Raw genomic sequence first — 57,671 nt, 5'->3', positions numbered from 1 at the left:
ATTCGGTGGTGGGTCTGGTTATGGTTTCTCTCGTAGCCCAGAGAGACAGCAGGGCCCGACAGACACGAACTGCCGGGCAGCAGTACATGCAGTTGCAGTACACGCAGTTCATGCGGTTGTAGTTCGCTGGACGGTGCGGTGGTGGAGTTTCGAAGCCAGGGTTGTTGCGGGACGGCGACGGGGCTGACGACCGGACCGGGTGGCCCGCAGTGATCAGGGGCCGCCGTGAGCAGTACACGTAAGTGCGGTTCGCGGTACTCAGCAGTGAAGTCGGTGAGTGGTGCCTCGGTGAAGGCGTCGGCTGCGGGCGCGCGCACCGGGAGGTTCGGCAGTGGGGTTCCAAGCCAGAGCAGACGCAGGACGGGCGACGGGGCTGGCTGCCGAAAGCAGTACGCAGTACCAGCAGTACGCAGTACCCGCTCAGTAGGCAAGTGACTGATCCCAGAGGGGAAACGGAGGAGCCGAGCGCCATCAGGATCGCCCGGGCGGAAGTCCTGAGCCCGGGTACCGCAGGACATCGATAGTGAGGTGGTCTCCGGTCGAGCAACCGCGATCCCGGCAGCCCCGACAGCATCCAGGTCGGGTCGGCGGAAACAAAAGGCCGGCGCAGTACCAGGGCCGGCAGATGGTGTAGCAGTTCCTTCGGGGCCCTGGTGCCAATGGCACCAGGGCCCCTCCACGCGTTCCACAGAGAGGTGAGATGACCGCAGACGACTCCTACGGCCGACTCGACGACGACGACTACCCCGCCTACACCATGGGCCGGGCCGCCGAACTGCTCGGCACCACCCAAAGCTTCCTGCGCGCCATCGGCGAAGCCCGCCTCATCACCCCGCTGCGCTCCGCCGGCGGACACCGCCGCTACTCCCGCTACCAGCTGCGCATCGCCGCCCGCGCCCGCGAACTCGTCGACCACGGGACCCCCATCGAGGCCGCCTGCCGCATCGTCATCCTCGAAGACCAGCTCGAAGAAGCCCAGCGCATCAACACCGAATATCGTGCTGCCGCAGCGGTGACCCCCAGGGCTGCGGCCTGAGGCGGCATAAATCGGTAGATCTGGCCCGAATGTTCCTGGAACGCGGCGCGGGCCCGCTCCGTTCGCATACCGGTACCCGCACAACCGACTCCATGCGAGTGATCGCGCGGCGCGTTCACTCGCCATCACCTGCTCGTGGCAGCCCGCCGCCACGTCGCCCACGTCCTGTGCGACCGGCCCACCAACCCGGCCTGGACGAACAGATCGTGCAGACGGCCATCGACGGCTACGCCCGCCGGTCGGCCGCGGCCGGACGATGACCGCCGACCTGCGTGCGCTGCACCCACGCGAGATCGACGACCAGGCCGTGGTGCGCCCGCTGACCCGAAACCGTACGACCTCCTCGCTCGTACGTACGAGCCCGCCTCGCCGCCGACGCCCTGACCGCCCGGGGCCACGCCCTGCGCCGCTCGCGCCGCCTGGACTTCCGCCCTCCGCCGCACACCTCCCCCGGCGGTGCGCCCGCGGCGTGGCAGGATGTCCCTGTGTCTACCAACGTATTCTTCGACATCACCATCGACGGCGACTCCGCGGGTCGCATCGTCTTCAAGCTGTACGACGAGGTCGTTCCCAAAACGACGCAGAACTTCCGTGAGCTCGCCACCGGGCAGCACGGCTTCGGGTACGAGGGCTCCGGCTTCCACCGGGTCATCCCAAGCTTCATGCTCCAGGGTGGCGACTTCACCCGTGGCGACGGCACGGGCGGCAAGAGCATCTACGGCGAGAAGTTCGCCGACGAGAACTTCAAGCTCAAGCACGACAAGCCGTTCCTGCTGTCCATGGCGAACGCCGGCAGAAACACCAACGGCTCGCAGTTCTTCATCACCACCGTTCTCACCCCGTGGCTCGACAACAAGCACGTCGTCTTCGGCGAGGTCGTCGAGGGCCAGGACCTGGTCACGCGGATCGAGTCCCTGGGCTCCCAATCCGGTACCACCCGCGCGAAGATCGTCATCGCCTCCTCGGGCGTCGTGGGCGAGTAACACCCCTCCTGCTGAGGTCCGCCGGTCCGCCTGCCGCAGCCTTCGGTCTGCGGCAGGCGGCCACGGGCCCTCTCATGGCGCGGATGTTTCCTGCGGCTCCTCCGCTGCTGGCCGCGCCGGGCGGATGCCCCAAAGCAGGGGTGGTGCCAGGACCGCCGCGGCCCCGACCGACACCACCGTGCCGATCTCGGCCACGTGCATGACGCCTGTGAACGCATCCGGGGCCGCCGCGTCGAGCGACTCGTCCGTACGGGCGGGCGGGTGATCGGCCACCACCAGCGCGTTCCCCGCAGATCCCGCCCGTGTTATCCACATCCTGCGCGCTCTGCTAGGTCTGATGAAGCTTGAGCCGACCGCTGACGGATGATCTACCCCGCAGACTGCTGCCCACGACCAGCCTGAGTACCCCGGAGTGGAGATCAGCTGCCGCGACTGTAGCGGTGCCTTCGCGGACGGCGCCGGTGCCGGCTCCCGACGCAGTCCAGGTCGCCGCCTTGTGGCACCTCTGGCCCACAACCTCGCCGAGGCCGTGAAGAGCCTTGTTGGCGAGCACAGCGCCCATCTGTGCGAACCGCCTCCGCCCCGGAGGTGCCCCCCGGCTTCCTCCGCATGCCCGCGTCCCACCGCCGGAACCATGTGGGGGGTCCAGTGGGTCTGGCGAAACGTCAGGCGGGCTCCATCGTCCAACCAATGCAGCCCGCCCTTGTGTTGATGATCCGTCAGGCCGTGTGCAGCGTCAGTCCGTACCGGCTGAGGATCTCGTTGATGGGCTGGAACCAGGTCTGGCCGCCGGTGCCGCAGTTGCCCCAACCGCCGGAGGTCACGCCCTGTGCCTGGTCACCGCTGATGAACGAGCCACCGGAGTCGCCGGGTTCGGCGCAGACGCTGGTCTTGGTCATCTGATACACCGCGCCCTGGCTGTAGTTGACGGTCTCGTTGTGGGCCTGGACCGTCCCGCAGTGCCAGTGTGAAGTCGACCCCGAACGGCAGATGGACGCACCCACGGGCGCTACGGCCGAGCCGCGCACCAGCTGGTCGGAGACGGTGCCCCAGCCGAGCACGACCGGTACGGTCCACCAGCCGCTGCCCACGTTGACCCAGGCGTAGTCGTTGCCGGGGAACGAGGAGCCCTGGAAGTTGCCGATGTAGGAGCCGTCCCAGCCGCTGACTCCGGCGCCCGCCTGTCCGCAGTGTCCGGCGGTCACGAATCCGCCGTACACCGAAAACCCTATGGAGCAGCGGACGTTGCCCGTGTAGTACGGGTCGCCGCCGACGGTTCCGGCGGCGAAGGTCGTGGGTGCGCCCGCAGTCTCCTCCACGGTGACGGGCCCGGCTTCGTGGGCACGGGCGAGGAACCGCTCGACATCGTTGTCGTCAAGCTGGCCGGTGACCACACTCACGACGACCGAGCCGGCCTTCGGATCGGCGTGCCAACTGCTGATCCCCGCGGGAGCGGAGAGCTTCTCCAAGCGCGTCTGGGTCGCGGCGAGTTGTCGCGAGCTGTGCGTGACAGTACGGACGGTCGCGCCGGTGGCCCGTACGGCGCGGAGGGTGGCGGGGGACGCGTCACCGGTGACGCCGACGGTCAGTTTTCCGCTCGGGGCGTCGAACCAGGAGCCGCCGTAGGAGGCTCCCGCGGCCCGGCGGGCCTTCGGTTCGGTGGCCGTCGCCGTCCTCTCCGCGGCGATGCGCGCCACGGCCTGGGCTTTTGACAGGCCCAGGTCGCGCTGCATGGCGGAGAGAAGCCCCGCGGAGGCGGGTGCTTTGGTGGTGGAAGGGGAGTCGCTGGCGGAGGCGGGCAGCGAGCCTGCCGTCGCGAACGTGCCGAACATGAGCAGCGCGGCCAGACAGGCGCGCGTGATCGTCGTGCGTCTCAAGGGAGTTGCCCTTCGTTGTTCCAGCAAGGTGGGGGTGGAACGGAGGTGCAATGAGAGCGCTCTCACACGTGTGGCTCGGCAGAGCGTAGCGTCTGACCATGGGCAGGTCCATACCAATACGTAGCCCGAGTGTCACCCGATCGGCAGTAGCAGGGAGCGGCTGTCGCGTCCAGGCAAGGGCGGGGCGATGTCTGCGTCCGGCGTCTGGCCTGCCACTGCGGGGCGTTCGGCGGCGACGTTCCTTCCGGAGTGCGCCACCCCCTGCCTCGGCCTGCTGGCGCGGCCCTGTGCTCAAGGCCGCCTGGTGGGCCTGGCGCACCCACGGCAACGGCGACGAGGACCACGATGTTGATACCTGCCGAGGCGGCCCCGGCCTGGGGACGTTGCCGCCGTCATGTTCGCCAACGGCGGTGGCACCTTCGGCGTGCACTGGCGTGCACGTTCCCGGTCCTCGCCACTGTCGGTGCGGGCGGCGGATGGACTACGCCAGAGTCTTCCTCGCCCTGCTGGCCATATGGTGCTTCGCCGGCAGGTTCTTCGCCACCCGCCCCGTCATCGCCAAGGCTCCGACCCTCGGGTGCGCCGGCTTCGCGCTGCTGTGATTGAAACCGTTCAATCGCCGATGTCGGGGACGCGTGGGGCGCCGCTGGTCAATTGTGTTCGCCCGACGGCTTGTCAGGAAATTCCTGTGCGTTCCATTGACCCCTGTCTCATACGCCCCTACGTTCACCGCCGTGAATCGATTCATCGTTTCTATGTGAGGGGCCGTAATGATCAGCAGGAGGAACATCCTGGCGGCCGCGACCGCCACAGTGGCCGCCGCCGCGGCCACCGGCGCCGGATCAGCGGGGGCCGCACACGCGTCCACGCCGGTCCAGGGGGGTACGCGCCGTGGCACCCTGCGCATCACCACGCCGACCGTCGCGTACGTCCAGCACCCCCTGGGCCTCGACGCCCAACGCCCGCGACTGAGCTGGCCGTTGGCCTCGGACAAGCCGGGCGTGAGCCAGAGTGCCTACCGGATCCGCGTCGCCACCAGCGCGTCGCGGCTGTCCCACCCGGATGTCTGGGACAGCGGAAAGATCACCTCCGGTGAGTCCGTCCTCGTCCCGTACGCGGGTCCCCAACTCGAGCCGCGCACCCGCTACTTCTGGTCGGTGCGGGTATGGGACGCCGCCGGAGGCGCCTCCGGCTGGAGCGCGCCGGCGTGGTGGGAGACCGGCCTCATGGACGCCGCGCAGTGGTCCGCCCGATGGGTCTCCGCTCCTCCGGCCCTCACCGACGCGCCCTCGCTGGCGGGCTCCGCGTGGATCTGGTTCCCCGAGGGTGAGCCGGCCAACAGCGCGCCCGCGGGCACCCGTTGGTTCCGTCGTACCGTCGATCTCCCGGACGGGATCACGGCCGCGACACTCGCCATCAGCGCTGACAACGTTTTCGCCGCCTCCGTGAACGGTGCCGAGGTGGCCCGCACCGACCTGGCGACGGAGTTCGAGAACTGGCGCCGGCCGGCTGTCCTCGACGTCCTTGCCCAACTGCGTTCCGGGAAGAACGTCCTCGCGGTCTCGGCGGCCAACGCGAGCGTGGGACCCGCCGGGCTGGTCGCCGTCCTCACGGTCCACACGACCTCCGGCGAGCAGCGGATCGTCACCGACGCCTCCTGGAAATCGACGAACCAGGAACCCGCCGCCGACTGGCGTGCGGCGGACTTCGACGACAGCGGCTGGCCCGCGGCGAAGGAGGCGGCCGCCTGGGGAGCGGGGCCTTGGGGGAGGGTCGTCCCGGCGTCGTTCGCCGCCAACCAGTTGCGGCACGAGTTCAGGCTCCCTCGCAAGAAGGTGGCGCGCGCCCGCCTGTACGCCACGGCTCTCGGCCTGTACGAGGCACAGCTCAACGGCCGCCGCGTGGGCCGTGACCAGCTCGCTCCCGGCTGGACCGACTACCGCGAACGCGTCCAGTACCAGACGTACGACGTCACCAAGCTCCTGCGGCCCGGCGCCAACGCCATCGGCGCATGGGTGGCGCCGGGCTGGTACGCGGGCAACGTCGGCATGTTCGGACCTCACCAGTACGGCGAACGCCCGGCGCTGCTCGCACAGTTGGAGGTCGAGTACGCCGACGGAACGAGCGAGCGCATCACCTCGGACACGGATTGGCGGGCAACCTCCGGGCCGATCGTCTCCGCCGACCTGCTGAGCGGCGAGACCTACGACGCACGCAAGGAAACCCCCGGCTGGACCTCACCCGGCTTCGACGACCGGACCTGGCTCGACGTCCGTACGGCCGGCGACGCGGCCCCCGACCTGATCGTCGCGCAGGTGGACGGGCCCGTCCGGGTGGCCAGGGAACTCCCGGCCAAGGCGGTGACCGAACCCAGGCCTGGCGTCTTCGTCTTCGATCTCGGCCAGAACATGGTCGGGTCGGTACGGCTGCGTGTCTCGGGCGACGCGGGAACGACCGTACGGCTGAGGCACGCCGAGGTCCTCAACCCGGACGGCACCCTGTACACCGCGAACCTGCGCACCGCCACGGCCACCGACACGTACACCCTCAGGGGCGGTGGCGAGGAGACGTACGAGCCGCGCTTCACCTTCCACGGCTTCCGCTATGTCGAGGTGACCGGGTTCCCCGGCACCCCCTCGGCGAAAGCCGTGACCGGTCGCGTCATGCACACCTCCGCGCCCTTCACCTTCGAGTTTGAGACCGACGTCCCGATGCTCAACAAGCTGCACAGCAACATCACTTGGGGGCAGCGTGGCAACTTCCTCTCCGTGCCGACGGACACCCCCGCGCGCGACGAGCGCCTCGGGTGGACGGGTGACATCAACGTCTTCGCACCCACGGCCGCGTACACCATGGAATCGGCCCGCTTCCTCACCAAGTGGCTCGTGGACCTGCGCGACGCCCAGAACGCCCAGGGCGCCTTCACCGACGTGGCGCCGATGGTCGGCACGGTCGGCAACGGCGTCGCCGGATGGGGTGACGCGGGCGTCACGGTTCCCTGGTCGCTGTACCAGGCGTACGGGGACCGGCAGGTCCTGGAGGATGCCTGGCCGTCCATCCAGGCATGGTTGACGTACCTGGAGCGGAACAGCACCGGCCTGCTGCGGCCGGACGCGGGTTACGGCGACTGGCTGAACGTCTCCGACGAGACACCCAAGGACGTCATCGCCACCGCCTACTTCGCCCACAGCGCCGACCTCGCGGCCCGGATGGCCCACGAGTTGGGCAAGGACCCCACCCCCTACCTCGGCCTCTTCGCGCGCATCCGGACGGCGTTCCAGAACGCCTACGTCACCGCCGACGGCAGGGTGAGGGGCGACACACAGACGGCCTATGTCCTCGCCCTGTCGATGAACCTGCTGCCGGACGCGCTGCGGGGTGCGGCAGCCGACCGTCTCGTCGCGCTCATCGAGGCCAAGGACTGGCACCTGTCGACGGGATTCCTCGGTACGCCCCGGCTGCTGCCCGTCCTCACCGACACCGGCCACACCGATGTCGCGTATCGGCTGCTCCAGCAACGCTCCTTCCCGAGTTGGGGCTACCAGATCGACAGGGGCGCCACCACCATGTGGGAACGCTGGGACTCCATCCGGCCCGACGGCAGCTTCCAGGACGCGGGCATGAACTCGTTCAACCACTACGCCTACGGCTCGGTGGGGGAGTGGATGTACACGAACATCGCCGGTATCTCGGCGGGCCGACCCGGCTACCGCGAGATCGTCGTCCGTCCGCGCCCGGGCGGCGGAGTCACCACCGCCCGTGCCGCGTTCGCCTCGGTCTACGGCCCGGTCTCCACCCGGTGGCAACAGCGGGCCGGCGGCTTCGCCCTGACGTGCGCCGTGCCGCCCAACACGACAGCCGAGGTATGGATCCCGGCGGCTGCTCCGGGGAAGGTCACCCACACCCGGGCGACGTTGCTGCGGCAGGAGGACGGCTGCGTGGTGTACCGGGTCGGGTCCGGCAGCCACCGCTTCACCACGTGACCCGCCGCCTGGTCCAACGGCTCATTTCAGCGGTGACTGAACGATGGCCACGGTACCGATCGTCACGATGAGGGTCCGCAGCACCGCGGGAACGAAGCGGCGGCCCACTCTGGTTCCGATCCGGTCGCTGATCGCGGAACCCGCCGCGATCAGCGAAACGGCAGTCCAGCCGAAGTCCGCCGCGAAGGAAGAGAAGGAAGAGGAGTAAGGACGCGGCGACGGCGTTGACCACGGCGGCGCGAGGACGTTCTTCGCGGCGTTGAGGCGGTGCAGCGTCTCGTCGAGGAGCATGCTCCTCGGGGACATGTGGATGATCTCCGGCCGTGTGCGTGGTGGTCCTCCGCGCCGAACCGGCAGATCTCCTGAACGACAACCCGGTTGGGTGTCCGTCGAGTTGGGGATCAGACCCGGTCGGAGGACCACGACGCCATCATCACTGCCTAGTTGGTTCCATATTCTGCCGCACTTGATCTACCGCATGCCTCGGTCGAGTGCGGCAGGACGCTCATCGTCGCGCGCGAGGGTGACCGACGACGCGAACTCCCACCGCACCAGCGTGCGTTGGTCGGCCTGGTGTACCTGCGCGACCGGGTCGGGAACGGCCGGGCCGACTACTCCCACAAGCACCAACGCCGGTAAGTTACGGGCCCGTCGGCTGCGGCGCCTGAATGGTGATCTTGTACTCCGCCCTGCTCAACGGCGTTCTGCTTACTGCCCGGGCGTAGGCGAGAGTGCCTTTGCGTTCGCGGGTCTTGGTGCGTCGCCGGCGCTCAAGGCGGGGGCTGGACCAGATCTCGTGGAAGACGTCGAGGAGTGCTGGCGGGGTGCCGCGGCCAACGCTGCGCACGAGCGCGCGGAGCGTGACGGTGAAGGAGATGCGGTCCGGGTCCGCAGGGACGTCCTCGGGGTTCTCGCGTGCTGCGCGGGCCCGGATGATCTGCACGATCTGGTAGACGATGAGCAGCGCGTACAACTCCTGGGCGACGCCGTTGGGTTCACCTGAGCGCAGCACATTCCGCATCCCGCTCAGGTGGATCTTCAGGTCGGCATAGCCGGTCTCGGCTTCCCAGCGCTCCGCGTACAGCTTCACGATCTGTAGCGCCGGGGCTGTGACGTGGTCGAAGAGAGTGGTGATCAGCAGGTAGGACTCGCTGCGGGACTCGCCGTGCTCGGGGACGACGGTGATATCGGCCTGGATGACGCGGATGGGCATGCCCGCGTCTTGCCGGGCACGCACTCCGCGTCGCTGGGGGCGCACGCCTTTGGCCCGGGCCCTGGCGATCAGGTCGGGAGTGATCTGGTTGGCGGCCGGCAGATGAGAGAGGTACGAGCCGTCGGGCAGGCGGCGCAGGACCGGCAGCCGACGGTTGGCGATGGCCCGAATGATTAGATCGGCGCCGGTGGCCCGGACGGTCGCGACGTGCGCGGACCCCGAGAAGTACCGGTCCGCCAGGACCAGCATGCCCGCGCGCAGACACCCGCCGTGCACCAGCTTGCGCAGCAGCGCTCCCTCGCTGGTCGAGCGGCCGCCCCATGCCGCGTCGAGGATGGCCCGGGTGCCGCACGCGATCAGAGTCAGCACGCGGATCTGCGGGCAGCGGCCCGGATCCTTGTTGCTGCGGCCGGGAGCCGGGCCGAACGCGGCGCGGTTGGGCACGGTGTCCGGGACATCGAGGGTCGTGCCGTCCACGGCGGTCGTCAGCAGAGCCAGATCGTGCCCGAACGCGGTCGCGCCGGGATCTTCCGGTCCGCAGTGAGCACCCCGTAACAACAGGAACAGGGACTTCAAGGGCTCACGGCCAAGGCGGCGACGCGCCTGCACCGCCGCCGGCGCACTGGGCACCCGCAGGTGGCGGGCGCCCGCACGGTGGTGCAACTGCTCGAAGAGCATGCGCAGTACTTCCCGGTAGCCGACGCTCGGATACAGCCACAATGCGAGCACCAGATACAGCGTCACCCGGGCCGGCAGCTTACGGACGCGACGCTCCCGGCGGCCGCACCGGGTGATCACCTCGTCGATCAGGGCCGGTGGGACGATCTCGGTGACGGCTCCCAGCGTCAGTTGCCCGGCGACTGGTGCGTACCGGGAAGCGTGGGGTTGGCTTGCGGAAACGGATTCTGCGGCAGGAGCATGGGTGGGCAACAGGGCCTCCGTGGTCGGCGGATTTCTTGGTCGAAACCAGTCGACACAGGGGCCCTGTTGCCACGTCAAGGACTCTGACGGGCCCGTAACTTACCGGCGTTGCCACAAGCACCACCGCCACGGTGAACGTGCAGTTGGTGACCGATCCGGACAGCCGGCTGCTGTGGATCTCACCCGCACCGCCGGGCCGCCTTCCTACCGCTTGACCCGCGTTTCAGTTGCCCGGTGTCTCACCGATCCTGTCCACGACTCCGGCGCCTAGCAGCGCCACCTCGTCCGAGCCCAGGTAGTTGAGGGACTGCTCGTCGAAGACCCAGGTGTCATGCCTGTCGCCGTCCTTGAAGCTCAGGCCGATGCCCGGGCGGCCGGCGATGTCCTTGGCCTTCTCGACCACCGAGACGCCCGGGATCCTCGCCGCAGCGCGGTAGAGCGCGGCGTCCACCTCGGGAAGGAGTGTCGCGTCGGCGAGCATGTCACCAATCATCTCCAGCGCCGCACCGCGGTTGATCGAATCCTTGTCCTTCGTGTCGTCGTAGATCTTCTTGAGCAGCGCGTCGGGGTCAGTGGGCAGTGCCTCCAGCTCGCGGTACGTGGTGACGTTCGGGTCGGCGGACAGCCTCATGTCCTCCGCGACGCCCTTGGGCGTCCGACTCCCCGGGAGGTTCGGGCCCGACAACACCGTGATCCGGGCCAGTCCGGAGCGCTTGCCGTTGACGGCGGTCCAGTTCGAGCGGCGGTAGATCTGGGTGCCGCTGTCCTCTACATCCGTGATCTCCAGGGAGCCCTGTATGTTGACGTAGATGTACTGATCGTCACGGACGGTCACGGACTTCTTCGCGGCGGCAACCGTGGCGATGCGGTTCAGGAGGTCGACCGCTTCCTGGTCGGTCGTAGGAGTTCCCGATCCGACGCTGCCGACGACGACTGCCGTGGCGACCGCGGCGGCGGTGGCAAGGGGCACGCCGATCATGGCGAACCGGCGGCGGGGAGCAGACTCGCGCGACCTGGGCGACGCGGGCGTCGCGGTCTCCTGGGTGTCCTGGACTTCCTTGGTGAGCTCTCGCATCAGATGGTCCTTCAGCAGGTTATGGCGGTCGATCGTCAGGACCGGTTCACCCGGGGTCGGCAGCAGCCTGGCCAGTTCTTCGCGCTCTTCGGGGTTCATCGGTGCTTCTCCTGTGTCGACCGGGCCGCTTCGGAGCGGCCATTCGGTACCTGTCCGGTGCGAGGGAAGAGTCTCGGCTTCTCTGGCCCGAGCGGGACCACCGCTGATGTGGGGGCACTTGGCGCTTGCGGGCTCACCGGTGGACGCCGGCCGGACGTACGCCGAGCCAACTCCGCCTCCGACAAGTGCCGCAGGCGTTGCCTGGTCCGGGAAAGCCGCGACCGCACGGTGCTGGCGGGCACGCCGAGGGCCTCACCCGCGGCCGCGTAACTCAGGCCCGACCAGACGCACAGGGCGAACACCTCTCGCTCGGATCTGCGCAGCCGGCCGAGCGCGGTGCGCGCGGCGGCGAGTCGTTCGGCGTCCTCCATACGGCCGACGAGTTCGTCCGCGAAGTCGAGCACGGTGTCGTGGTCCGCCGGGCGGTCCGGGAGCCGGGCGAGCGCGGCGCTGTGCCGGCGGGCGGCTCGGCGGGTGTTGCGCATGACATTGGTGGCGATGCCGTAGAGCCAGGGCCGCAGACCGTCGCCCTCGGGGAACCCGGCGTCACCTTCGACGGCCACGGCATCGGGTCTCAGCTTCTCCCGCAGCCGCCACGCCTCCAGGAAGGTCAAGGACACCACGTCCTCCGCGACGCCCAGGTCTCCTGTCAGCCGTGCGGCATGGCTGTATACGGCCCGAGCATGCGCACCGAACAACTCGGCAAAGGCCTCCGGGTCGCCGGCCCGTATCTGATCACGTAGGGAAAGTTCCACAACCACCCCTGTCCGCTCGGCACTCCTCGTCTCTGTGGCGGCGCTCACAGCCCGCCACACCAAGTTCGCGTCGAGGACCACTGACTACCTGGACGACGAGCTGGGCACGACCGTACGCACGCGGAGGACGCGTACGACACAAGCGCACCCCTGTTCGTACTGTTGACCACGTACGCGGGGGCCGGGCGCAGGTTCTCCAGCCGGAGCCCGACACCGGGCCGTACGGTCCGGCCGGAGGCTCCGGTGTCCTCCGGGCGGCGATGGTGGCCAGGGTACGCAGGTGCTCGGCCTCGTCCGGTTCCAGCTGGAGGGCAGGGGGGGAGCTGACGACGCTGATGCTGGGCCGGGTCCCCTTGCCGCGCTCCGGGCGGACGTAGCAGTCGATGCTGATGCCGGAGAGCGTGGCCAGTTCCTCTCGGCGCAGGCCGGGATGCGGCGTGGACCGGCGCGGTCAGCAGCCCGGCCTGCCCGGGGGACACACGGGCGCGCCGGAAGCAGCCCAACTCGGCGCCGTACTGCGGGTGAGGCGTCATGCCTCCAGGGGCAGATCCACGCACACAGGACCTGGGACGGTCGCAGTGCGCAGTGGAGCGCCCGCGTCGTCGACGTCGCCGTACCGACCCAGAACAGGGGAGGCGGCAAGACGGAGATCGGCGGCGGACGGCCAGGTATCCGTTTGGCGGCCAGTACCGCGCACAGTCCGACCGCGCCGTCACCGATCACCGACTTGCCGGGCGCTACCCGGGACGTCACGACGCCGTGGTGGTGGGTGCAGTACACGTCGGACAGGGTCAGCAGGGACGGCAGCAGCGCCGAGTCCTCGGAGACCGGCAGCTTCACCAGAGTGCCCTGCGCCTCCGGGACGCGGACGGCCTCGCCCTGACCGCCGTCCACACCGTTGGGGCCCCACTCGCTGCCGTGACGGCAGGAGGTGTGCAGCCCTTCGGTACAGAAGTCGCAGGTGTTGTCCGCCCAGACGAAGGGTGCGACCACCAGGTCACCGGACTTCAGCCCCGCCACCTCCGAGCCGATGTCCCTCGACCACACCGAGGAACTCCGCAGTGACGACCCATCCGCCTCCTTTTGGCCGGCTTCGGCCTCAGCCCGAGTTCGCCCAGCCGTCCCGAACTGGGCAGATTGCCGAGATGCCCGGTCGCGGCTGACTGAGCATTATGAAAAATCGAGGCGTGACGTTTTCCGATCTAGTTCGGAAAACGGCCGACGTATGGAATCACGCCTTGGGTAAATGCTCTCATTGGTCCTATGCGTAGATGGGGGGCGAGCCGCGGCGGCTGGTTGCTGTTTGTCATTGTCGCCATCGGCGGATCAGCAGCGTCCTGGGTGGCCCGCCTGCTTCCAGGCATGGTTGGCGGGGCGCTGATTGCGTCGGCCGCGACAGTCGGTGCGGTGTTGTCGCGACGGGGTGAGCAGCTCATTGACGACAGCGCGCAGCATGTATGGGAAACGAAAGAGAAACTGTTGCGCGATCGGCGGGGCCGGGTGCCGAGGGTCCGTGATGTTGATGATCTCATTGCGATCGGTGTTCACCCCGTGGCACCCGCTGGTGATTCCCACACGAACGTCGCCAAAGCCACTCCGTTCGTACGCCGAGACCACAGCCATGAGGTTGAGGCGGCGCTCCGTAGGCACCGTTTCGTGCTGGTCGTCGGGGAGTCGACCGCGGGCAAGTCACGAGCGGCCTAAGAGTTGTCCCGTAACTGCTGGTCAACAGTGAGCCGGTGGCGCCGACCGACGTCAGCCGAAGAGGAGGTCGACGTCCTTCTCGACGCAGAGCTGCAGGACGATTACGAACTGGCGGGCGTCGTCGAGGTGCCGTTGGAGGAGCGGTTCGATGCTTCCCTCTCGAGGCACTGACACTCTCAACCGCCGCAACCGCAGACAGTGCTCGGGCGCTGGGGCACGACCACGTGCTTACGCTCGCAGGACGACATCAGCAAGCCCTCTGGACCGCTCGATCCGGTCAAACCGGCGAAGCAGTCGAGCGGTTCGGAACCCTGCTCACCGACTGCGACCGATTCCTTGGGCCAAACCACCCACTGACCGAGAACTGCAGGACGCAGCTCACACAGCCCAGCCCAGCGAGTTGGTACTACGAACCGCCATCCTGGTGACCACCCCGCCCTCGACCCGCTGGGGCCGTACTCCGGGTAATCGTCGGACATCGCCCGGAAGGCGACGTCCGGGCGCAGCAGCAGACCCGTGGTCACCTCGCGGCAACGTGTTCGTCGCGGGTCAGCTCCTTGGCGGCGCTGGCACTCCGATGTCTTCGGCCAGGCGGAACAGCGAGACCTTGACCGTGAACAGTTCGTTGCCCCGCTCCTGGCCGCCGGACTCGCGCATCGGCTCGACCTCAAGCGCGTCGTCACCGATCGTGAACTGGACACGGCTGGCACCGCCTGGTGCGACGACGTACACCTACGACGGGCTGGGCGGCGTGGAGACGGCCACCAAGACGGCAGTGTCGGAGCCACGCCGTACGGTCGCAACCATGGCCGTCGTACCGCCCCCTGACCGAGCCGACGGCTGCTGAGAACGATGATCCGTTCGGCCCGCGCCGACGACATCCGCTGGAACGAACAGCGCGCCGACTTGCGCCCCGTGTCCACATGTCACCCCGCCGGGCCGGCCACGGAGCGCCGTGATCGGGAGGCCTGACCTGGCGGGGGGACCGTGGCCGGATTGATCGTTGTCGGGCTTCCGTCCAGATCCGAGACTGCTGTAACAGTAGTGACGCGAAGAACGGGGCGAGCGGTGAAACGCATTCACTTCACGGCGGAGGACCTGGCGCGGATCCGGGTGGCCACAACGATCGGCGTTGCGGCGGAGACCTTCGACAGTGTGAAGCTCTTGAAGGACCGCGACCCCGGTCTCGCCTTCCGCCGCTGGCAAGTGTCGGTACGTGGACGACTGGGCGAACAGGCCGGCCCACTCACCGCGTTGATCCCCGCACGCGGACCGCTGGTCGACGTGGCGAGCCTGACGGGCCACACGGCCTCCATCGACGAAGCCGTGGACAATTTCTTGGGAGCCTCACGTTCCCTGATACGCATCGAACTGGAGAACATCGACTTTCATCCCGCGCATCGCTCCTGGGCCCGCAACCTGGTCGACGGCGACCGGGAAGTCAGGCTGCAGGTCGCAGCGGCTCTGCGAGCTTGCCACAACGCGACCGTCGCCCCCTACTGGAACAGGGTGCGCTCCCATCTGAGCGAGGTCCGGGCAGCGTACATGGCCACGATGGCCGAGGGCGGAGTCGAGAAACTCCTCACCACACTGTGCAGCCCAATGATCCGCTGGCGGCCTCCGGTGCTCGAAGTGGTCCACGCAAGCGACGTGGACATCCATCTGAACGGACGAGGTCTCGTCATCGCGCCGACGATGTTCTCCACCCAGCAGGTCGAAGTGCTGCAGGCGCCTCTGGATCCGGCCCGGGCACCCGTTCTCGCCGTCCCCACCGTCAATGGCGCCCTGCTCGACACAGCACTGTGGGGGGACGCCGGCGAACCCGCGCTCCATCCACTCGACGACCTGCTGGGGCGTACCAGGGCCGCGGTGCTGAGGGCGACCGCTGACGGGTGCAGTACGACGCAGTTGGCCCGCTGCCTGAACATCGCGCCGGCGACCGCGAGCCACCACACCACCGTGTTGCGCAACGCGCACCTGATCACCACCCGACGCGAGGGCAAATGGGTCATGCACACCATCACGAGACTGGGCCTCGCCCTGCTGGAGCAATAGTTCCCTTCGCCTGGCGAGCGGTCTGGGCAAGAGCCAACGACGTACCCCGCCGGGCGCAATGTCACCGGCGTTCCTCGAAACCTCGGGGGCCGTCCGCCGACGACACCTGCGTGGGGCATCACTGACCGTGCTCTCGCCGGCAGCTCGGCGCGAGTCCACTTCAGCGACGGTGCCGTACTTGAGGCGATCTGCTGCTCCTCGCATCCAGCGGAGGGCAGGACGGCAGCCGCGAGGCAGCCGCGCGTCGTCGTCGACGAGCCGGGTGCCGGATCCACCGTCGCACCCGCCCCAAGCGGAACGCCTGTCGAAGGCGATATCGCTACGGTGGAATACCGCATGTCTCAGGAACGCGTGAGCGGCTCGTCGATGGCGTCTGGCGCTTGGTCCTTCAGCGTTCGATCGGTGCGCAGGGAGTCCAAGGCTCGCGGTGGAGTGCTCCGAAGCTCTCCAGCTGTTGCAACAGGGCACGGGCCGCGTCGCGTTGTGCGCCTGGTGAGACGGCTCCCACGAGAACAGACACCCGCACCGGGCCCGTCGCGGTCAGTGCCTGGGCCAACCGGTTCATGTCGCGGTGCTCGAGCGGGGTGCGGGTGTGGTGACCGTTCGTCGCGCAGAGAGTGCCGCCATCGCTGTCCGGGGCCCAGAAGATGTGTGCGTGGTGGTCGGCGCGAAGGCGGTCGGTGTCGGCGAGGGGACGCGGTGGGGCGGCTGTCGGCACGGGTTCGAACCCGCCGGCTGTCCAGCGGCGCAGGGAGACCGTGGTCACGCGGCGGGCTATCCGGTCCGGTTGGGCGAAGGCATACAGAGACTCCACCGGGGCGGTGAGTCCTTCGGGAAGCGTGGGTGAGAGGAGGCCGTCGACGCCGGGACCCGGTGCGGTGACGGGAACGTCGTGGAGGGGGAGCAGGTTGTCCAAGCTGCTGCGACCGGTGAGCCGGTTCGGGTCGAGGTCGGCGAGCAGAGCCTCCAGCTCGTAGCCGACATGGTGCTCGTCCCGGGGCACGCCGACGTTGACACTCGTCGCGGGAGCCGCCGTGGCGCTCTCGCCGACATGGTAGTAGTCGGCCGGCCAGTACAGCAGGTCGCCGGGGCCGACATCGGCGGTGAACGACTCCCTGTTGTGGGCGGCGTAGTCGACCTTGGTGGAGACGGGCTCGTCCCACGGCCTGCGCGGCCAGAACCGCATGCGCTTGCGGCCACGGAGCCCGAACATGAACGTGGCGAAACGGTCCTTGTGCACACCGACAGGACTGTGCTCGTAGGTGCCGTGGAACAAAGTGGTGATGGCGCCCGTCAGGGGCAAGCCGACGACGTCCCACAGTCCGGCGAAGAAGGCCCGCTCGCGCGTCCATACAGCGGCATCGAAAGTGTGAAAGCTGTTGACCACGAGAGCGTGCCGACGGCCGTCGAGGCGAGCGGCGAGGCGAGTGTCGTACGCGTCGAAGGAGCCGTCCTCGGTGGCGGGCAGCAGATCGTCCGAGATGTCCCGCTGGACGCGCTCGACCGTGAACTGCACATGGGACGGCATACGCCCGTCCACGCGTGCGGACCGGCTGCCGTGCACGGCAGCACGGAACACCTCCCCTGCCGCGAACGGGGCGGGGGAGCGGGGCAGAGAACGGAACAGCACAGGAGACCGGTCCCAGTACCGTTCCACGAAGATGCTCCAGGAGAACTCCGTCTCCACCGCCACAGACCCGCTCACGCCGTGTCCTCCTGTCCGTCCACGTCCACGTCCACGTCCACGCCACGCAGCGTGTACAGCTTCTTCAGCAGGGCCAAGACCAGTGCGTCACGGTCCGGTCCGGCTACGGCGCACAGTTGCCGGACGGTGGGGGTGTCGCCCTGGTGCAGGCGGTTCAGGACGCGCTCGCCCAGGCTGCCGCGAAGGTGGAAGGCATGACCATCGACCGCCCAGAGCCACGTCCGACCGTCATCGAGTGGCATGCGGACGACGGTGGAGGCCGGCCGCAAGCGGTCGTCCGGCGAGAGACGGACGGGGGGCCGCGGGCCCGGGACCGGCTCCAGCGCGCCCGCGCTGACCCTTCGTGCCCATACGGCACTGAGGGCCTGGTTGAGCTGTGGCGTCGCGGTCGTCTCCCGCAACAGCTCTGCTGTCTCCGCCAGTTCCGGCATATCGGGTGGCGTCGGGACTTGGCCCGGAGGGAATGGCAGGTACGGGACGCGGCTCTGGCCGCGCCGCTCGTGAACCATCGCGGCCACGACGTCCTTGACGCCCGCGTTCAGCAACCGGGGGTCGCGGGGAACCAGGAGGCGCATCGCCAAGGTCCGTGACTCGAAGTGCACGCGGTGTGGTTGGCCTGCCGGCCAGTGCAGCAGGTCGCCGGCCCCGGCGGTGAGGGTGGGCCCGCCCTGTGCGTCGCGCGGGGTGGCGGTCACGGTGCCGTGCAGTACCCAGATCAGCGTGGAGTGCAGCGGTCCCTGCGCAGGGCCTTCGCCCTCCGTGATCCGCTCCCCGAGAGCGAGTTCCGTGATGGCCGGCAGGACGGGGTAGCCTGCCCGCTCCCACAAGGGCGCGACCAGAGAGCGTACTTGAGCCCACAGGGCGTGGTCGAGCACGAGTGGTTGCTCCACCACGAGGAGCCGGCCTCGTCCCTCCATCCGCTGGTCGAGCCGCTCGCCGTACCGCTGGGCGGAGGTGTCGTGCGGGCCGGGCAGCAAGTCTCCCGGCGCCCGGATCCGCCCGCCGTCGATAAGGAAGCGGACGTCCGGCAGGGCCTGGAACCGGGTCCCCACGCGGAACGGCCGTGCGGCCTCGACCATCGTCGTGTAGGCGCGGTGGGCGTCGACGACGCCCTGGCCGCCCGGCGCGGGTACGACCCCGGGTCTCCGCTCCCAGTGGCGGGTGGTGAAGTGAGCCCACCGGGACTCGCTCAGCCGGTCTGCGGCTGGTACCGGCCGCGCAAGCGGGTGGCGTATCGGGCGAGTGGTTCCATCCTCAGACTGCGCCGGAGTTCGTCCACCCGGTCGGGTTGCTCGATGGGGCACGGCTCCAGTTTTCCTTCCTGCAAGCGGAACTTGGTCCCGTACAGCTGCGGCCGTCCTTCCCGGATGCGCAGCGCGTCGGTCACGTAGGCCACCTGCCGCCAGGGCAGATCGCCGTTGCGGGCGGCCTGTTCGATGAGCCGGAGGCACTCGTGCTGGAAGTCCAGCGGTCCCTCGGCGTGCTGGACGAGCCGGCAGGCCGCGGCCGCCGCGGTCGGGCCGACGAGCGCGCGCCCGGGCCAGCCGTGCCGTTCCACGACGTCTTCCAGCCAGCGGACGGCCATACCTGTGAGGGTTCGGAGCCTGTCCTCGGTCTCCTTGTCACCGAAGCCGGACGCGGTCCAGCGGGTGCGCAGTGTCGCGTCCACCCGGTCGATCGTCAGGAGGCGGCGCCGCACGTCGAGCGCGGGGGCTGGGCGGCCGAGGGGCTCGGTGCGGATCCTGACAGTGTCCCGGTCCCAGGTGTAGACGACCCGGCGCCGGGCCTCCGGCCAGTCGAACGCGGCCTCGCCGGTGTGCCGGTCGGTGAGTCGGACACGTACCCCGTCTGCGTGGTGGGCGCACGGTTCCACACGGTCGTACACGTAGTCCACCGCGTCACGCAGTGCCACGCCGAGCCCGGCCAGATCGCGGCCCCGGCCGTCACGTACGGCGGTTGACGGTGGCCACTGCGGGGATGACCTCACCGCCACGGGAGTGTGCGGCGAGCCGATGCGCATCAGTGGGCCGCCGCGGACGGGGCGGAAGAAGTAGGGGACGTCCAGAGCGTCCAGCTGAGCGGCCTCGTCCGGGCCGAAGACGGCGTCGGGGGTGGCCTTGGCTCGGGTGGCTCCGGTTCGAGCGGCAGGAAAGGAGGGCACCGCGGCAGCGGGTCGGGTTCGGGTCGTGTCGCCGGTGTTCGGCGTTGCGTCCTGTACGGCATCGGGTGCCGCGGCGATGCCCGGTCCTGTCCCGGTGAGCCGGTCGGCGAGCAATTCGGTGTACGCCGCTGTCGGTTGGAGCAGGACGCGGACGCAGCTGTCCTGTCCGGCGCGTGTCAGAAAGCCACGGATCGCGTCATGGTGGCGGCACATCAGGGTCCAGGCGTCGAACATGCCGCGGAGGAAGACGGAGAGGTAAGGCCCGTATCCGGTGCGGCCCTGAGTGTCGGCGACCACCGTGCGGGTCCGGGGGCGCGCGCATGGCCGGTTTCGTCTTACCAGCCGCAGGCCGCCACCGGTGGTGTCGGTGAAGTGAGCGACGGGACCGTCCACCGTGCACCAGCGGGCCTGGTCCTCGAGTCCCGGGTGGTGATGGTCCCCGGCTTCGGCATCGGCGATCAGTCCGGTGTCGTAGAGGCGTTGCAACGGCGCGAGGAAGATCTCCAGGTCGACGGGGTAGTGGAGGGGTTCCTGCTGTCCGGGCCGAGTCCCGGACAGGACATTGCCTTCACCCAGGTCCACGATGCCGAACCGGAAGGCCGCAGCGGTGAGAGACCCCGCTCGATGCCAAAAGCGTTCCGCCTGTCGGCGGCCGAGCCTGGTCCCGGCGAGCCGCCTTCCAGGTGCCGAACGGATCACCCCCCACTGCGAAGGCGGCTCGATCCATTCCTGCCAGGTGTACTCCAGCCGGTCGGGGCCGGTGCCCGCCGTGCAGCGCAGGACGGGAAGGACGACCGGTCCCGTCACGGGCGGCAGGGAATTGAGGAAGGCGAACACCGAGTTGTCGGAGGCGAGGAAGAGCAGTTCGCCGCCTGGTGGGCGGGGTTTGTAGGCGACCGAGCCGCCGCCGCTCATGCTCACGCGCAGGATCCTGCGGCGCCCGTTGTGTGTCTCCCCGCTCTGGGCCTCGATACCCGTCACGGGCGTTCGCAGCGAGGGCTGGTCGAACCAGGGGCCGCTGACGTCCCGGGCCAGACGTTGCAGGAACTGGTCCAGGAAATCCGTCCAGCGGACGTGCTGCTCGTCGGCCGCATAGGGGACGCCCGCGGCGCAGGCGATGAAGACCTCGGCCACGAGGGGGCCGAAGAGGTCGCCGTCGGTCACGTCGAGCAGACCGGGAGCGAGGAGCTCGCCGTACCGCGTCGTGGCCCGGTGACACCACGTGTCAAGCGCGTCGAACAGCCCGGTGAGCGGGGCGAATCCGGGTGTGGCGAAGGCCGCCGCCAGGACGGCCGCATCGCTGTCTCCCGCCAAGAAGCGCTCGTGTACGAGTAGGCCGTCGTCGGTGGGTCGCATCACCGCGGGGAACAGCCGACCGGTGGTGCCCGCCCGTACGGCCTCCAGCACTTTTCCGGTGGCGGCCGAGTCGTGCGGACGTGTGTGCTCCGAACCGGCCGGCGGTGTCGTGTCCCACAGCACCTCGATCATGGTGTTGTGCCTCCCGTGCGCGGTGCCGCCCCGCATGTCGCTGAGCGGCACCGCGTGCTCTCCAGTGGGGTTTCCTGGCAGTGGGCCAGGATCAGACGCAGTACCAGCCGATACACGTGCCGGCCGCGGCGCCGGTGCGGTCCGGGATCTGCTGCTCCAGTTCACCGATGAAGAGGTCGAGGTCCTCCTCGGCGGAAGACCGGCTCTCGGGGCGAACCTGAGTGTCGTGGGCAGGTGCGTGGGTCACGATGGTTCCTCCTGGGTTGACGGTTTTTACCTGATTCGTGCTCCGGATGCACGCATGTGTTCGGCCGATTCAGGCCGGAGGAGAGAACGAGCTGAAAACCGCCCGGTAAAGGGATTCGGGCATCCGGTGCTTCAGCTGGTTTCTCGAGGAAGGTGCTGTGTTCGCTTTTCGGTGGGGCCGCGATCTCACACGAACACGGCGCTGATATCGCCGCTGAAGTATCCGCTGCCGGCCCAGGCCCATGAAGTGTTGGGGGCGCTGACGATGTTTCCGCCGATCGTGGTGCAGCCGCCCGCGCTGCACGCTGTGCCGACGACGTAGTAGCGGCCGGTATTGCAACTGACCCCGACGTACTTGCCGTCCGAACTCCTGTAGGTGCTGCATATGGCGCTGGCCTGGTTCGACTGGGCCGCGACCGGAGTCGCCAGACCGATGGTGACCGCGGAGGCGGCGGCGCACAGGGTCGCCACGAGACGAGCTCGGGTCTTCATGTCGGTTGTTTCCCTTCCTGAGGGGATCGGGTATCTCGGTCGGGTTCTGTCAGCAGTTCTTGACCCAGTGCACCCAGTACCAGGGAGCGTCCGGGTCCTGCGAGAAAGCGCCTTTGTCGTGCCATTTCGAGACGCCGTAGTCATCGAGGAAGTTCGCGACCGTGCCGGTGGACTGGTTGTTGATCCAGGATCCGTTTTCCAGCCATGGAATTCGATAGTTGAAACAGGCCCACATGTTGATCCTGTCGCCCGAGTACCAGGTGCCCTTCCATGCGCACATCGTGTTGCCGGGGCAGAGTTCGGATGCGGGTTTCCTGGGTGCGTTCACCGCCCGAGCCGTCTTCTCTCCCGGCAGAGTCAGCAGGATCTCACCGCGGTCGCCGAGGAGGATCCTGTTCACGGACACCTGCGTGCCGCCTGTGGCGGACAGGTAGGAGTTCACGCGCTTCTGAAGGCCATGCGCCTGTGCGCTGGTCAGTCCCAGTTCCTTCGCCTGTGCGCCGAACCCGGTCCGGGTGGGGCCGCTCGCGGCGCTGGCTGCCCCCGTCGTGAGCGCGAGCGTGCAGAGTCCCACCGCAACGGCCGTGATCACACCGCGTCCTGCCCCGTTCTGCATGGCCATCACGCCAATACCTCCATCAAGGGTCACAGCGGTTGGTCGACCCGCTGTCCACGACATGCTTCGTACGAAGGCATGTTCGACGCCATGTTTTCGATGCTGGTCGAATTGATGAGTCGCATTTCGGCCGCTGCCGAACGCGTCGGTGGTGTGTCGGGCACTCCGGTGGCCTGGGGCCGATCGATTGGAGCTGTGAGTACCTACTGGAGGAGGGCCTCACCATCGACTAATGGTGTTCCGCTCCTCGGCCCGCAGTTCAACCCGGTGGCAGCGATGGCCGGTCGCGTCACCGTCGCCGAGGTCGAGCATCTGGTGGAGCCGGGTGAACTCGACCCGGACGAGGTGTACCTGTCGAGAGTGCTCGTGCGGCGGGCGGTGCGGTCTCGCCCGACGATCCGGCCGCCGGGCGGCGGATCGAACACCGATGTGTGCGTTACGAGAGGGAAGGAAGTGCTGTGCCGCGGGCACGTACTGGCGACCGGGTGCCGGGCCCAGCAGCCTCCCGGGGCAGGTGGCACAGCAGAACAGGAACTGGCCCGCTGCCTCTACCTGGACCGGATCGAGGACACCCACCTGATGCGCCAGGTCCATGCGCGGATTGCGGAGTTCCGCGAATCCATAGTCACTCGCCCACCCCGCCGTTTCCCGCACTGATGACCAGGCCGACGGCGCGCTGCCCGGTGCCGTCGCTGCGTCCGCTGAGACATCAGGCGCCGACGCGTTGGTCACCCCGGCGCCGCGATTCGCCAGGGGTGAGGGTCATCCCGAATACGCAGGTAGCGCGCTGGGTGCTGGTGCCGGCCGCGGTCTACCGCTGTGTCAGCGGGTACCTCGCCGACGAGGTTCGGCTGGACGGTGACGTATCGGATCCTGCCCGGAGCCCAGTCCAGCGCTGATCTGCATTCCCGTCCACGGATAATCGGGCCCGCCGCGAGTCGCCGCGGCCCCCAGCTCGCGCCGGCGGGGCCCGGGCGGGTGCGGCGAGGGCGAGCGGCACGCAGAACTCCACCCGCCAAGGTGACCCGGCACCCGTGAACTGATGGGGGGGAGGCGCAACGCTCAGGCGCGCACGCTGCGAATCGTCGAGGAAGCATGGAAAGTGGGGATGGCATGCTGCGGCTGATCGTCTTCATGGGAGCGGCCACCTGCGCCGCACTCACCCTCGGTGGTGGCGCCCGGCTCGCGGGTCTGCTGCAGCCGGGATGAGGCGCGATCCAGTTTTTTCGGGTTCGGTGGTCTGAGGATGTCGAGAACGTGCCACCGGCTCCGTCCCAGGGACGTCGGCGGTCACCACCGGTCGCGCGAGGAAGAGGGAGAGACCAGCATGGCGATTCAGCGGATGGACAATGTCGGCATCGTCGTCGAGGACCTGGACGCCGCCGTCGCGTTCTTCGTGGAACTCGGTATGGAGCTGGAGGGCACGGCTGAGGTCGAGGGCCTCTTCGCCGACCAGTGCACCGGGCTCGACGGCGTCCGCTGTGACATCGCGATGGTCCGGACCCCGGACGGTCACAGTCGGCTCGAGCTGGCGAAGTACCGCAGCCCCGCGGTGATCAGCGCCGGGCCGCGCAACCGGCCGCACAACATTCTGGGCACGCACCGCGTCATGTTCACCGTCGACGACATCGAGGACACCGTTGCCCGCCTGCGCCCGCACGGCGCCGAACTCGTCGGCGAGATGGCCCGGTTCGAGGACAGCTATCTGCTCTGCTACGTCCGCGGCCCGGAGGGAATCATCGTCGGACTGGCCGAGCAACTGCGCTGAGAAGGAGGAACCGAACCATGCGGCCGAACGGGATCATCGAGGTTCGGAAACCGCCCGACCAGCCAGAAGCTGCCGGCCCTTGACGTGACCCGCCCGGCCTACGTCGCCAAGGACGGACCCTCGCGGAACGTACCGGTCGCCTTCATCTGGAACGGATCGCACATCGGCATTCTTACGACGAAGGACGCGCCCAAACCCCCGTGGCCACCCTCGCGCACAGGCTCCTGACACGACGGCACCAGTAGGCGGTACACACCTGAGTGTCTGGAGAACCGTCCCACTTCGGCTCCGCAGCACAGCCGGGCCGCAGATCGGGCAGGGAAACGGGGGTGGTCAACATCGGCTCCGGCGGCGCCCATGTCACCACCCATCCCTTCCACCCACCATGTCCACCACCCGAGTGGCTGCGCATCGCCAGGGGAGCGAGGTCTGCCTCCGCTCGCAGACGATACGCCCCGGCCGCTGCCCCCGAGGGCGTGGACATTACTGCTGGCCATCACGACCCCGCTCGGCACCGTGTGTACGTGAGATCTCTTTCGCGCTGCACAATAGTCGGTCCCGGTGGATGTGAGAGTGGGTGACGGTCAGCAGGGGCGGCGCCGTTGCCCGGCACCGAACTCGGGCCGGCGTACTGGATGTGCAACCTGCGGGAGTCGGTCCGGTTCGCCGCCACGACTGGCCGGCCGGCCGAGGACGGTCACGAGATCTTCGTCGAGGTCCGCGCCCATCCGGTGCTGCTCAGCAGTCTGTGGCAGACGATGGAGAGCACCCGGTCGGCCTGCGTCCCCGCGTTCGCGGCGAGGGCGGAGAAGAAGAACCCGCCAATGATCGCCACGCCGAGGGCGGCGCAGAGCTGACCGGCCGCGTTGATCAGGCCGGACACCGCACCGGCCTCCCGCGGCTCGACGTCGGTCAGGGTCATGCCGGTCAGCGGGGCCAGCAGCATGCGCATGCCGGCGCCGAGCGGCAGCATGGGCACGACGGCGTGCCAGGAGGTGATCGTGGTGCCGGCTCGGTCGGCGATCCACGCGTACAGCAGGAGCCCGGACATCATCAGCAGCGCCCCGGCGAACAGGCAGTTGCGTCCATAGCGGGGAACAGCTTACGGACGGCGAAGTTGCCGGCGATCGGGACGCCCAGCGAGAACGGGATCGCGGTGAGGCCGGTGTGCAGCGCCGACCAGCCGAGACCGCCCTGCAGGTAGAGCGTCCAGCTGAGGAAGAATCCGGCCGGGATGCAGCTGAACATCAGATGTGCGCCGGTCCCGGCACCGAAGGCCCGGATCTCGAAGAGGGAAAGAACGACCAGCACCATGCCCCGGGGGTGGTTCTCCGCGTTCCGCCGGCGACTGCTGCTGTCCAGCACGAGATGCCACCCCGGAGCCACTTCAATGGTTTCCGGCCATAGCGAGTATTGCTCTCTTCGAGAGATCTCACTGAAGGTGGCCGGCATCAGAAGCCAGAAGTCGAATGATTGAGTGGACTACACGAAACGAAGCCAGAGCGGAAGTTCAATGTTCACACTCATACAGCCCCGGCTTACCCTCGACCATCATGGTTGGATTTACCCCCCGCGAGCTTCGCAACCTTGATCGAATTCAAAGGAATCCTAGGTCATCTGCTGCAAGCCGTCAACCATGATCCGTCACCTGCAGCACTGCGGCTGCCAAGCATTTCATTCGACCAGGTCAGCGGTATGCCGGTACTTGTGAATCACTCCGCCGGGCAGGTCTCAGCGGCTTATGTCCAGGCGGGTGACTCGCCATCAGTGAACGGTTGGGGACCGCGGGCAGCATGCGCGCCGACCTGGCTGCAGCGCGCTGACCGCGGCCGCACACCCCCAGCGGCCTGGCCGTTCGGTCCGGCACAGCGATCACGGAGCTCAGTGGAAGTCCCGTCAATTCGCCGACCTGTGAGCTGAGTCGCGGGTCACGCAGCCCAAGGGTGCCATCGGCGTGAGCGTGGACAGGAGGACTGCGCGAGTCCGGTTGCGATCAAAGGGCCAGTCCGGTCAGGTCTGATGGCGGCTTTGGCAACTTCCACTTTCCTCTTTCCCCGCGCAGGAATTAGCTGGTGAACGGTGGGGCCGGGCTGAAGAATCGAGCTACGTGATCCTCGAAGGGCGGTTGACGGGCGTGATCAAGGCAACCTAAGCTCCCGATTCGATGGGGGAGCGAGACGGGGAAGCCTCACGCCGCAAGGGTTGGAGGTGGCATCTCTGTCATTGCCTTCCTCTGGCTTACTGATTCTTGGTATCGGCAATCCAAGGTGGCGATCGGGGGGCACGTCTTACCAGAAAAGTCGCGATGGCTCATGCTCTCCCGGGTGAGGTGTTGTATCTTCAGTCTCTCCGGAGAAAACGCTGACATCTATCGGATGTTGTGCAACGGGGAAGGGTGACACCCGCTGTGGCCCGCCACAGTCGAGGTTCCCCCCGCGAGGGCAGATTGCACCGGCTGTAAGCCGTCAGGACTGCCTCACCTTTATCGAGGAGAGCTGGACTGATATGCGACCACACAGCCTTCGCCTGGCTATGGCGTCACCTGTTTGAGCCTATTTCGCAACCGAAAAGCGCAATCGACACCGGGGGGTAAAGACGCGTGCGCTCGCACATACTCGGCTGTATCGAACTCGACCAGGAGTGCTTGAGGGAAGGTCTCGGATATCTTGCCTCGGTGTCACCTGTGGAAGAGGAATATGGCGAGTTAGATAACGGGTTATGGAAGAATATTCCGCTGTACAACGCGAGTGGTGGCAGCGACGACAGGCTGTTCGGTGATCTTCACTCCGCACCGGCGCAATCCCCCGAGCACGTCGAGCACGTTCCGTACCTCAACGAGACTGTCATCATGGTCTCCAACGTTGAGCGGCTCCAAATGGCTCGTACCAGGAACCTGAAGAACGCCGTCGTCATCCCGCGCCGCGACCTTGCGGAGCTCGACCAGTATTTCCGCATTCATTTGATGTTCGGGGACAGCCCACCGGCCATTCACTCGGACGACGACACCGTCATCCACAAGCGGGTCGACGAGATCTGGTTCCTCGACCCGACTGCCGTCCATTCGGCCGTCGACTTACCTGAGTTCGACAGGCAGTCGCTCCGCGTCGACCTCGCCTTCGAGGGCGCGTTCGACGAGAAGGAAGCCTTCGCGTACGCCACCGCGTACACCCCGAACCGCAGCCCCGACATTGACGAACACCTGCCGTCCACCAAGGAGCGAGCACAGGAGCTCGACGAGCACTCCCCGCTGACCAGCTGGTACAGGGCCGGAGAACAGGGCCCGGGGGAACAGTGATCGAGGACATACTTCCCGCCGACGTGATGTCTGCGGAGGCATTCGACGACGACGCGGACATTCATCTCTTCGCCGAGGAACGTGCGGCCGTCGCCAATGCCGTACCAGAACGCCGACGGGAATTTTCGACGGTGCGCGGGTGTGCTCGTACCGCGCTCGGCCAACTGGGAATTCCTCCGGTTCCCCTGCCGCCCGGGCGGCTCAGGGCCCCGCAGTGGCCGGCCGGAGTGGTCGGCAGTATGACGCACTGCTCCGGATACCGTGCGGCCGCGGTGGCGCGGGCCAGTCGGCTGCATTCCGTGGGTATCGACGCCGAGGAGAGTGCCCCGCTTCCCGGATCCCTGCTCGACCTGGTCGCCCTGCCGACCGAACGAGACCTTGTGGAACAGCTCGGTGCGCAGAGTGACGCGGTGCCATGGGACCGATTGCTGTTCAGTTGCAAGGAGGCGGTCTACAAAGTCTGGTTCCCCCTCGCCCAGCGGATGCTGGGGTTCGACGGGGCCCGGATCGACATCGATTCCCGCGGGTTCTTCTCCGCGCGCTTCCTGGTGCCTCCACCCCAGGCGTCCGGGAATCCGGTTCCCCGGCTCACGGGGCGCTGGATGCACCGCGACGGGTTCATTCTGACCGCTATCGCCCTCCCCCTGTCCGTAAGCGAATCCCCGGTTCGCGCCGTGCACACTCGGGCACCCTCGCGCGCCTCTTTTGGGACGGAAAACCGATGACCGTATTGCCCACGTTCACCGAGACCTTTACCGTCACCGCCGATAACCCCCTGTTGCGCGGGCACGTCGTGTACGGCCGTAGCCTGTTGCCCGGCGTCGGCTACGTGGACATGGTGCTCCAGGTACTCGCCCGGCACGGGCACCCCATGCCCGAGGTGGAGCTGCGCAACCTCACCATCCTCGCGCCCCTCGTCGCCGGGCCCGGTGAGGCCGTCCTGACCACCGTCGAGGGGCGCCCCGCGGCCGGAGGGGGATGGCGCATCGAGGTGCGCAGCTGCCGCGCCCAGGACGCCACCGACGTCCTGCACGCCGTCGTCACCGCGCACCACCGCGGCCCCGTCGCCTTCACGGAGCGGCTCCCGCTGCCCGTCCAGGGGGCGACCCGACGCACCAGCATGGACGAGATCTACACCTGGTGCAGGGAGTACGACCTTTTGCACTCGGGCCTGATGAAGCTCGGCGGCGCGGTCCACCACCGTCCCGGCGACTGGATAGCTGAGCTGGAACTCGCCCCCGAACACCAGGCCTCCACCGGCGCGTTCCTCTTCCACCCCGCCCTTTTCGAAGCCGGGCTCCTCGGCGGCGGTGTCGCCCTGGGCATGCTGCACGGGGACAACGACGGCCCCGGCCTCTACCTTCCGCTGATGTTCGACCGGTTCCGCGCGGCCGGGCCGCTGGGTGGGCGTTGCTACGTTCGGGTGCCCGCCGACTCGGTCCGCCGCGACGACGAACTCATCCGCCTGGTGGTGGAGTTCTACGACGAGGCCGGCCAGAAGGTCGCCGAGGTCGGGCAGTTCGTCGCCAAGCGCATCCGGGCGGCTGGCGCACTCGATGTCCGTGGTGACGCTCCCGTTGCGCCGGCGGCAGTGCTTGCTCCTGCTGTTGCGCCGGTGGTGGGTTCCCTGCCTGTCTCCGCTGTGTTGCGGGAGTTGGTGGGTTCGCGACTGGGTGTGTCTGCGGATGTGGTGGATGTGGGGTTGGGTTATTACGAGTTGGGGTTGGGGTCGGCTGACCTGCTGTCGTTGGTGGAGGAGTTGGAGGGGCGGTTGTCGGTGGAGTTGTCGCCGACGGTGATGTTCGAGCATGGGACGATCGCGGACTTCGCGGCGTGGCTGGAGCCTCAGCTGTCTGCTGGTGGGGGCGTGGCAGCGTCGGCCGTGCCCGCTCCCGTTGCGCCGACGGCAGTGCTTGCTCCCGCCGCCGCGGCTCCGGCCGAGAAGGCCCCGGCTCCGCCCGTCCCCGACTCCCTCTCCGTCGTACGCACCGCCCTCACGGAAGAGACGGCGGCCCTTCTCGGCGTGCACCCCGTCGATGTGCGTCCCGACGCGGAACTCAGCGAGTTCGGGCTGGACCTGGGCGGGCGGGCGCGGCTCGCCGAGCGGGTGAACGAACGGTTCGGGCTGGCGCTGACTCCGGGAGTCTTCAGCGAGCACCGCACGTTGCAGGCCATGGCGTCCCACCTCGTCGGCGCCCACGGCGTCCAGAACACACCCGCTGTCCAGAACGACTCGCCGAGCACCTCCGCCCCGCAGACCCACCCGCTGCTCCAGCGGACCGTGCCCGGTGGTCCAGCGGACGAGGTGACGTACGAGACCCGCTTCGACGGCTCCGAACCGTATCTGCGTGACCATCAGGTTCGCGGCGCCCGGGTGCTGCCGGGGGTCGCGCATCTGGAGATGGCGCGCGTGGCGGTCGCCCGGGCGCTGGGCCGGGAGGATGCCGCAGCCGTCCGGCTGACCGACGTCGTGTGGCTTCGGGCTGCCGTGTACGGCCCCGACGGGCTGACGCTGCGCGTGCGCGTGCGCACCGGCGGGGAGGGCTGCACGTACGAGGCCCTCGCCGTCGGAGCCGACGGTGCCACCACCCTGTGCGGGCAGGGCCGGGCGAGCCTCGAAGACGGCACCGGGCGCACCCTGCCCCTCACCGAGCTGCGGGCCGCATGCACCGAGACGATGTACTCCGGCGAGCACGTCTACGACCTCTACGGTGGCCTCGGCCTGGATTACGGCCCCTCGCAGCGCTCCCTTACCGAGCTGCGCACCGGCAGGGACCCGGAGGGCCGCCGCCAGGTCCTCGCCGAGTTACGCCTGCCGGAGGCGGCCGAACCGCTGCACGGCGGCCTGCTGCACCCGAGCATCCTCGACGGCGCCCTCCAGGCCACCATCGGCCTGTGGCTGGGCGACGGCGGCTCAGTGGCGCCGGCCCTGCCGTTCGCCCTCACTCGCGCCGAGGCCTTCGCTGCCTCGCCCACCATCGCGTACGCGTGGATCCGTCACCAGCTCGGCAGCGGCACAGACCGGGCCTCCGCCCGGCTGGACGTCACCGTCGTCGACGAACAGGGTCGTGTGTGCGCGGACCTGACGGGTCTGTCCAGCCGTCCGTTGCCCGCCGCCGATTCGCCGGCAGAGCCGGAGTCGGTGCGTCCCGGCGACATCGCGATCGTCGGTGTGAGCGGCCGCTACCCCGAAGCCGCCGACCTGGACGAGTTCTGGCAGAACCTGCGCGCGGGCCGCGACTGCGTCTCCGAGGTCCCCGCCGCCCGATGGAACCACGGCCGGTACGCCCAGGCCGGCGCCGGCGGCTGGGGCGGATTCCTGGACGACATCGACCGGTTCGACCCGCTGTTCTTCCAGATCTCGCTGATGGAGGCCGACCACCTCGACCCGCAGGAACGTCTGTTCCTGCAGTGCGCCCACCACACCCTGGAGGACGCCGGATACACCCCCGACCGGCTCTCGCGCGGCGCGAAGGTCGGTGTGTTCGTCGGCGTGATGTACCACGAGTACCAGCTCCTCGGCGCCCAGGCGCAGGAACGCGGCGAGTCTGCGGCCCTGTGGGGCAGCGCCGCCACGGTTGCCAACCGGGTGTCGTACTTCTACGACTTCCACGGCCCGAGCCTGGCCGTGGACACCATGTGCTCCTCCTCCCTGACCGCCATCCACCTGGCCTGCGAGGCCATCCGCAGCGGTCAGTGCGACACCGCGCTCGCCGGCGGCGTCAACCTCACCCCTCACCCCAACAAGCACCTGGTGCTCGGGCAGCGCAAGTTCCTCTCCAGCGACGGCCGGTGCCGCAGTTTCGGTGAGGGCGGCGACGGCTATGTGCCCGGCGAGGGCGTCGGCGCCGTCCTGCTCAAGCCGCTGGAGCGGGCCATCGCCGACGGCGACCAGATCCACGGGGTGATCAAGGGAACCGCCGTCAACCACGGCGGGCGCACCAGCGGCTACTCCGTGCCCACCCCGGTCGCCCAGGGCAAGGTCATCGCCGACGCTCTCACCGACGCCGGGGTCGACCCGCGTGCCCTGAGCTACCTCGAAGCGCATGGCACGGGCACCTCCCTGGGCGACCCGATCGAAGTCTCGGGCCTGGAGCAGGCCTTCCGCCGCGCGGGCGGCGCACCCGAGCAGCTCGCCATCGGTTCTGTGAAGTCCAACATCGGGCACCTGGAGTCCGCCGCCGGGGTCGCCGCCATCACCAAGGTGCTGCTCCAGTTGCGGCACGGCGAACTCGTGCCGAGCCTGCACTCCGCGACCCTCAACCCGCACATCGACTTCGACCGCACGCCGCTGCGCGTCCAGCGGACCCTGGAACCCTGGCGGCGCCCCGTGCTGGAGGGCCGTACGCTGCCGCGGGTCGCAGGGGTGTCCAGTTTCGGCGGCGGCGGCTCCAACGCCCACGTCGTCATCGCCGAGTACCAGCCGCCGGCCCGCCAGGCCGATGCCCCGGCCGACGGCCGCCCCGCGCTGCTGGTGCTCTCCGCCAAGAGTGAGAGCCAGCTCGCCGAACAGGCCCGTCGTCTGCATGCCCGGCTCGGCGAGACGACCGACGCGGACCTGCCCGCGATCGCCTGGACCCTGCAGACCGGACGCATGGCTCTGGAGGAGCGCCTCGCCTTCGCCGCGAGCAGCCTGGCCGACGCCCGCGAGCGGCTTGCCGCCTTCGCCGCGGACCCGGGCGCGATGGGCCCCTGGCGCCGGGGTACCGTCCGCCCGGACCGCACCGCCGGCGCCCCGGCGCTGCGCGCCGCGCTGGACGCCTGGACGCGCCAGGGTTCGTACGAGACGCTGCTGGCGCTGTGGGCCGACGGCGCCGAGGTGTGCTGGGAGGACGTCTGGCCGGCCGGCAGCGCCGTGCGGCGCATCGGACTTCCCGGTTACCCGTTCGCCCGCGAGCGCTGCTGGTTCGACATTGACACCGAGGGCGCACCGCACCGGCCCGCACCGGCTGCCGGGGAGCCGGCAGTCAGCGGCGCCGACGTGCTGTTGCTGCGGCCCGAGTGGACGGCGCGCGTCATCGCAGCGGCCGTGCCCGGTGAGCTGTTCGCCGAACGGCACGTCGTGGTGCTCGGTCGGCTCACCGACGGCGACCGCGACACCCTGCGGGCCACCCTGCCCGCCGGGACCGGGTTCACCATCCTTCATCCAGCCGACGCATCGTTGGACCGGCAGTACGTCGATGCCGTGCGGCAGGTGTTCACGCTGACCCGGCGGCTGCTGGAACAGGGGGTGCGCCGGACCACGCTGCTCCAGGTCGCGCTCGTCGGCGACAGCGACCAGCTGGCCTGTTTCACCGGTCTGGCGGGGCTGCTGCGCACGGCTCACCTGGAGAATCCCAAGCTGCACACCCAGTACCTGGAGTGTCTGGACGGTGCCTCGCCCGCCACCGTCGCCGCGCGCCTCGCGGCCGAGGCCACCGCCGACCCCGAGCCGGAGGTACGCCACCGCGACGGCCACCGCCAGGTCCGCCGCCTCACCGAGATCACCGGCGCTCGACCCGCCGCCCCCTGGCGGGAGGACGGCGTCTACCTCATCACCGGCGGCATCGGCGGACTCGGCCTGATCACGGCCCGGGACATCGCCGCCGCCACCGCCGGCCGCGCCACCGTCATCCTCACCGGGCGCTCTCCGCTGACCGACGAACGGCGCGCCGCGCTGGACACCCTGCGCGCCACGGGCCTGACCGTCGACCACCAGCGTGTCGACGTCGCCGACCGGCACGCCCTTGCCGGTCTGCTGGCCCGGGTGACCGCGGAGCACGGGCCGCTGGTCGGCGTGCTGCACGCCGCCGGCGTCATCGAGGACAACTTCGTCGTCCGCAAGAGTGCGAAGGAACTGGAGCGTGTCCTCGCCCCCAAGGTCACCGGACTCGTCAACCTGGACGAGCTGACCCAGGAGCAGCCGCTGGAGCTGTTCGTCTGCTTCTCCTCGATCGCCGGCGCCTTCGGCAACCCCGGCCAGAGTGACTACGCCGCCGCCAACGCCTTCATGGACGCCTACGCCACCCACCGCAACCGGCTCGTCGATGCGGGCCTGCGCAGCGGCCGCACCGTCTCCGTCAACTGGCCGCTGTGGGACAAAGGCGGCATGGGAACCGAGGGGCCCGTCCGCGAACAGCTGCGCGCCCTGGGCCTCGTCCCCCTCGACACGCCGCGCGGCCTGGGCTCCCTGCACCAGGCCCTGGCCGGCGCCGCGGGCGGTGTCACGGAGGGCAGCCTGCTCGTGGTGGCGGGCGACCGCGAGGCGCTGCTGACCCGGCTGACGGAGCACGCCGGAGAGCCGGCACCGCAGACCGCCGTGCCGCGGAACGTGGCAGCGCCGGCCACGACGGTTACGGCACCGCAGGCCCCCGTTCCCGCCACGGCGGCCGGTGGCGGATCCGCACGGTCCGTCGAGGACCGGGCCGTGGCCCACCTCAGGCGCGTGCTGGCCGCGGCCCTCAAACTCGGGCCCGAGCGCCTCGACCCCGACATCCCGCTGGAGCGGTACGGCATGGACTCCGTGCTCGCCGTGACCATGGTCCAGCCGCTGGAGGACACCTTCGGGCCGCTGTCGCGCACGCTGCTGTTCGAGGTGCGGACGCTGCGCGGGCTGGCTCAGTACCTCGCGGACGAGCACGCGCAGGCGCTGCGCGCCCTCGTGGGCGAAGCGGCGCCCGAGGCACCCCGGCCGCAGACCCCCGCACCCGAGACGGCCCGGCCGAACACCACTGCCACCGCCCCCGCCCCGGTCTCGTCCCCGGCGGGCCAGGACATCGCGGTCATCGGCATCGGCGGACGCTACCCGCACGCCGACGACCTGGACGCCTTCTGGGCCGCGCTGCGCGAGGGCCAGGACTGCGTCACCGAGGTCCCCGCCGACCGCTGGAAGACCGACAGCGGCATCCGATACGGCGCCTTTCTCGACGGCATCGACCGGTTCGACCCGCTGCACTTCGGCATCTCGCCCCGCGAGGCCGCCGCGATGGACCCGCAGCAGCGGCTGTTCCTGGAGACCGTGTGGCACCTGCTCGAACAGGGCGGCGTCACCCAGGAGGTGATCGAGCGCCGGTACGGCCGGCGCGTCGGCGTGTACGTCGGAGCCGCCTACCAGATGTACCGGGCGGACGCCTCCGAACCGGTGCTCGCGGCGCTCACCTCGTCCGCCTCGTACAACCTGATCGCCAACCGCGTCTCCCACTTCTTCGGTTTGGAGGGTCCGAGCCTCGCCGTGGACAGCATGTGCACCTCCTCGGCGATGGCCGTCCACCTCGCCTGCGCCGACCTGCTGCGCGGCGAGTGCGAGCTGGCCGTCGCGGGAGGAGTCAACCTGACCGTGCACGAGGACAAGTACGTCGCGCTCTCGGAGATGCAGCTGCTCGGCACCCACCCGGGCAGCCGCAGCTTCCGCGACGGAGACGGCTACCTGCCCGCCGAGGCGGTCGGCGCCGTCCTGCTCAAGCCGCTGGACGCGGCGCTGCGCGACGGCGACACCGTCCTCGCGGTCCTCAAGAGCACCGCCTCGCTGCACAGCGGCCGCTCCAACGGCTTCATGACGCCCAGCCACCGCACCCAGGTCGCTGCCATGCGTCGGGCGCTGGAGCGGGCCGGTGCCGAACCCGGCTCCATCGGCTACGTCGAGTCCGCCGCCAACGGCACCGCGTTCTCCGACGAGGTCGAACTGCGTGCCCTGCGTGAGGTGTTCGCCGGCGTCACCACCCCGGTTCCGGTCGGCGCCGTGAAGTCGAATCTCGGGCACCCCGAGGCGGCCTCCGGCATCGCCCAGCTCACCAAGGTCGTGCTGCAGCTCCAGCATGGCCAGATAGCACCGCTCGTCAGCGCCGGCACCGCCAACCCCCGTCTGGACCTGGACGGTTCGCCGCTCGAGCTGTGCGACCGACTGACGGGCTGGGAGCCGCGCGGCGGCACGGACACCGGCGGCCCGACCCAGCCCCGCCGTGCCCTCATCAACTGCGTCGCGGCGGGCGGCTCTCACGTCAGCATGGTCGTCGAGGCACCGCCGGCCGCCGCCGGGGTCCGGACCGCCACCCCGGACACCGTGCCGCAGGTCGTCGTGGTCTCCGCCCGGACCGAGGAACGCCTGTACACGGCGGTACTGCGCCTGCTCGACCACTTGGCGGACCTGCCCGGCGAGGACGCCGCCGACTCCACCGTGAGCCTCGCGGACATCGCGTACACCACGCAGCTGGGCCGCGAGCCGCTGACCGAGCGGCTCGCCGTGGTTGCCGCCGACCGTGCCGCACTGGCCCGGGCGCTCGCCGAACACTTGGCGGGCACCCCCACGACCGTACCCGTGTACCGGGGCAACGCCGACAACGACCCCGGACCCTGGACCTCCGTCCTGTCCGGTGCCCGGAGCGAGGCCTTTCTCGCAGGGCTCGCCGAGGATCGGGCCCTGGAGGAACTGGCTGCCCTGTGGGTGCACGGGGTCCGGGTGCCCTGGAGCGCGCTGCACACCGGGCGGCGCCGGATGGTGCCCCTGCCGGCCACCGCGTTCGAGGCAGGCACCTATTGGGTCGGTCGAAACCCGCAGGCGGCCGTACCGGAGACGAGGGCACAGGAACCCGTGCCGCCCGCCGACGCTGTCACCGATACCGAGCAGGCCATGGCGCAGGCCTGGGCCGACGTCCTCCAGGTCGACGCGGCCACGCTGACAGCACGGACCGACTTCTTCTCGCTCGGCGGCAACTCGCTGCTGGCCGCCCGGCTGATCAATCTGCTCAAGGAGCGGGCGGGCGTCGAGCTGCCGACAGAAGCGGTCTTCAACTCACCGCGCCTTTCCGACATGGCCCGAGAGCTGCGCGCACGCCTCCTGATGGCCGGGGACGCGAGCACGCGCGAGCTGGACCTGATCCTCGAAGGCATCGCCCTGGTCGAGCACATGAGCGACGAGGATCTGGACGCGCTGGACATCGAGAACTGAGGCAGGGGACGACGATGGGTACCACCAGCCAGGACACCGGTCTCGACCTCATCCGGAAAATCCGCTCCCTGCCGGAAAAGCGGCAGCGCGCCCTGATCGCCCTGCTCGGCAAACAGGGTGTCGACCTCTCCACGCTCGAAACCATTCCCCGCCTGTCCCGGACCGACGGCACACCTGTGCCACTGTCCTTCACCCAGCAGCGGCTGTGGTTCCTCGCCCAGTTGGACGGCACCAGCGCCGCCTACAACATCCCGATGGCGATGCGGTTGCGCGGTCGTCTCGACCGCGCCGCGCTGTTGGGCGCCCTGGAGACGATCGTCCAGCGGCACGAGGTGCTGCGCACCCGGTTCGCCGACCACGGTGGCGTACCGTGCCAGGTCATCGGCGACGGCAGCGACTTCACGGTCGCCGAGGACGAGGTGACCGACCCGGCGCGGCTCGCCGCGATCTGCCGCGACGAGGCCGCCGCCCCGTTCGACCTGGAGCGCGGGCCGCTGATTCGGGTACGGCTGCTGCGGCAGTCGGAGCAGGAGCACCACCTGCTCGTCACCACGCACCACAGCGTGTCCGACGGCTGGTCGGTCGGTGTGTTCTTCCGCGACCTGGTCGCCCTGTACGAGGCGTTCTGCGCGGGTCGTCCTGACCCGCTGGAGCCGTTGCCCGTGCAGTACGCGGACTACGCGCACTGGCAGCGCGACCGGCTCGCCGGTGACCTGCACGGCCGTCAGACGGACTACTGGAAGCGTCAGCTGGCCGGCGTCGACCCGCGGCTGACACTGCCCGTCGACCGGGACCGTCCGCGTGTGAAGACCTACACGGGGGCGAGCGAGAACTTCACCTGCCCGGCGGAACTGTTGAGCGCCCTGCGCGACGTCGCCAAGGTCCACGGAGCCACGCTCTACATGACCCTGTTGACCGCTTACACCGTCGTCCTCAACCGCTACACCCACCAGACGGACATCGCCGTCGGAACGGTCGTCGCCAACCGCGGGCGACGCGAGGTCGAGGATCTCATCGGATTCTTCGCCAACACCCTGGTGATGCGCGCGGATCTCGCGGACGACCCCGACTTCCGCGATCTGCTGGCCCAGGTGAAGAAGACCGCGCTGGAGGCCTACCACCATCAGGAAGTCCCCTTCGAGGCCGTCGTGGAGGCCCTGGACACCGAGCGCAGCCTCGCCCATTCGCCCGTCTTCCAGACGATGTTCGTCCTACAGGAGGCACAGACCCGACGGGACGTCACCCTCGGCGGTCTTGAGGTCTCCCCAGTCGAATTCGATCTCAGCTTCACCAAGTTCGACCTGACGGTCGACCTGCGGGAGTCCCCTGACGGCTTGGTCGGTACCGTCGAGTACAACCCCGACCTGTACGACCGCGAGACCATCCGGCGCTTCATCGGTCACTACACCCGGCTGCTCGCCGCTGTCGCCGACGATCCGGCGCTGCCCGTGTCCCGGCTCGCCATGATCGACGCCGAGGAGCGTCGCCAGGTGGTCGAGGTGTTCAATGACACCGAGAGACCCTTCAGCGACGACCGGTGCCTGCACGAACTGTTCGAGGAGAGGGTGGCCCGGCACCCCGAGCGCACCGCCCTGGTCAGCACCGACCGCTCATGGACGTACGCCGAACTCGATGCCTGGGCCGACCGGATCGCCCGCGGACTGCGCCGACACGGTGTCGGGCCGGACAAGCTGGTCGGTCTGCACGCGGAGCGTTCCGCCGAGATGGTCGCGGGCATTCTGGGCGCGTTGAAGGCCGGGGGCGCCTACATGCCGATCGAGCCGTCCTACCCGGCGGCCCGCCGCACCGACCTCGTGGACCATTCCGGGGTCGCCGTGGTCCTCACTCAGCCGCACCTGGACACCGAACCACTGCACGGCGTCGAGCACCTGCTCGTCCTGCATCCCGACGGCACCCTGCGCGACCAGGAGGGCATGGACGTCCTCGACGCCCGGGACGCGGACATCCCCACGCCCGAATCCGGTACGCACGCGGGTCACCTGGCGTACGTGATCCACACCTCCGGCTCCACGGGCCGCCCCAAGGGCGTGATGATCGAGCATCGGGCCGCAGTGAACCGCATCGAGTGGATGCAGAACCAGTACCGACTCACCGGCGACGACGTCGTCCTGCAGAAGACGCCCTACAGCTTCGACGTGTCCGTCTGGGAGTTCTTCTGGCCGCTGCTCTTCGGCGCCCGTCTCGCGATCGCCGCGCCCGGTGGTCACCGTGACCCGGCCTACCTGGTCTCCGCCGTCCGCGCGTTCGGCGTGACCACCCTGCACTTCGTGCCGTCGATGCTGCGCAACATGGTCGAGGAGCCGGGCTGGGCGCGATGCACGACCGTACGACAGGTGTTCTGCAGCGGTGAGGCGCTGCCCCCGGACCTGTGCACACGCCACTACGAGCAGCACACCGCGTCGCTGCACAACCTGTACGGGCCCACCGAGGCAGCCGTCGACGTCAGCCACTGGACCGTCCCCGCTGATGACACGCCCCGCGTCGTGCCCATCGGCCGGCCGATCCAGAACATCCAACTGCACGTGCTCGACGAGGCTCTCGCACCGCAGGGCGTCGGCTGCGTCGGCGAGCTGTACATCGCCGGCGTGGGGCTGGCCCGCGGCTACCTGTACCAGCCCGAGCTGTCCCTCGAACGGTTCGTGCCAAACCCGTTCGACGCTTCCTCCGACGCCCGCATGTACCGTACCGGCGACCTGGCGCGCCGGCTGCCCGACGGCGACCTGGAGTTCCTCGGCCGCGCCGACGACCAGGTCAAGGTGCGCGGCTTCCGCATCGAGCCGGGCGAGATCGAGCACCGGCTCACGGAGCACCCCTCCGTCCGCTCCTCGGCCGTCCTGATCCGTGAGGACCAGCCCGGCAGCCCCCGCCTGGTCGCCTACGTGGTGCCCGAACCCGGACACGCCCTCGCCGACCACCGCGCCGACCTGATCAGGCACCTCGAGGGCGCCCTGCCCGAGTACATGGTGCCGAGCGCGTACGTCGAACTCGCCGACCTGCCGGTGACCGCGCACGGCAAGCTCGACCGCCGTGCCCTGCCGGCCCCCGGCATCGACGCCTTCGCCCAGCGCGCCTACGTCGCACCCGTCACCGACACCGAGCGGCACCTGGCCGACGTCTGCGCCGACCTCCTCGGCTTCGAAGCCGACAGGGTCAGCGCCGAGGACAACTTCTTCGCCCTCGGCGGCCATTCCCTGATGATCACGGTGCTGGTGGCGCGGCTGAAGGACAGAGGTCTGCACATCACCGTCCAGGACGTCTTCACCGCGCGCACGCTGGCCGATCTGGCGGCGCGCGTAGACGCGACCGGAGCGGCGCCCGCGCACACCGTCCCGGCCAACCGGATCCCGGAGGGCTGTGAGCGTCTCACCCCCGACCTGCTTCCGCTGATCGACCTGACACAGGAACAGATCGACACCGTCGTGGCCGCCGTGCCCGGCGGGGCGGCCGGCATCCAGGACATCTACCCCCTGCTGCCGACGCAGGAGGGCATCCTCTTCCACCACCTGATGGACCCGGACAACGACCCGTATCTCGTCTCCACCCTCTACCGGGCCGACGACGAGCAGGCGTGCGCCCGGTTCATCGATGCGCTGCAGCGCATCGTCGACCGCCACGACGTGATGCGCACCGCTGTTCTCACAGCAGGCCTGCCCGAACCGGTCCAGGTCGTGCACCGGGCCGCGCGGCTCCCCGTGGAGCGGACCAGGCTCGCCGCCGGCCGGGATCCCGAGGAGCAGGCGAAGGAACTGCTCGCGCGCCAGGAACGGATGCGCCTCGACAGCGCGCCGCTGCTGCGCATGGTCGTCGCCGAGGAGCCGCACTCGCAGCGGCGCTACCTGCTCCTGACCGCCCACCATCTCATCGAGGACGCCACGTCCCTGCGACTGGTCCTGCAGGAGCTGGCCATGCACATGGCGGGCCGCGCCGACCTGTTGTCCACCCCGGCGCCCTACCGCGACTTCGTCTCCCACACCTTGGCCAGGCACACCACGGACGACACGGTGGACTACTTCCGGGCAGCCCTCGAGAACGTCACGGAACCCACGGCGCCGTTCGGCCTCACCGACGTGCACGGCAACGGTCGGCGGGCCGGTCGGCTACGCCGAGCGCTGCCCGAGTCCCTCGCGCGTGATCTGCGGGCCCAGGCCCAGCGTCTGCAACTGAGCCCGGCCTGTCTCTTCCACGCGGCATGGGCCTGTTTCGTCTCTGCCACCAGCGGGCGCGACGACGTGGTGTTCGGCGCCGTGATGTCCGGGCGCCTGCAGGGCGTGCCCGGGGTGGAGCGCATGCTCGGCAACTTCATCAACACGCTTCCCCTGCGCACCCGGCTCGCCGGCCGGACCGTGCGCGAGCTGATCACGGACGTCGACACCGGGCTGCGGGAGTTGATCGCACGCGAGCAGAGTCCCCTGAGCCTGGTCCAGCGGTGCAGCGGCCTGGACGGCGACGCCCCGCTGTTCAGCGCTGTGGTCAACTTTCGTCACTTCGAGGCGGGGCACGACGAGGAACTGCCGCGCATCGACGACCACGGGGTGCGCTTCCTCGCGGCCGTGGACGCCATCAACTACCCCGTGACGGTATCGCTCGACGACTTCGGCACCGAGCTGTCGCTGGACATCCAGGTCGAGGAGACGGTCACGTGCGAGGCGGTGGCCGACTGCCTCGAAACCGCGTTGGCGGGCCTTGTCGATGCCCTCGCCACGGATGACGGGACCGGCATCGCCGCGCTGGACGTCAATGTCCTGCCGACGGGCGACCGGCAGCGCCTGGCCGAGTGGAACGACACCGCGACACCCCTCCCGCACGAGACGTTGCCTGCCGCGTTCGAGGCGCAGGTCGCACGTACTCCGGACCGCACCGCGCTGGTCTTCGAGGGCCGCACCCTGTCGTACGCGGAACTGAACGCCCGTGCCAACCGGCTCGCACACTGGCTGATCGAGCGGGGCGCCGGGCCCGGGCAGCGGGTAGCGATCCGGATGCCGCGCTCGTTCGACCTGGTGGTCGCCGTCCACGCCGTGGTGAAGACCGGAGCGGCGTACCTCCCCATGGAGACCGACCTCCCGGGCGAGCGCGTGGAGCAGGTGCTCGCCGACAGCGTGCCGCTGCTCGTCCTGGAGGAGCTGCCGGACACAACCGGCGCCCGGGACGACAACCCCCGGGCCCAGGTGGCCCGGGACGACGCCGCGTACGTGCTCTACACCTCGGGTTCCACGGGCAGGCCGAAGGGCGTGGTGATTCCCCATCGTGCGGGCGTGAACTGGACCGCGTGGAAGCAGAGCCACTACTGCATGAGCGGCGAGCACCGGATGCTGCTGAAGACGTCGGTGGGGTTCGACGTGTCGGTGCCCGAGCTGTTCTGGCCGCTCCAGGTCGGCGCGGCTGTGGTGATCGCCCGGCCTGACGGACAGAAGGATCCGGAGTACCTCGCACGGTTGATCCGCGATGAGCGGGTCACCGACCTTCACTTCGTCCCGTCGATGCTGGCCGAGTTCCTGTCGGAACCGACTGCGCAACAGTGCACCGGCCTGCGCCACGTCGAGACCGCGGGCGAGGCGCTTCCGGTCGAGCTCGCCGAACGGTTCGCGCGCGTGCTGCCGTACACCGAACTGCACAACCTGTACGGGCCCACCGAGGGCGGTGCCACCACCGCCTGCCTCTACCGGGCCGAGCCCGGAGCGACAGCCGTGCCCATCGGCCCTCCGGTGTGGAACACCCGGGTGTACGTGCTGGACCAGGCGCTGCGACAGGTACCGGTCGGGGTGCCCGGTGAGCTGTACGCCTCCGGCGACGGCATGGCCTGTGGCTATCTGAACCGGCCGGAGCTGACAGCCGAGCGGTTCGTGGCCAATCCGTTCGAACCCGGAACACGCATGTACCGCACCGGTGACCTGGTGAGATGGCGTGCGGAGGGCACCCTCGACTACCTCGGCCGTGTCGACGACCAGATCAAGGTGCGCGGCTTCCGCGTAGAACCCGGCGAAGTCGTGAACGTACTGCTCAAGCACCCTTCGGTGCACCGTGCCGTGGTCGTCCCGCAGGGGAGCGGCGCCGACCGCACGCTCGCCGCCTACGTGAGCCCGACTCCCCAGTGGCTGCACACCGTCGTCGAGGAGGAGAACGCCGCCCAACTCGAACAGTGGCGGCAGCACTCCGACGACCTGTATGGGCTCGGCACCGGATCCGCCGACCAGGAATCCGTCGAGGCCGCGGCCCGGCAGCTGAGGCGCATACGCCCGAAGCGGGTGCTGGAGATCGGCTGCGGCGGGGGAGAGCTGCTCCTGCGCTACGCCGCGGGCTGCGCTTCGGTGCACGCGCTCGACCCGTCGGCCACGGCTCTCGACGCGGCACGCCGCGGCGTGGCAGGCCGCGGATGGTCGCATGTCACTCTGACCCAGGGGGACGCACTGTCCGTGGCGGAGCTGTCCGGCGAGAAGTACGACACGATCGTGCTCAACTCGGTGGTGCGGCACTTCCCGAACGAGGAGTACCTGGAACAGGTACTCGCCCTTCTGGTCCCGCTCCTGGAGGACGGCGGCAGCATCCTTGTCGGCGACGTCCGGAACCTGGATCTGTTCAACGCCCAGCTCTGCGCGGCCGAGTGGGATCGCAGGGAGCCTGGCGGCACCGTCGACACGCTGGCCGCCCAGGTGCGGCGCAGCCGGCGTCAGGAGCGGGAACTGCTCGTCAGCCCGACGTACTTCGCACGATTGCCGGAGCGTCTCCCCGAGATGGGAGCGGTCGACCTCCTCGTCGGGCTGGGCGAGGGAACCAGTGAGGCACTCGCCTACCGCTACGACGTGATCCTGCGCAAAAACGTTGCGCCGGCCGCCTCTCTGTCGTGGCTTGAGGCCGCCTCCCCGGCGGAGCTGCGTGCCCTGCTGGACGGAGAGGTCCCCGACCGGTTCGGGGTGAGCGGCTTGACGAACCCCCGCGTCACCGACGCCGTGCGCCTTGGCGCGGAGCTCGGGCGCAGGTCGCATCCCCGAGCGGCTGAACCGCTTGCACCCCGATCGCGGCCCGCGGACGAGTTCCTGGAGCTGCAAACCGTTCTCCTGCACGCCGAGGATCTCGGCTTCCAGGTGGCGGGCACCTGGTCGCAGGACCGGCTCGACGGCCTCGACCTGGTGCTCGGACGGGGTGAACTGCCCGGCGTACGGGCGCGTGAGCCGTATCGGGCACTCGCCGCGACCAACCATCCGCAACTGGGCCGCAGGGGGCCGTCGCTGGCTCGCGCCCTCAAGGAGCACCTCTCCGCGCAGCTGCCGTACTACATGGTGCCCGGCACGTTCGTGGTCCTCGACGAACTGCCGGTCACGCCGAACGGCAAAGTCGACAAGCGGGCCCTGCCGGCCCCGGACGAGGCCGATGTGACCAAGGAGCGGTACGTCGCCCCGCGGACCGACGCACAGCGCGCGCTGTGCCGGATCGTCGCCGACGTCCTCGGTCTCACCCAGGTCGGACTCCAGGACAACTTCTTCGACCTCGGCGGACATTCCTTGCTCGCGACCCGGCTCACGCTGCGGATCAAGAAGGAGACCGGCGCCGAGCTGCCGCTCCAGCTGATCTTCAGCGGAGCCACCGTCGAAGAGATGTCCGCCGTCCTGGATCCGTCGGCGGAAAAGGAGAGCGGACCGTCGGGCCCGGCCGACCGGGCAGCGGTCGACGAGGCCGGGGAGCGGGGTCCGGCACCCATCACGCTTCAACAGCGCGACCTGTGGTTCCTCAACCGGCCCGCGCACCTGGGAACGGCACACGACAACGTCCAACTGGCGTTCCAAATGAACGGTTTCCTGGATCGCGAGGCCTATGCGCGCGCCGTGGGGGCGCTGGTGGAACGGCATGCGGTTCTGCGCACCGGCTATGTCCGGCACGACGGCACCGTGACCCAGAGCGTCCATCCCGCCGACGGCTTCGCGGTACGGCCGGCTGCCGTCGACGAGGAGGCGGTCACGCAGTGGCTGCGCGCCGAACGGCTGCGCCCCTTCGCACCGGAAGACCGGTACGCGATCCGCGCGCACCTGCTCACCGTGTCCGACGATCAGCACATCGGAGTGCTTACCCGGCCTTGGGGAGTCTTTGACGGCTGGTCCGTGAACGTCGTACTGGCGGAACTGCTCGAGCTGTACCGCGCGCTCAGCCTGGGGAAGACACCGGAGCTGCCCGAACTGCCGCTGTCGTACGCCGGGTTCGCCCGCTGGCAGGCGCAGACGACCGCCGCCGCGGAGCTCTCCCGCCAAGAGAGCTACTGGCGGCGGCAACTGGCGGGGCTGCCGACCTGTCTGCCGCTGCGCACCGACTACGAGCGATGCCCGGTCAAGACGTACCAGGGCTCGTCGGTGGATCTCCGGATCTCCGCCGAACTACTGGAACATCTGCGCCGGTTGAGCCAAAAGCAGGGGGTCACGCTCTACATGACCCTGCTGTCGGCCTTCGCCGTTCTGCTGGGCGGACACATGGACGGCAGCGAACTGGCCATCGGCACCGCGGTGTCGAACCGGCCGCGGAGCGAACTGGAGCGGGTGGTCGGCTACTTCGTCAATCTGGTGGCGCTCCGTCTCGACGTGCCCGCCGACCGTTCCTTCCCCGACGTGCTGGCGCAGACCAGGCGCGTCACCACCGAGGCGCACGAACACAAGGATCTGCCGTTCCCTGACCTCGTCCGGGCTCTGGTGCCCACTCCCGAGCCGGGGCATTCCCCACTGTTCCAGGTCATGTTCAACCTGCTTCCTGCTGCCGCCCCCACCGGGGCCGGCGGTGACGGAACGGACCTTCAGGTGCTGCCCGTCCGTCCCGCGACGACGACCACGAAGTACGACCTCAACCTCGTCGCGGAGGAAACGGCATCGGGTCTGCGGGGCTACCTGGAGTTCAGCGCCGACCTCTTCTCCCTGCGGACCGTCGAGCGCATGGCCCGCGCCTACGAGCGGTTGCTGGCGGAGATCGTGGCGTCCCCGGAATCGGACGTGGCCCACCTGCGCACCGCCACGGCGGCGACACCGGACTCACCGAGGACGCCTTGATGACCAGTCCCTTCGACAGTCCGGACACCGACTACCTCATCATCGTCGACGACCGGCGGCAGCACTCGCTGTGGCCGTCGGCCATCGATGTCCCGGCCGGCTGGACCGTGGCCTTCGGGCCCGCAGGGCGGTCGGACTGCCTGGAGTTCACCGCATCGGCCTGGACGGATCCGCGTCCGGCGAGCGCGTGCCCGATCGAGCACCGGCCGGCGCGGCCGGCACCCGCATTACCCGACGTGCCGGGCCCACAGGACGCGGCCCGGCACGGAAACAGCAGAAGGAGAGACAGCATCATGACCTCGACCACTTCGAGGGTTTCGGCGCCTCCCACCATGGCGGGGCACCCGCTGTTCGGCTCGCTGATGGACCTCCAGCGGGACGCGCTGGGCACCTACCGTAAGGCGCTGCGGGACCACGGTGACGTGGTCCGGTTCACGGTGGGTCCGCCGGGACTGCGGGCGGAGTTCTACGGTGTGTTCTCGGCGGATGGCGCTCAGCAGGTGTTGGCGTCCTCGGCGCAGACGTTCACCAAGGAGAACAGGTTCCTCGGGGAGCTGCGGCAGTCGTTCGGCAACGGGCTGCTCACCAGCATGGGGGACGAGTACCTGCGCCAGCGCCGCATGCTGCAGTCGTTGTTCACGCCTCGTCAGGTGAACAACTACGGCTCGGAGATCACCCAGGAGACCGGCAGCCTCGCCGAGCGGTGGCAGACCGCGCCGGACGCGACCGTCGACGTGGCGGAGGAGATGACGGCACACACGCTGCGGACGATCTCCCGCATCCTCTTCGGCCGGAAGAACGACGTGGACGCGATGGTTCCCACGGTTCAGCGCAACTTCCCGCTGATCAACGCCTATGCGGTCAAACGGGCCTTCGCCCCGGTGAACCTGTCCCGGAAGGTGCCAACGCCCGGCAATCTGCGCGCCGCCAAGGCGCACCGTGAGTTGTACGAGGTGTGTGACGAGATCATCTCGACCCGCCGGGCCGAGGAGTCGACCGCCCCGGCCGGCCGGAACGACATGCTCAGCCTGCTGGCGCGGGCACATGACGACGACGGCAACCCGATCAGTGCAGAGGAGACCCGGAACCAGGTCCTCGTCTTCCTCGTCACCGGTCACGAGTCCACCGCCACCACACTGGGCCTCACCCTGCATCTCCTGGCCTGTCACCCCGAGGTGCAGGCCCGCGCCCACCAGGAGGTCGACAAAGTCCTGAGCGGCCGTGAGCCGGTCGCCGAGGATCTGGAGAAGTTTCCCTACCTGACGCAGGTGCTCAAGGAGACGCTCCGTCTCTACCCCGCCGCGCCGGCGCAGGGGCGCGTCGCCACCGAGGACGTGCGGATCGGCTCCTACACCATTCCGGCCGGCGCCGACGTGGTGGTCAGCTCCGGCGTCGTTCAGCGCCGTCCCGATGTCTGGGAGAACCCCGACGCGTTCGACCCGGACAGGTTCCTGCCGGAGCACGAGGCCGCGCGCCCGCGCTACGCGTGGTTCCCGTTCGGCGGTGGGCCGAGGGCGTGCATCGGCCAGCACCTGGCGATGCTGAACGCCACCCTCACTCTGAGCGTGCTGCTCCAGAAATACTCGTTCACCGCTGTCGACACCGACATTCCGCTGAACACCGGAATAACCCTGCGGCCCACCGGTCAGGTCCGCTGCAGGCTGACGCCGCGAATCTGATCGTACGGGCGGCCCTTATTCTCCGGAAGATGTGCCGCCCTGTGAACGCGGTCTTGCTGGAGCGAATGCAATCGAGCTAGGCTGAGTGCGGTATATGAAATTGGCGCGGCATTTCTGCAGGCAGCCTGTCCGGTCCGCCGATGGTCGGCCGGTATTCCTACCCCTGGCAACATCTCACGGCCGATTCCTCCTGGGCTCGAGGATCGGATGAGTTTTCTTTTCCGGCCAGTCCGTCGATGCGTACAGGAGACATGAGGGTGCACAGGGAATTCGCGATGGTGACCGGCGGTACCAAAGGCATCGGGCTCGGACTGAGTAGGCGCCTGGTGTCGTTGGGGTACCGGGTCGTGGCGCTGTACCGGGGCGACAAGGAGTCCGCGGCCGCGGCCGAGCGAGAGTTCGGCGGCTCCTTCCGGGCCCTGCAGGCCGACCTGGCGGACCCCGACGCGGTGGTCACCGTGGGGGACGAGCTGCTCGCGGAGTATGGGGCGCCCAGGGTGCTGGTCAACAACGCCGGCCGGAACATCGACCGTCCCTTCCTCGACATGTCGTTCGACGACTGGGATCAGGTGATCGCGGCCAATCTGTCCGCGCCGTTCTATCTCACGCGGACGCTCGCGCCGAAGATGCTCGAGGCGGGCGGTGGATCGGTGGTGAACGTCGCGGCCACCACGGGGATCCGCCCGCGGCTGGACGGACTGAACTACTGCGCCAGCAAGGCGGGGCTCCTGCACTTCACGAAATGCCTTGCCATGGAGCTCGCTCCGACCATTCGCGTCAACTCGCTGATTCCCGGAATGATTGACACCGAGGAGATGCGCACGCGATTCCGGACGGGCGAATCGCACTATCGAGACAAGTTGCTCGATGAGATCCCGCAGCGACGTATCGGGGATGTCGACATGATGGCCGACGCGCTGGAATTTCTGATCGGGGAGAAATCTTCATACGTCACCGGTCAGAAGTTGATCGTGGACGGCGGGCAGTTCATGTGGTGATTCTCGGGGCATGAGCGAGAAAATAATCCACTTCCATTTTCCGGAAAGAGGCTGTGTACGTGCATACCCGTATGGACCGGTACGAAGAATTTCTCTCCGATAATTACCGGAAGGGATTCACGAAGTCCGATGAATACTCGCTGGACGAGCTGTCCGGCAGCTTGCGCGAACGTATCGGCACAGGTCACTTCAAGCGTGTGGTCTTCACCGGCATGGGGTGCTCGGCGATCGTCTCCGATGTCGTCCGCGCCTTCTTCATCTCGACGGGCACCGAGGTGGAGTTCCACGTCTTCAACGACTACGACCACGCGTACCTGTTGCCGTCCTCCGTCATCGACGACGACCGGACCCTGATCATCCTGAGCTCCTACAGCGGCCACTCCCTGGAGCCCGCGCGGGCCTTCCACGCACTCGCGCACGCCCACGACCGGATGGTTCTGCTCACCTCCGGCGGGCGCCTGGCCGAGCTCGGCCGCGAGGCCGGTGTGTCCATCCTGCGCTGGGAGCTGAGCGAGCCCGACCGCGAGTACCCCTTGTTCCACGTCGGGCAGTACTTCGCCATCCTGCTGGACGTCTTCTTCCGGCTGGGCCTGGTCGCGCAGGACTTCGGAGACGAGGTGCGGGCGCTCCCGGACCACCTGGCCGACGACTTCACCGACGCGCACCGGGAGTTGGCGCGCACGGCGGCACTGCGGAGCCGAGACGCCAACATCATCATGGTCGCCTCGCCGGTGTGGCACGAGAGCCTGCTCAAGCTGGCCAAGATGCACCTCAACGAGATCGCCATGGTGCCGGCCACCCGCAACTACTTCCACGAGTTCTGCCACAGCGAGGTGGCGACCCTGTCGGACCCGACGCGCAAGCACAGCGTGCTGCTCTTCGCCGACGCGGACGACGACGAGTACACGCAGGGCAAGCGGAAGAACCTGACAGGCCTGCTCACGAGCGCCCGCCCGGAGAACGCGAACATCGAGGTGATCGAGGTCCCCATGGCCGAACCCACCTTCATGCGGAAGTACTTCACCGCCCTGGAGTTCGTCCAGCACCTCACGCTGGCTCTCGGCCGCGCACACGAGACGCAGTCGCGCAACCTCATCTCCGAGGCCGCCGGAAACCCCTGGTACCACGGCGACACCATCGTCGCGGAAGCGGCTGCCCGCTAGTTCGTCACGAGCCGGAGCATCTTCTCTTCCCCGAGTGAGCGCAGGAAAATAAGGAGTGTTGGGTCAGTGAACAAGCCGGTTCCGGCGGTTGCCGAGACGGACGTCGCCATTATCGGCATGACCGGGCGTTTCCCCGGCGCCGACGACCTGGACTCCTTCTGGCGCCTGCTGAGCCAGGGCCGTGAGGGCATCACCCGCTTCAGCCGCGAGGAACTGGCGGCGGCGGGGGTGCCCGCCCTGCTGCTGGACGACCCGGAGTACGTCCCCGCCCACGGGATCATCCCGGACATCGACCTGTTCGACACCGGGTACTTCGAGTTCACCCCGGCCGAGGCCGCGATCACCGACCCGCAGCACCGCATCCTGCTGACGGCCGGCCACGCAGCCCTGGAACACGCCGGCTACGACCCCGCCCGTTACGACGGGCTGATCAGCGTCTACGCCGGCGCGGCCATCAACACCTACCTCCAGCAGCAGGTTCTGCCTCACGTCGACCAGACCACCACCTCCCACCACTTCGCGGTGATGGTCGGCAACGACAAGGACTTCCTGGCCACCCGGCTGTCGTACAAACTCGACCTCAAGGGCCCCAGCTACGCCGTCCAGACCGCCTGCTCCACCTCCCTCGTCGCCCTCCACCTGGCCTGCCAGGGCCTGATCAACGGCGAGTGCGACATGGCGCTGGCCGGCGGTGTCACCGTGAAACTGCCGCAGGCCAAGGGGTACCTGTACGAGGAGGGTGCGATCCTCTCCCGGGACGGGCACGTGCGCACCTTCGACGCGGACGCCAGCGGCACCGTCCTCGGCAACGGCGTCGGTGTCCTGGTCCTCAAGCTTCTGCGGGACGCCATCGCGGACCGGGACACCATCCATGCCGTCATCAAGGGCACGGCCACCAACAACGACGGCTCAGGCAAGGTGAGCTTCGCCGCGCCCGGCGCCGCCGGCCAGACCGCCGTCATCCGCGAGGCGCACACTGTCTCCGGTGTCGATCCCCGTTCCATCGGATACGTCGAGGCACACGGCACCGCCACCCGCCTCGGCGACCCGGTCGAGGTCTCGGCGCTCACCCGGGCGTTCAGAGAGTCCACGGCCGACACCGGGTTCTGCGCCATCGGCTCGGTGAAGTCCAACATCGGCCACCTGGACGCGGCGGCAGGTGTCGCGGGCATGATCAAGACGGTGCTGATGATGAAGCACCGGACGCTGGTGCCGACCGTCAACCACACCACCCCCAACCCGGCCATCGACTTCGCGGCCGGCCCCTTCAAGGTGAGCACCGACACCGCCCCCTGGACAGGGGAGGGCCCGCTGCGCGCGGGTGTCAGCTCCTTCGGTATCGGCGGCACCAACGCGCACGTGATCCTCCAGGAGGCCCCGCCCGCCCCCGTCACCGGCGACGCACACCGCGCGCAGCAGCTGCTGGTCGTGTCCGCCCGCACCGCCACCGCGCTGGCCACGACCGCCCAGAACCTGGCCGCCCACCTCGACGGCGACGACCCGGCCGCGCTCGCCGATGTCGCCTACACACTGGCCGTGGGCCGCCGCGCCCACGAGTACCGGCTCGCCGTCACCGGCTCCGACCCCGCCGCCCTCGTCCGGGCGCTGCGGGACGCCCCGGTTCCCGAGCGGCCCGGGACCGGCGAGGTCTCCTTCGTTTTCGCCGAGGACGTCCCTGACGCGGCGGGCCTGGCCGGCCGGTGGGCCGCTGCCGAGCCCGCCTTCGCTGGGCACCACGAGGCCGCACTCGCCGCGGGCGCCGACCGACTCGGCGAGCGGGGGCGGTCGTTCGCCGTGCAGTACGCGCTCGGCAAGCTGTGGCTCGACTGGGGCCTCACCCCGGTCGCGGTGCATGGCGACGGGCTCGCGGCCCGGGCCGCCGCCTGCGTGACCGGGGCATTAAAACTTCAGGACGCGCTGAGCGACGGCCCGGTACCGCCCGCCGCCCGCGCGCGCATCCCCGTGCGCGGCGCCCACGACGAGGTCCGTGGTGTCACCCTCGGCGTGACCGACGGCCCCTGGGACGGCGTGGCCCGCGCCTGGCAGGCCGGCGCAGTCGTCGACTGGGCTGCCTGGTTCGAGGGCGAGGAGCGCGGCCGCGTCCCGCTGCCGACGTACCCCTTCGAGGGCCGCCGCTGCTGGCTGACCGGCCCGGACACCAGCGCACCCGCCGATCGGGTCACCGGCCCCGACCTGCACCCCATGCTGGACGAGAACGTCTCCACCCTGGACACCCTCGCCTACCGCAGTTCCCGCACCGGCACCGAGTTCTACCTCGCCGACCACCGCGTCGACACCGAGCCAGTCCTGCCCGCCGCTGGACAACTGGAACTCGTCCGCGCGGCCGGCGAACTCTCCCTCGGCGGACCGGTCCGGCTGCGCGGAGTCTCCTTCGAGCAGCTCCTCTCGTACACCACCGGGCCGCGCACCGCGCTGGTCCAGCTGTGGCGCGAGCGCGACACGGTCGGGTTCGAACTCACCGCCGACGAGCGGGTTGTCGCGGCCGGCGAGATTCATTCCGGAGCCGTCGACCGCCCGGCACCGGTCGACCCGGCCGCCGTTGCGGACCGCTGCGCCGAGTTGGTCACCCACACCGACTGCTACGACATCCTGCGCGCTCACCGCCTGGACTACGGCCCCCGCATGCGGGCCCTCACCGAGGTCCGGCTCGGCGACGGGGAGGCCCTCGGCACCCTCGAACTGCCCGACGGCGCCTCGCTCGACGGCGTCGCGCTCAACCCCGCCCTCCTGGACGGAGCCCTGCACGCCCTGGTCGTGCTGCTGGTCCGCGCCTACGGCGACAAGGCCGACGGCTTCCTGCCGCTGGCCCTGGGCGAACTGACCGTGCACGCCCCCGTCACCGGGCCCTGCCACGTCCGCGTCACGGCCGGCCGGCTGGGGGAGCGGACCGCACACGCCGACCTCACCGTCGTGGACGCCCACGGTCAGGTCCTGGCCCACCTGCACGACCTCGCCGTGCGCGTGCTCGTCGAGCCCCGCGAGACGGCCCTGCTGGTCCGCGGCTGGACCGCCGCGCCCGCCGAGCCCACCGGCGCACCCGTCGGTGACACGGCCGCCGTCGTCACCGCCGACCCTGCGCGCGGCGCACAGCTCGTCGCTCACCTCACCGCCCTGGGCGCCGGCACGGTCACCCGCGACCTCACCCCGGCCACAGCGCCCGACGTCGTCCTCGTCGACGAACCGACCGTCGAACAGGCGCTGCACGTCGTCCGCACGCTCCTCGCCGCCCGCCCCGCCACACCCGTGCGCGTCCTGCTGCTGCACCGTCATGACACCGACGGCCCGCGCCCCGAACGCGCCGCACTCGGCGCCTTCGCCCGGACCGTCCGCGCGGAGAACCCCCTCCTCGAAGTGCAGGCCGTCGGCCTCGCCGAGGACGTGGCCGAGACCGACGCGCTCGCCGGCGAACTGGCCGGCCACGGCCGCGACCCGGAGGTCGCCCACACCGCACAGGGCCGACGGATACCGCAGGCCGAGCCGGCCCCGGCCGCCGGTCCGGCAACAGTCCGCGACGGCGGCGTGTACATCGTGACGGGCGGCGCCGGCGGACTGGGCCGCGCCGTCGCCGGTCGGCTGCTCTCCCGGGCCGACGCCCGCGTGGTCCTGCTGGGCCGCAGCGAACGGCCCGCCGACCTTGACGAGCGCCTGGTCTACCGCAGCGTCGACGTGACCGACTCGGACACCCTGACCGCCCGACTCGCCTCCATACGCGAGGAGTTCGGGCCGCTCACCGGTGTCGTCCATGCCGCCGGTGTACTGCGCGACGGCTTCGCCCTGACCAAGTCCGCCGAGGACTTCGCCGCCGTACTCGCCCCCAAGGCCGCCGGTCTGCGCGCTCTGGACGCGGCCACCGCCGACGACCCGCTGGACTTCTTCGTCGCCTTCTCCTCCATCGCCGCCCACATCGGGAACCCCGGCCAGAGCGACTACGCGTACGCCAACGCCTACCTGGAGGCCTACGCAGAACGGCACGGCCGGATCACCGCGATCGCCTGGCCGATGTGGGCCGACGGCGGGATGCGCCAGAGCACCGAGGCCGCCGCGCACATCGCCGCCCGCACCGGCTTCGGTGTGCTGCCCACAGAGGTCGGCCTCGCCCTGTTCGAACAGGCCCTCGGCACCCCCGGCGCGCTCGTCGCCGCCTACGGAGACCTCCGCACCATCACCACATCGCTCACCGCACCCGTCGCCCGGGTGGCCCGCACCGCCGCGGCCACCGCGCCCGCCGAGGGTGGCCCCCTGCGCGACGAGGCCCTGCGGCTACTGCGCGAGCTCATCGCCGCCGAGACCGGCCTGGATCCCGCCGAACTGGCCGAGGACGCCCCGTTCGACCGGCTCGGCATCGACTCCCTGATGATCACCAAGCTCAACCGCAAGCTGGACCGGCACTTCGACGCCCTGTCCAAGACCCTGTTCTTCGAATACGCCACCCCGGGCGAACTCGCCGACTACTTCGCCGAGCACCACGCGGCCGAGCTGACCGGCGGGACACCGACGGCCGCACCGGTCACGCCCACTGCCGAAGGCACCGCACCGCGCCCGCCGCGCGCCCCGCGCCGTACCGCACGAACCGGCGTCGCCGGACCCGCCGAGGACGACACCGATGCCATCGCCGTCATCGGCCTGGCCGGCCGCTACCCGGCCGCCGACGATCTCGACGAGCTCTGGACCGCCCTGGCCGAGGGCCGCGACGCCATCACCGAGATCCCCGCCGAGCGCTGGGACAGCCGCCGCTGGCACGACCCTGACCCGGCGGCGCCCGGCCTTGCCCACACCCGGTGGGGCGGATTCCTACGTGACGTCGACCGCTTCGACCCCCTCTTCTTCGGCATCTCCCCGCGCCAGGCCGAACTGATGGACCCCCAGGAGCGCCTGTTCCTGCAGAACGCTTGGCACGTCCTGGAGGACGCCGGATACCGCCGCGCCGACCTGGCCGGGGCACCCGTGGGCGTGTACGTCGGCGTGATGTACGGCGAGTACCAGTTCCACGGCGCCCTGGACGCCCTGCGCGGCGGACGGCCGCTCACCGGCTCCTCCTTCGCCACCATCGCCAACCGGGTCAGCCACGCCCTGGACCTGTCCGGTCCGAGCATGGCGCTGGACACCATGTGCTCCTCCTCGCTCACCGCGATCCACCTGGCCTGTGAGAGCCTGCGCCGGGGTGAGAGCGAACTGGCCATCGCCGGGGGCGTCAACGTCTCCGTCCATCCGTACAAGTTCGCCTTCCTCAGCCAAGGCCGCTTCCTGTCCTCCGACGGCCGCTGCCGGGCCTTCGGCGCGGACGGCGACGGCTATGTGCCCGGGGAAGGCGTCGGCGCCGTGCTGCTCAAGCCCTACCGCAAGGCGCTGGCCGACGGGGACCGCGTCCACGGCCTGATCCTGGGCAGCGCCGTCAACCACGGCGCCCGGACCAACGGATACAGCGTGCCCAGCCCGCGTGCCCAGCAGCGCGCGATCACCACCGCGCTGGATCGGGCCGGCGTCGCCCCGGAGGACATCGGCTACGTCGAGGCGCACGGCACCGGCACCGCCCTGGGCGACCCGATCGAACTGACCGGCCTCACCCACGCCTACCAGGCGGCCGGGGCCGCGCCCGGCACCTGGCCGATCGGCTCGGTCAAGTCCAACATCGGGCACCTGGAGTCCGCGGCCGGCATCGCCGGACTCACCAAGGTGCTGCTGCAGTTCCGGCACCAGACCCTGGTGCCCTCGCTGCACTCGGCCGAGCTGAACCCCAACATCGACTTCGAGCGTTCCCCGTTCCGCGTCCAGCGTGAGCTGTCCGCCTGGCCCGACGGGGACCGGCCGCGCCGGGCCGGACTCAGCTCCTTCGGCGCGGGCGGCGCCAACGCGCACCTTGTCCTGGAGGAGTCCCCGAACCCCGACCCGGTCACCGATGTACCGGCGGGCGAGCAGAACAGCACCGGCGAACCCGTGCTGTTCCTGCTCTCCGCCCGCGACGAGGAACGGCTGCGCGTCTACGCCGAGTCGGCCGCCCGCTTCGTCCGGACCGAGCGGGTGCCGCTCGCCGACCTGTGCTTCACCACCCAGGTGGGCCGCGAGCCCCTCCGCTCCCGGTTCGCGGTGGCGGTCACCGACGGCGGCGAACTCGTCGCCGCCCTGCGCCGGTTCGCCGAAGGCGGCCCGGCCCCCGACCTCGCCGACGCGGGCCCGCTGGCCGAGTCGGCCCGCCGCTGGCTGGGCGGCGCCGACGTGGACTGGGCAGCCTGGCACGCCGGTCGGCCGGGGCCTGCCCCGCGCCGGGTGCGCGCCCCGCGATACCCGTTCGCCGCGGAGCGCTACTGGATCCCGCTCGACCCCGACCTGGGCACGGCCGCTCCGCATCCGCTGGTCGACGCCAACGAGTCCACCGTCACCGAGGTCCGCTTTCGCAAGACGCTGCGCGCGCACGACCCGCTGCTGCGCGACCACGTGATCGAGGGCCGGCCGCTGCTCGCGGGCGCGGCGACGCTGGAGTTCGTCCGCGCCGCCGCCGCGCTCGCCGAGCCCGGAATCCGGCACGCCCTGCGCGAGGTGGTGTGGGGCCGGGCCATCGAACCCGCCGACGGCCAAATGGACTTGTACGTCTCCTTCGGCGCGGACGGCACGGGGCTGGCCTTTGAGGTGTACAGCGGGACCGGTGCCGGCCGCACCACCCACGCCCGGGGCAGTGCCGTCCCGGCCCCCGCCGGCCCTGAGGCCGCCGAGGACCTCGCCGCGGTGCGCGCCCGTCTGTCCGTGGTACGCGACGGACCCACCGCGTACACCGAGTACGCGGCCGCCGGGTTCGCGTACGGCCCCTCCTTCCACGTCATCGACGAGATCCGGGTCGGTCCCGGCGAGGCGCTGGTCCGCCTGGCCCATGCCGGCACCGCCCCGGACACCCTGCTGCCCCCGGCGCTCCTAGACGGCGCCCTGCGGGCCTGTCACTGGACCGGTCGGACCACAGCGCCGAGCTCCGGTGAACTCGCAGTCCCCTTCAGCCTCGGCGCCCTGGACACCTTCGCCCCGCTGCCCGAGGTCTGCCACGCCCACGCCCGGCTGGCCGGCGAGTCGGCGGGCGTACGCCGCTTCGACCTGACCGTGTACGACGACCAGGGCCGCGTGCTCGTCTCCGTACGGGACTTCGCGGGCCGTCTGCCCGGCATCCGGGCGGCCCTTGCGGGCCCCGCAGCCGGCGCCCAGGAGGCGCTTGCGGGCCGTACGCCCGCCGCGCGGGCCGAGCCCGAGCCCGCCTCTGGCGAACCCCGCCTGTACGAGCCGTGCTGGCGCCCCGCCGCCGACCCGGAACCGGCGGACGTCGCCCGGACCCTCGTCCTGCTCGGCCGCCACCCGGAACTGGAGTCCGCGCTGACCGCGACCGGCATGTGGCGGCGCGTCGTCGCCGTCGGTGAGGACACCGGCCGACTCGCCTCCCTCACCGACGGGGACGGGATCGACCTCGCGGTCGTCCTCGGCGACGCGGACGACGGCTCGCCCGCCGACCTGCTCGAGCGCGCCTGCGCCCCTGTCCTGGACGTGCTCGACGCGGCCCGCACCGGCGTGCTGCCCGGGCGGGCGCGATGCCTGGTGCTGCACACGCAGAACGCCGGCGAGGACCGGCCCGAGTGGGCCGCCCTGGCCGGGTTCGCCCGCTCCACGGGGCCGGTGGCACCACGCCTGGAACTACTCACCCTTGGCGTTGATATCGCGGCTCCGGCCGCAGAGGTCGCCCAGGCCGTGGCGGTGGAACTGCGCGCCGCACCCCGTGCCGCAGGTCTGGAGGTCCGCCGTACGGCCTTCGGCGAGCGGCAGGTACGTTCCCTGCGCCCGCTCACCGGCCCCGCCACCCCGGCCGCCGTGCCCCTGCGGAACGGGGGCGTGTACGTCGTGACCGGCGGCGCCGGTGCCATCGGCCGTGTCCTCGCCGAGCACCTGGCCCGCACCCACGCGGCCAAACTGGTGCTGATCGGCCGTTCCGCGCCCGACGAGCGGACCCACGCCTGGCACCGCACGCTGACCGGCCTCGGTGCCGAGGTACTCGCGCTGCGTGCCGACGTGGCCCGGGCCGACGAACTTGGCGCGGCGCTGGCCGCCGCCCGCGACCGGTTCGGCGCCCTGCACGGCGTGTTCCACCTGGCGGGCGTCGCCGACGAGGGCCGTGCCGACGGCGACCGGGTGCGCTTCGCCCGGCTGCTCGGCGCCAAGACACACGGCCTGGTCCACCTGGACCGGCTGACCCGCGAGGACCCTCTCGACCTCTTCGTGGTCTTCTCCTCCGTCTCCTCCCTCATCGGTGACTTCGGAGCGGCCGGCTACGCCACCGCCAACCGCTTCGCCGACCTCTACACGGTGCTCCGCGACCGCCGGGTAGGCCGGGGCGAGAGGCACGGCC

Annotated in this window: 29 protein-coding genes and 4 pseudogenes (1 of these 33 only partly in view); 17 read left to right on the top strand and 16 right to left on the bottom strand. The window is 69.8% G+C overall.

All coding sequences use genetic code 11. The features are described from left to right. Positions 1-700: 700 nt before the first annotated feature. Both ACW4TU_RS00575 and ACW4TU_RS00570 read left to right on the top strand, forming a co-directional pair. Positions 701-1,036, top strand: a complete 336-nt coding sequence (locus ACW4TU_RS00575; RefSeq protein WP_457423458.1) for a MerR family transcriptional regulator — start codon at positions 701-703, stop codon at positions 1,034-1,036. 485 nt (positions 1,037-1,521) lie between these two features. Continuing rightward, a complete protein-coding gene (locus ACW4TU_RS00570; RefSeq protein ID WP_457423456.1) occupies positions 1,522-2,019 on the top strand; it encodes a peptidylprolyl isomerase in 498 nt (165 codons plus the stop codon). A gap of 72 nt (positions 2,020-2,091) precedes the next feature. Here the strand turns inward: ACW4TU_RS00570 and ACW4TU_RS00565 are convergent, their stop codons facing one another. Together ACW4TU_RS00565 and ACW4TU_RS00560 are read right to left on the bottom strand one after the other, a co-directional pair. Further along, a complete protein-coding gene (locus ACW4TU_RS00565; protein ID WP_457423454.1) occupies positions 2,092-2,295 on the bottom strand; it encodes a hypothetical protein in 204 nt (67 codons plus the stop codon). Between the two features lie 443 nt (positions 2,296-2,738). Continuing rightward, the gene (locus ACW4TU_RS00560; protein WP_457430630.1) at positions 2,739-3,851 is read right to left on the bottom strand and encodes a S1 family peptidase; all 1,113 of its coding nucleotides are present in this window, start codon (positions 3,849-3,851) and stop codon (positions 2,739-2,741) included. 521 nt (positions 3,852-4,372) lie between these two features. Here ACW4TU_RS00560 and ACW4TU_RS00555 point away from each other — a divergent pair. Then, positions 4,373-4,498: a hypothetical protein gene (locus ACW4TU_RS00555; protein WP_457423452.1), complete on the top strand. Its 126-nt coding sequence runs from the start codon at positions 4,373-4,375 to the stop codon at positions 4,496-4,498. A 168-nt stretch (positions 4,499-4,666) separates the two neighbouring features. Next, positions 4,667-7,879 (top strand): alpha-L-rhamnosidase, encoded by a 3,213-nt coding sequence (locus ACW4TU_RS00550; protein WP_457423450.1) that lies wholly within the window; start codon positions 4,667-4,669, stop codon positions 7,877-7,879. Between the two features lie 21 nt (positions 7,880-7,900). Here the strand turns inward: ACW4TU_RS00550 and ACW4TU_RS00545 are convergent, their stop codons facing one another. After that, complete coding sequence (locus ACW4TU_RS00545) at positions 7,901-8,170, bottom strand: hypothetical protein (protein WP_457423448.1); 270 nt, start codon at positions 8,168-8,170, stop codon at positions 7,901-7,903. A 153-nt stretch (positions 8,171-8,323) separates the two neighbouring features. On the opposite strand from ACW4TU_RS00545, the pseudogene ACW4TU_RS00540 reads away from it, so the two are divergent. Next, positions 8,324-8,464 (top strand): annotated as a pseudogene (locus ACW4TU_RS00540) (IS5/IS1182 family transposase); the annotation flags it as partial. A 55-nt stretch (positions 8,465-8,519) separates the two neighbouring features. On the opposite strand, the gene ACW4TU_RS00535 reads toward ACW4TU_RS00540, so the two are convergent. The 5 genes and pseudogenes from ACW4TU_RS00535 to ACW4TU_RS00515 all read right to left on the bottom strand — a co-directional run bounded on the left by ACW4TU_RS00535 (position 8,520) and on the right by ACW4TU_RS00515 (position 14,378). Further along, positions 8,520-9,890, bottom strand: a complete 1,371-nt coding sequence (locus ACW4TU_RS00535; RefSeq protein WP_457430628.1) for an IS4 family transposase — start codon at positions 9,888-9,890, stop codon at positions 8,520-8,522. A gap of 346 nt (positions 9,891-10,236) precedes the next feature. Further along, positions 10,237-11,187 (bottom strand): CU044_5270 family protein, encoded by a 951-nt coding sequence (locus tag ACW4TU_RS00530; RefSeq protein ID WP_457423446.1) that lies wholly within the window; start codon positions 11,185-11,187, stop codon positions 10,237-10,239. Further along, positions 11,184-11,942 carry an RNA polymerase sigma factor gene (locus tag ACW4TU_RS00525; RefSeq protein WP_457423444.1) on the bottom strand — a complete coding sequence of 253 codons (759 nt, stop codon included), beginning with the start codon at positions 11,940-11,942 and terminating at the stop codon, positions 11,184-11,186. Before ACW4TU_RS00525 ends, ACW4TU_RS00530 begins: the two co-directional genes overlap by 4 nt. 669 nt (positions 11,943-12,611) lie before the next feature. After that, positions 12,612-12,999 (bottom strand): annotated as a pseudogene (locus ACW4TU_RS00520) (alcohol dehydrogenase catalytic domain-containing protein); the annotation flags it as partial. A gap of 1,196 nt (positions 13,000-14,195) precedes the next feature. Beyond that, on the bottom strand, positions 14,196-14,378 hold the full coding sequence (locus ACW4TU_RS00515) for a hypothetical protein (protein ID WP_457423442.1): 183 nt from the start codon (positions 14,376-14,378) through the stop codon (positions 14,196-14,198). A 336-nt stretch (positions 14,379-14,714) separates the two neighbouring features. Here ACW4TU_RS00515 and ACW4TU_RS00510 point away from each other — a divergent pair, with 336 nt between their 5' ends. Next, positions 14,715-15,701: an ArsR/SmtB family transcription factor gene (locus ACW4TU_RS00510; RefSeq protein ID WP_457423440.1), complete on the top strand. Its 987-nt coding sequence runs from the start codon at positions 14,715-14,717 to the stop codon at positions 15,699-15,701. Positions 15,702-16,089: 388 nt separating this feature from the next. On the opposite strand, the gene ACW4TU_RS00505 is transcribed toward ACW4TU_RS00510, so the two are convergent. The 6 genes from ACW4TU_RS00505 to ACW4TU_RS00480 all read right to left on the bottom strand — a co-directional run bounded on the left by ACW4TU_RS00505 (position 16,090) and on the right by ACW4TU_RS00480 (position 22,418). Continuing rightward, on the bottom strand, positions 16,090-17,406 hold the full coding sequence (locus ACW4TU_RS00505) for a JmjC domain-containing protein (RefSeq protein ID WP_457423438.1): 1,317 nt from the start codon (positions 17,404-17,406) through the stop codon (positions 16,090-16,092). Further along, on the bottom strand, positions 17,403-18,485 hold the full coding sequence (locus ACW4TU_RS00500; RefSeq protein ID WP_457423436.1) for a cupin domain-containing protein: 1,083 nt from the start codon (positions 18,483-18,485) through the stop codon (positions 17,403-17,405). The genes ACW4TU_RS00505 and ACW4TU_RS00500 overlap by 4 nt, the downstream gene beginning before the upstream one ends. A gap of 110 nt (positions 18,486-18,595) precedes the next feature. Continuing rightward, a complete protein-coding gene (locus tag ACW4TU_RS00495) occupies positions 18,596-21,106 on the bottom strand; it encodes a DUF4135 domain-containing protein (protein WP_457423434.1) in 2,511 nt (836 codons plus the stop codon). Positions 21,107-21,146: 40 nt separating this feature from the next. Next, complete coding sequence (locus ACW4TU_RS00490; protein ID WP_457423432.1) at positions 21,147-21,302, bottom strand: hypothetical protein; 156 nt, start codon at positions 21,300-21,302, stop codon at positions 21,147-21,149. Between the two features lie 185 nt (positions 21,303-21,487). Continuing rightward, positions 21,488-21,793 (bottom strand): hypothetical protein, encoded by a 306-nt coding sequence (locus ACW4TU_RS00485; protein WP_457423430.1) that lies wholly within the window; start codon positions 21,791-21,793, stop codon positions 21,488-21,490. A 49-nt stretch (positions 21,794-21,842) separates the two neighbouring features. Further along, on the bottom strand, positions 21,843-22,418 hold the full coding sequence (locus tag ACW4TU_RS00480; RefSeq protein ID WP_457423428.1) for a peptidase inhibitor family I36 protein: 576 nt from the start codon (positions 22,416-22,418) through the stop codon (positions 21,843-21,845). A 205-nt stretch (positions 22,419-22,623) separates the two neighbouring features. Between ACW4TU_RS00480 and ACW4TU_RS00475 the strand changes: the two are divergent. The 3 genes and pseudogenes from ACW4TU_RS00475 to ACW4TU_RS00465 all read left to right on the top strand — a co-directional run. Then, a pseudogene (locus ACW4TU_RS00475) lies at positions 22,624-22,846 on the top strand (CoA-transferase); the annotation flags it as partial. Positions 22,847-23,736: 890 nt separating this feature from the next. Then, positions 23,737-24,177 (top strand): VOC family protein, encoded by a 441-nt coding sequence (locus ACW4TU_RS00470; RefSeq protein ID WP_457423426.1) that lies wholly within the window; start codon positions 23,737-23,739, stop codon positions 24,175-24,177. A 635-nt stretch (positions 24,178-24,812) separates the two neighbouring features. Beyond that, the gene (locus ACW4TU_RS00465) at positions 24,813-25,034 is read left to right on the top strand and encodes a hypothetical protein (protein WP_457430627.1); all 222 of its coding nucleotides are present in this window, start codon (positions 24,813-24,815) and stop codon (positions 25,032-25,034) included. A 196-nt stretch (positions 25,035-25,230) separates the two neighbouring features. Here the strand turns inward: ACW4TU_RS00465 and ACW4TU_RS00460 are convergent, their stop codons facing one another. Beyond that, positions 25,231-25,542: a hypothetical protein gene (locus tag ACW4TU_RS00460; protein ID WP_457430748.1), complete on the bottom strand. Its 312-nt coding sequence runs from the start codon at positions 25,540-25,542 to the stop codon at positions 25,231-25,233. Between the two features lie 15 nt (positions 25,543-25,557). Next, positions 25,558-25,629, bottom strand: a pseudogene (locus ACW4TU_RS00455) (hypothetical protein); the annotation flags it as partial. A gap of 1,147 nt (positions 25,630-26,776) precedes the next feature. Between ACW4TU_RS00455 and ACW4TU_RS00450 the strand changes: the two are divergent. From ACW4TU_RS00450 to ACW4TU_RS00415, 8 genes are all read left to right on the top strand, one after another. Then, positions 26,777-27,472 carry an aspartyl/asparaginyl beta-hydroxylase domain-containing protein gene (locus ACW4TU_RS00450; protein ID WP_457423424.1) on the top strand — a complete coding sequence of 232 codons (696 nt, stop codon included), beginning with the start codon at positions 26,777-26,779 and terminating at the stop codon, positions 27,470-27,472. Then, complete coding sequence (locus ACW4TU_RS00445; RefSeq protein ID WP_457423422.1) at positions 27,469-28,197, top strand: 4'-phosphopantetheinyl transferase family protein; 729 nt, start codon at positions 27,469-27,471, stop codon at positions 28,195-28,197. The genes ACW4TU_RS00450 and ACW4TU_RS00445 overlap by 4 nt, the downstream gene beginning before the upstream one ends. Then, the gene (locus ACW4TU_RS00440; protein WP_457423420.1) at positions 28,194-36,395 is read left to right on the top strand and encodes an SDR family NAD(P)-dependent oxidoreductase; all 8,202 of its coding nucleotides are present in this window, start codon (positions 28,194-28,196) and stop codon (positions 36,393-36,395) included. The genes ACW4TU_RS00445 and ACW4TU_RS00440 overlap by 4 nt, the downstream gene beginning before the upstream one ends. A gap of 14 nt (positions 36,396-36,409) precedes the next feature. Beyond that, positions 36,410-45,436 (top strand): amino acid adenylation domain-containing protein, encoded by a 9,027-nt coding sequence (locus ACW4TU_RS00435; protein ID WP_457423418.1) that lies wholly within the window; start codon positions 36,410-36,412, stop codon positions 45,434-45,436. After that, the gene (locus tag ACW4TU_RS00430; protein WP_457423416.1) at positions 45,436-47,115 is read left to right on the top strand and encodes a cytochrome P450; all 1,680 of its coding nucleotides are present in this window, start codon (positions 45,436-45,438) and stop codon (positions 47,113-47,115) included. The genes ACW4TU_RS00435 and ACW4TU_RS00430 overlap by 1 nt, the downstream gene beginning before the upstream one ends. Before the next feature lie 257 nt (positions 47,116-47,372). Continuing rightward, positions 47,373-48,113 carry an SDR family NAD(P)-dependent oxidoreductase gene (locus ACW4TU_RS00425; protein WP_457423414.1) on the top strand — a complete coding sequence of 247 codons (741 nt, stop codon included), beginning with the start codon at positions 47,373-47,375 and terminating at the stop codon, positions 48,111-48,113. A gap of 59 nt (positions 48,114-48,172) precedes the next feature. After that, positions 48,173-49,276 carry an SIS domain-containing protein gene (locus tag ACW4TU_RS00420; protein WP_457423412.1) on the top strand — a complete coding sequence of 368 codons (1,104 nt, stop codon included), beginning with the start codon at positions 48,173-48,175 and terminating at the stop codon, positions 49,274-49,276. A gap of 117 nt (positions 49,277-49,393) precedes the next feature. Next, positions 49,394-57,671, top strand: the 5' portion of a protein-coding gene (locus ACW4TU_RS00415; RefSeq protein WP_457430625.1) for an SDR family NAD(P)-dependent oxidoreductase. 6,272 nt of this gene lie beyond the right edge of the window; the window shows 8,278 of its 14,550 coding nt (coding positions 1-8,278); the start codon lies at positions 49,394-49,396; its stop codon lies beyond the right edge, outside the window.

This window comes from Streptomyces kryoterrae (assembly GCF_054072135.1).
Note: the sequence above shows the minus strand (reverse complement) of the source record. Positions and strands in the feature narration are given on the sequence as shown.

What these genes read in the sequence shown, in the direction of transcription:
- ACW4TU_RS00485 (WP_457423430.1), bottom strand. Translation starts at nt 21,793, where the DNA reads ATGAAGACCCGAGCTCGTCTCGTGGCGACCCTGTGCGCCGCCGCCTCC.
- ACW4TU_RS00555 (WP_457423452.1), top strand. Translation starts at nt 4,373, where the DNA reads ATGGACTACGCCAGAGTCTTCCTCGCCCTGCTGGCCATATGGTGCTTC.
- ACW4TU_RS00550 (WP_457423450.1), top strand. Translation starts at nt 4,667, where the DNA reads ATGATCAGCAGGAGGAACATCCTGGCGGCCGCGACCGCCACAGTGGCC.
- ACW4TU_RS00465 (WP_457430627.1), top strand. Translation starts at nt 24,813, where the DNA reads ATGTGCAACCTGCGGGAGTCGGTCCGGTTCGCCGCCACGACTGGCCGG.
- ACW4TU_RS00435 (WP_457423418.1), top strand. Translation starts at nt 36,410, where the DNA reads ATGGGTACCACCAGCCAGGACACCGGTCTCGACCTCATCCGGAAAATC.
- ACW4TU_RS00530 (WP_457423446.1), bottom strand. Translation starts at nt 11,187, where the DNA reads ATGAACCCCGAAGAGCGCGAAGAACTGGCCAGGCTGCTGCCGACCCCG.
- ACW4TU_RS00500 (WP_457423436.1), bottom strand. Translation starts at nt 18,485, where the DNA reads ATGGTCGAGGCCGCACGGCCGTTCCGCGTGGGGACCCGGTTCCAGGCC.
- ACW4TU_RS00440 (WP_457423420.1), top strand. Translation starts at nt 28,194, where the DNA reads ATGACCGTATTGCCCACGTTCACCGAGACCTTTACCGTCACCGCCGAT.
- ACW4TU_RS00430 (WP_457423416.1), top strand. Translation starts at nt 45,436, where the DNA reads ATGACCAGTCCCTTCGACAGTCCGGACACCGACTACCTCATCATCGTC.
- ACW4TU_RS00470 (WP_457423426.1), top strand. Translation starts at nt 23,737, where the DNA reads ATGGCGATTCAGCGGATGGACAATGTCGGCATCGTCGTCGAGGACCTG.
- ACW4TU_RS00575 (WP_457423458.1), top strand. Translation starts at nt 701, where the DNA reads ATGACCGCAGACGACTCCTACGGCCGACTCGACGACGACGACTACCCC.
- ACW4TU_RS00560 (WP_457430630.1), bottom strand. Translation starts at nt 3,851, where the DNA reads ATGTTCGGCACGTTCGCGACGGCAGGCTCGCTGCCCGCCTCCGCCAGC.
- ACW4TU_RS00545 (WP_457423448.1), bottom strand. Translation starts at nt 8,170, where the DNA reads ATGCTCCTCGACGAGACGCTGCACCGCCTCAACGCCGCGAAGAACGTC.